Raw genomic sequence first — 57,535 nt, 5'->3', positions numbered from 1 at the left:
CAGAAAAGGTACTGGTGCCCATGTAATGATGCAGCAGTTTGCCGTTCAGGGAAAAGCGGCTGGTGCTGTCCGGCATCAGCCCCTGACCCTGGGTGGCGCGCACTGCCTGGCACAGATTGGTCTTGCCGCTGAGACAGAATTTGCACTTGCGGCACTCGGCGGTATAGAGCGGAATCACATGGTCGCCGGGCTTCAGGCTGGTTACGCCTTCGCCCACTTCCTGCACGATACCGGCGCCTTCGTGGCCAAGAATGGAAGGGAAGATGCCTTCCGGGTCCTTGCCGGACAGGGTGTAGGCATCGGTGTGGCAAACGCCGGTGGCAACGATCTGCACCAGCACTTCCCCGGCCTTGGGGCCGGCCACATCCACTTCTTCGATCTGTAGGGGTTTGCCTGCTTCCCAGGCGACGGCGGCACGGGATTTCATGGTGATTCCTTCTTGATGAGTAGAGGGCGTTAACGCGTTTCGCGATGCAAGGCATGGCGAATGATGGATTCACTATACGCAGACACGAATAGAGCTATAAGGCACAATTCAGCAAGAGATTATTGTCAGGTAGCAACAATGCAGCACTGGGATCGTATTGAAGCCTTTGTAGAAGTGGTGCGCCGGGGTTCCTTCGCCGATGCCGCCCGACACCTGGGGGTGTCCAGTTCCCACGTGAGCCGGCTGGTGTCGCGACTGGAGACCCAGCTGGGCACCCAGTTGCTTTACCGCACCACCCGGCGTCTGAAACTCACCGATGCGGGAGCCGTTTACTTCGACCACTGTGGTCAGTTGTTTGACGGTTTCCAGGAGGCGCTGTCGGCGATCAGTGATTATCAGCAGCGCCCCACCGGGGTGCTGAAGCTGACCTGCGCCACCACCTTTGGTGAGCGCTATATCGCGCCGCTGGTAAATGATTTTCTGGCCCGCCATCCGCAACTGTCGATACAGCTGGATTTCACCAACCGGCGGGTGGATATCATCGACGAGGGTTTTGATGTAGCCATCCGTACCGGTGCCCTGCCGGATTCATCGCTGATTGCCCGCAAGCTTTGCCCACGTCGGGAATACATTGTCGGTTCCGCCGACTATTTCCAGCGCCATGCCCGGCCCCACACCCTGGGGGAGTTGAGCCAGCACAATTGCCTGGTTGGCTCTGCGGACCAGTGGGCGATGGATGTGGAGGGTCAGCACCGGCAATGGAAAGTGCAGGGCAACTGGAAGGGCAATTCCGGCATGGCGCTGCTGGATGCAGCCCGCAAGGGCCTGGGGTTGGCGCAGCTACCGGATTATTACGTGGAAGACGATCTGGCCGACGGTCGCCTTGTCTCGGTGCTGGATCAGTATGCCTGCACTCACACAGCGGTCTGGGTGGTCTATCCCCGTCACCGGCATCTGTCGCCCAAGGTGCGTCAGTTTGTGGATTTTCTGGTGGAGGGTATGGTGCGTTGAAAGGCGCTGATACCTTCTTGCAGGAGCGTCGCTGGCGGCGCGATTGGGAACTCTGATTCAGGCTTGGGACTCAGGCCCGGGAAATTGTTCTGCTGTAGGAGCTCCTCTTGAGGGGCGAAGACGGATGAAAAGGATGAGTCGAGCAGGTAGCAATCTATTCCGAAAGGCTCTGTCGAGTTCAGGAAGGCCTGACCGCCCTGCGGGGAATTTCTGCGCAAGCGCGGTTCGCCCCTCAGCTCCTACAGCAACTAAAATGGAGTGGATATGTATACGGGAAGTTGTCTTTGCGGCGGTGTCACGTTTGAAATCGCCGGTGAGCTGGCACCGATTCAGGTCTGTCACTGCCAGCAGTGCCGTAAGGCCCAGGGCACCGCATTGGTGACCAATATTCCGGTGGAAAACGGCAAGCTGCATTGGGTCAGTGGTGAAGCCTTATTGAAACGCTATGAATCCTCGCCGGGCAAGCAGCGGGTGTTTTGCCGGGAGTGTGGTTCGCCGATTTACAGCTGCCATGAGAGCAAACCTGGCGTGGTACGGATTCGGGCGGGGTTGTTGAATGAGCCGCTGGCCACGCGGCCTGCGTTTCATATCTATACGGATTCTGCCTGTAACTGGTGGCCCATCGACGATGGGCTGCCGCAGTACTCTGAAGGTAAATAAAGAGGCCCCGCAGTGCGGGGCCTCTTGGGAGGGGATTATTCCCCTTCCACTATGGTGCAGAAGTTGCTGAACAAGCCCAGCACAGTGGTGCTCTGGTGGTCGATGTTGGCAACTTTGCTGATGTCCGCTTTCTGTTTGGCCGTGCTGATAGAGGAGTCACCTACAGCAATCAGCCCCAGGATGTTCGTGGCACAAGATTGGCCGCTTTTGCTGATCCCGGTGCTGGTGGTTGCATTCACCGGGCCTTTCACCGAGGTGAAAAGTGCGCCATTACCCACCGGGCTGACCGCAGTCGCGCAGCCAGTGGTAATGATAACCGTTGCCCCCACAATAAATGCCTTGATCATCTTCATATTATTCAACCCTGTTATACGTTATTGGATGCTTCCTTCCTGGAAGTGCGGGCATTGTAAAATAGTTGTCACAATATTGGCAGGGAAAACAGGGATCCAGGGCAGTGCGCCGGACATTTTCTGTCCGGCGCAAAGGGGGTGCGCAGGTCTATACAGCAACGAAACTGATAGTCGATATGCAACGCATCAGAGATGCGAACGTAGTAAGCGGTTACGCCATCTCCGCTTTCAGCGCCTCGATCTCGTGAGCGTCGCTGTTGCGCGCCAGGAAGGCTTGCCAGCTTTCGGCTGCCAGGCCTTTGAGCGCCTTGGCCACACGGGGCAGCTCCGCCTCAGGCAGGTGGCCGAACAGACCCAGCAGCTTGCTGTCGTGGGCCTGCCCCAGCGCCTGGCCCAGTGCCTCGGGCTGGCTACCGGTGAGCACATCCACCGCCGGCGTCAGGTGTTCCTGATCCAGTAGCGGCAATAGGGTGAGCAGCTCATCCCAGCTGTTTTCGCTGGCCACGGTGGCAATCAGGCTTTCCATGATGTCTGCTTCGCGCAGCTTGGGCACATTTACCACCATCTGCTGATGCTGGTTATCCATGGCATTCACGGCTTGTAGCAGGTTGGTCCACAGGCGCTGTTCGCTGGCCACTTCAATGATGTGACTGATGACGGTTTCGCCCTGCTCGGCCACCAGGTTGCCCATCTGGCCGCGCAGCTCGGTGTTCAGGTGTCCGTTCAGGGACAGTACCGCCGGCCACAGTTCATGGTCGGTGGCGGCTTTCAGGGTAGCTCGTTGCTGTGTTTCGCTGAGTAGTGCCAGCAGGGTGTCCAGCTTGCTCTTGTCTTCCAGGTAAAGGGCAATCTTTACCATGGCTTCGCCGTCTTCGATGCTGCTGGTGACGGCTTTCAGGGCTGACGTCTGAATCACGGCCACAAAGCGGGCCAGGGTGATGTGCTCGCCCATGGCCAGCAGGGTCTTGGCCACAGAGGCGACAATCTTGTCAGGCATGGCGGCCAGCAGGTCCCGGGAATACGTGGGCTCAAGATGGATGCAGAGCTTGGCCAGAAATTCTTCCGGAAGCTTGTCGGCCAGCTTGATGGCGCGTTCGGGGGGCAGCTCGGAGGCAATGCCGGCGGCGAGCACGGAGCCCAGTACAGTGGTGGCCAGTTTGGCGCTGGCACCGGTGGGCACCAGCTTGCTGATGCCGGCCAGGCGCTGATAGCTGTCCTGGTGTTGTTCGTAGAAGAAGCCGGATACGGCACCACGGAAGGCGGCCAGGGCGCCAAGATCCTGGCCGTCCAGGAAGGCCAGGTTGTTTTCTTCGGTTTCCAGCAGGCGGCTGAGTTTGAGCAGTTCGGCCTGAGTTTCAATATGCATGTCTATCTCCTTAACCGAACAGCATTTTCTTCACCGGGCGGCGGAAGGGCCCGGGCACGACGTTAAGTGCGTTGTTCATCGCTTTTTCGACTCTGGCGTCTTTGGTTTCCAAAGCCGCAAGGACGGTATCGGCCAGCTTGCTGGCCTGATCGGCGGGCAGGGACTCGATAAAGGCCAGCGCGTCCGCTGGCAGCCCCTTGTTCTTCAAGGTACTGATGGAATCAGACATGGTTCCTCCTTCACTACAGCGGCGCGGAGCACAGTCCGGGCCGCCCTGAATACAGGCTGTCTGGCGCAGCCTGCCTATGGCTGGCGCTACTATGCCAGCAATGGAGGAGGATGGGTGTTGCCGAAAAGCCGTTGCCGCGCGGCGCTCAAGAAAGCGCAGCGGTGAGTGTTCAGTTCGGTTCTGTGCCGATAAAGCCCATATTGCCCGCGACCGGTTGTCGATTTATCTCACCGGGCAGGTTCAGGCAAAGTCCATCTGGTCGGAGATAAAGCCCACACTGATGGCACCGGGGCCGATATTGACGCCGCCGGTGAGCCCCATGTGGCTGATCAGCAGATCTACCTGGTGCTTTTCCGTGGTGGCTTTCAATTTGCTGAAGCCGGGCATCTGGTAGACCGCGTCCGGGTCGCCGGCGTAGCTGACGCAGACGATGGGGGTCAACAGGCCCTCTTCCACGCAGGTGCAGGCGTGGGTGAACATCTTCTCCACGGCGGTTTCAAAGCCACGCACCTTGGCCACCGGGAAGGTCTGGTCCTGGCGGGCGCAGAGGATGGGTTTGATGTCCAGCGCCGAGCCCATCAGCGCGCCAACAAAGCCCACGCTCTTATCGCCTTTCTTGCGGGCTCGTTTGTGCACGTAGTAGAGATCCGGCACCACAGCGTAACCCGAGGTTTTCGGGGTCAGGTCGCTGATGCGCTGGCGGATGTCACCGACTTTCATGCCGGCATTGATAAGCCGCATGGTTTCTGCCGCCAGAACTCCCTGGCCGGCAAACAGTGTCTGGCTGTCACTGACCCGGATGCGGAACGGCCCTTCACGACCGGCGGCTTCACGGTACTTTCTGTAGTCGCCGAGGATGGCATGGGCCGCCTCCGTGGCGTTTTCGAAGATCGGGCTGCGACTCTTTGGTACCGTTTGTACCAGCGCGTAATCGAAGTCTCCCACCGCCTGTTCCAGGAACAGGGTGCGGATCTGGTCCACCGTGGGCGGAGCAGTTTCCGCATCGTGGTTCTTGTCCACTTCATGGCGGGCGTAAAACTCCCGGGCCCGTTGCGGGTCGCGGTCGTCCACGAAAATTTCCTTGCCGATGCGGATGGGCACCGGCATGACCAGGATGTTGTTAGCGTCAATAAAGTCCTTGGGCAGATCACAACCCGAGTCCACAACCAGACCGATTCTCATTGTTATGCTTCCTGTGGGAAGGGTAACAATGAGTCTAGTACCGCCGTTCCGCTGCTGGCGTCTTTTTGCGTATGGGAATGGTTAGGGGCTGTTACAAGACAGACGGTGTGTTACTGAATATTGCCGCCCACCTGGATCACCTTCAAGGTGTTGGTGCCACCATGAGCATCGTTGTAGTTGCCCTTGGTGATCAGTACCCGGTCGCCGTCCTGAACCACACCCATTTCTTCCAGGATCGCTACTGCACGGCGGTTCACTTCATCGCTGGCAATGGCATGGCTATCAAAGGGGATGGCGCGCACGCCCCGCAGAATGGCGACCCGGCGCTGGCTGCTGGGGTAGGGGGTGAAGGCATAGATGGGGATGCCGGAGCGCAGCCGTGACATCAGCCGCGGGGTGTTGCCGCTTTCGGTCATGGCAATGATGGCAGTGACGTTGCTGAGACGGTTGGCAGCCTGCATGGCGGCCATGGCGATCACTTCATCAATGTTGTCGGCATTGTCGTTGATGGGACGATCGGTGCGTCTTTCCTGCCAGGTACGCTCGGCCCCAAGAATGATGCGGTCCATGGCCTGTACGGTTTCTACCGGATATTCGCCCACCGCAGTTTCCGCTGACAGCATCACCGCGTCGGTGCCATCCAGTACCGCATTGGCCACATCGGAGACTTCTGCACGAGTGGGTTGCGGACTATGAATCATGGATTCCATCATCTGTGTGGCGGTGATCACGAAGCGGTTCAGTGCCCGTGCCCGGCGAATAATATGTTTCTGCACCCCCACCAGTTCTGCGTCGCCAATCTCCACGGCCAAGTCACCGCGCGCCACCATGACGCCGTCGGAGGCCTCAATGATGGCATCCAGAGTGGCGTCGTCAGCCACCGCTTCGGCTCGTTCAATCTTGGCAATAATGCCGCCCTGGCCACCGGCCTGCCGGTAGCGGCGGCGGGCTTCTTCCACATCTTCAGCGTCGCGAGGAAAGGAGAGGGCCAAAAAATCCACGTCCATGTCGGCGGCGGTAATGATGTCAGCCAGATCCTTGTCGGTGAGCGCCCGGGCGCTGAGCCCGCCACCCTTGCGGTTCACTCCCTTGTGATCAGACAGGTCGCCGCCCACCTGCACCGTGCAGTCCACCCGGGTACCAGTGATGGCCGTGACTTTCAGCTCCAGCAGGCCGTCGTTCAGCAGCAACACATCGCCGGGCTGGCAATCGTCCGGGAGTGGCGGATAACTCACGCCTACCTGTTGATCGTTGCCGGCGTCGTCGGCCAGGGCGGTATCCAGGGCAAAGGCCTGGCCGGCCTTCAGCAGGATGGGGCCATTGGGGAAACTGCCGATGCGGATTTTCGGACCCTGCAGGTCTGCCAGAATCGCCACATGCTCGCCGCATTGCTCCGCGCAACGGCGAATGATTTGCGCGGTTTGCCGGTGAGTGTCGGCGTTGCCGTGGGAAAAGTTCAGGCGGAACACATTGACGCCGGCCCGGATCAGGGCATCGAGTCGAGTCTCGGAGGACGATGCAGGGCCAACGGTGGCGACAATCTTGGTACGGCGCAGGGGGGAGCGGGACATTCGAAGCATTTCCATCAGCTGATTTTTGGTCAGCATACCATGGTGAAATGCAGGAGTGATGACAGGAAGTCGGCGGGCCCGGAGGAAAACTGGAGGCCCTCACCCGGTGACCGGGTGAGGGGTAGAGATGACTATCAAGATTTAATGCAGCATGGCGAAGGAGCAGGACTGGGCCTGACTGAGGCGCAGGAAATCGCCCATGCCCATCTTGATCACTTCCGTGTGGGTACCTGCGTTAAAGGCCAACCAGTCCTCGCTGAGCATGGTGTCATCCACATAGACCTTCATGTCATAGAGATTGCCGAAGGGCGGTTCGCCGCCGGGCTCGCAAAGAGGGAAACGGTCCTTGAAGTCTTCCTCGTGGGCCAGCCGGACGCTGTTGGCATTCAACGCCTGGCGTAACCGGTCCGGATCCAGGTACTGATCGGATGGCAACACCGCCATGGCCAGTTCACCGTCCACATCCACGATCACCGTCTTTGCCATGTGGCGTCCCGGAATATGGCTAAATTGGGCCACCTCGGAAGCGGTCATGGCAGGCGGGTGGTTATAGCAGTGATAGTTCACATTGTTGTTGTCGAGAAAATCAGCCAGTGCGCGGGCAGGCATGATAAACCTCCTCCCGGAGATGATAGCCCGGGAATAGTGAGCCGCCGCAGGGACAGTTTGTGACCGGCCCGGGCCAGCTCCATGAATGTTCATATTCAAGCTTAGGGAGGAGGGAGCAGGTGGGGAAATACGGTTATGCGCTAAGGGAAATAGCGGAATGATCTAGCTACGAGCTACGCTCGATTGGATTGGGGGTGCTCCAAGGGTTTCGCCATTTCTACGAAGCCGCGTAGGAGCACCGCTTGAGGTGCGAACCGAGCGTAGCGAGGCAACAGAGATTCAAGGATTCCACAGCGCTATGAATGAGGCCTGTCGAGTGCTTGAATGCCTGATCGCCCTGCCGGCGATTTCCTTGCTGCGCAAGGTTCGCGGCTCAAGCGCCGCTCCTACAGCGGCTCCGACTCGAGACTAGTCGCTGCCTGTCAAAGCCCCAGATTATCCAGAATCCGCAGATTCGGGCCGGCCTGGTTCATGGTGTAGAAATGCAGGCCCGGTGCGCCCATGGCCAGCAGGCGTTCGCACAACCGGGTGACCACTTCCTCGCCGAAGGCTTTCACTGCCGCGTCATCATCCTTGATGTCGTTGAGCTTGCTGTGCAGCCAGCGGGGAATGTCGGCGCCGCAGGTGCTGGAGAAGCGCACCAGGTTGGCCACGTTGAGAATCGGCATGATGCCTGGATAAACCGGGGCGTCGCAGCCGATTTTCTGCAGCGCGTCCAGATAGTAACCGTAGGCATCCGCGTTGTAGAAATACTGGGTCAGGCCGCTGTTGGCGCCGGCGTCGATCTTGCGCTTGAAGTGGGCAATATCGTCTTCGAAGCTGCGTGCCTGGGGATGCATTTCCGGGTAGCCAGCCACTTCCAGGGTGAAGTGATCGCCGGTTTCCTCGCGGATCAGCTGTACCAGTTCGTCGGCGTACTTGATCTCGCTCTGGGCATAGCCCATGCCGGAGGGCAGATCGCCACGCAGGGCCACGATACGGGTAACGCCGGCGGCCTTGTAGCCGTTGACCAGTTCCAGAATTTCCTCACGGCTCTGGCCAATGCAGCTCAGGTGCGGGGCCGTATCGCCATGTTGATTGCGCAACTGGTTGACCATGTCGCGGGTGTTGTCACGGGTGGAACCCCCGGCACCAAAGGTGCAGGAAAAAAACTCCGGATTCTTGGCCAAGAGTTTCTGCTGGGTAGCCAGCAGCTTTTCTTTTCCCGCATCGGTTTTCGGCGGGAAAAATTCAAAACTGATTCTTTTGCTCATTTGGCTAGTGCCTTTTCGATCAAAAGCTATTTCACCACAGAGGTCACGGAGCACACAGAGTTAAAAATGCGCATTGAATGTGCGTTCTTTTTTCCTCAGTGTTTCCTGTGCCCTCTGTGGTAAAAATGCCTTTAGTACTTGTAGTGCTCTGGCTTGTACGGGCCGTTCACGTCCACGCCGATGTAGTCTGCCTGCTCTTTGGTGAGCTTGGTGATCACGCCACCGAAGCCCTGCACCATGTAGCGGGCCACTTCTTCGTCCAGGTGCTTGGGCAGCACTTCCACCTTGAGCATTTTTTCTTTCACGGTGTCAGAGTGCTTGGCGTAGCCCTGGTCGAACAGATACATCTGCGCCAGTACCTGGTTGGCGAAGGAGCCATCCATGATGCGGCTGGGGTGGCCGGTGGCGTTGCCCAGGTTTACCAGGCGACCCTCGGAGAGTAGCAGCAGGAAGTCGCCCTCGGCCTTGTTGCGCCATACCTTGTGCACCTGCGGTTTGACCTCTTCCCATTCCCAGGTCTTGCGCATGAAGGCGGTGTCCACTTCGTTGTCGAAGTGGCCGATGTTGGAAACCACAGCGCCTTTCTTCAATGCCTTGAGCATGTTGGCGTCACAGACATTGAAGTTGCCGGTGGTGGTGACCAGAAGGTCGGTGGTGCCCAGCAGCTCCTTGTTGATGGACGCCTCGGTGCCGTCGTTGACTCCGTCCTTGAACTGGCTGACCACTTCGTAGCCGTCCATGCAGGCCTGCATCGCACAGATCGGATCCGCTTCGGTGACCTTGACGATCATGCCTTCCTGGCGCAGGGACTGGGCAGAGCCCTTGCCCACGTCACCATAGCCGATAACCAGCGCTTTCTTGCCGGACAGCAGGTGATCGGTGCCGCGCTTGATGGCGTCATTGAGAGAATGGCGGCAACCGTACTTGTTGTCGTTCTTGCTCTTGGTGACGGAGTCATTCACGTTCACCGCCGGCACTTTCAGAGTGCCCTTGTTCAGCATCTCGTAAAGACGGTGCACGCCAGTGGTGGTTTCTTCGGTGATGCCGTGGATGTTGTCCAGCATCTGCGGGTAGGTCTCGTGGATGTAGCCGGTCAGATCGCCGCCGTCATCCAGGATCATGTTGGCGTCCCACAGCTCACCATTGCCGTCGCGACAGGTTTGCTCGATGCACCACATGTACTCTTCTTCGGTTTCCCCTTTCCAGGCGAATACCGGTACGCCGGCGGCAGCGATGGCGGCAGCGGCATGGTCCTGGGTGGAGAAGATGTTGCAGCTTGACCAGCGCACTTCCGCGCCCAAGGCGACCAGGGTTTCGATCAGTACTGCAGTCTGAATGGTCATGTGGATACAGCCGATGATCTTGGCGCCTTTCAGCGGCTGTTCGGCCCGGTACTTTTCACGGATGGTGACCAGTGCCGGCATTTCGGTTTCGGCAATATGAATCTCGGAGCGACCGTAGGCGGCCTGGGAAATATCTGCCACTTTAAAGTCGGTGAAAGTGTTCGCTTTTGCGTTCATGGTGTTCTCCATTCGTTTTTGACGAATGGGCGCCGTTGCTCTTTCTGTGTCCGCCCTGCGAGCCTCGCGGTCATGCCGCTGCAGCGCCCCTCACTGGGCAGATGTTATCGGGATGTTGTCGGCGCCGTCGCAAAGACGCCGCCGGCAGTGATGTCGTTATTAAAGCGCCTTGGCCAGGTCTGCCGCCTTGTCGGTTTTCTCCCAGCTGAAGCCTTCGCGGCCGAAGTGGCCGTAGCTGGCAGTGGGCCGGTAGATCGGCTTGCGCAGGTCGAGCATTTCGATAATGCCGCGCGGGCGCAGGTCGAAGTGCTCGCGGACCAGGTCGACGATGGCGTTGTCGCTGATCTTGCCGGTGCCGAAGGTGTTAACGGAAATAGAGGTGGGCTCGGCCACACCAATGGCATAGCTCACCTGGATCTCGCACTTTTTGGCCAGGCCAGCGGCGACGATGTTCTTGGCCACATAGCGGCCGGCGTAGGCCGCTGAGCGGTCTACCTTGGACGGGTCCTTGCCGGAGAAAGCGCCACCACCGTGACGGGCCATGCCGCCATAGGTATCCACGATGATCTTGCGACCGGTCAGGCCACAGTCACCCATGGGGCCGCCGATCACGAAAATCCCGGTGGGGTTCACGTGGTACAGGGTGTCCTTGTGCAGCCACTCTTCGGGCAGTACTGGCTTGATGATTTCTTCCATCACCGCTTCGCGCAGGTCCGCCAGCTTGATTTCCGGAGCGTGCTGGGTGGACAGCACCACCGCGTCCACGGCCACCGGTTTGCCGTTGTCGTAGCGCAGGGTGACCTGGCTTTTCGCATCCGGGCGTAGCCACGGCAGGGTGCCGTTCTTGCGCAGTTCCGCCTGACGCTCCACCAGACGGTGGGAGTAATAAATCGGCGCCGGCATCAGGGTGTCGGTTTCGTCGGTGGCAAAACCGAACATCAGGCCCTGGTCGCCTGCGCCCATTTCCTTGTCCTCGGCCTCGTCGACACCGATCGCGATATCCGCGGACTGTTTGCCGATGCCGTTGAGTACCGCACAGCTGGCGCCGTCGAAACCCTTGTCGGAGCTGTCATAGCCGATATCCAGAATGACCTGGCGAACGATGTCCTCCAGTTCCACATAGGTGCTGGTGCGGACTTCACCGGCGACGATGGCCATACCTGTTTTCACCATGGTTTCCACCGCCACCCGTGCATGGGGGTCATCCTTGATGATGGCATCCAGAACGGCGTCCGAAATCTGGTCGGCCATTTTATCCGGGTGGCCTTCGGATACAGATTCGGAGGTAAAGATGGAATATTCACTCATTACTGGAGTGCTCCCGTTATTCAAGTGTGCGTTACGTTGCCTTCAACAGGCGCCAAAAACATTAGCTGAAAGTTTAAAGTTCAAAGTTGAAAAGCGCGGGTGGGGTGTTTTGTATTCGTAAAGGCCGTGCCCGCGTTTTCATCTGAAGGTTGCAGCGCGTGGCCCAAAGCTTTCGAGCCAGCACGGTGACATCTTCGTGTTTCAACTTTGAACTTTAAACTTTCAACTCTTCCTGAAGGTGCGTACCTGCACCTGAAAACCATTGCGCAGGGCCAGAAACTGGCTTTCCTGCAACTCCAGACCGGCGCGGCCGGCCCAGTCCACCAGATCGGCTTCTTCGAAGCCAAGCCAGAAATCACCACAGGCCTCGTGAGCCCAGTGCTGGTCGTGCCGACACAGGTCGGTGATCAGCAGGGTGCCGCCTTCATTCAACTGCCGTGCCGCCGCAGCAATGGCGCTGGCGGGGGCCGGCAGGTGATGCAGCACCATGTTTAATGCCACCGCATCCACCGTGGGCAGGGTGGTGGCGCTGGCGGGCCATTCACCCAGTATCAGTTGCACATTTTTCCGTTTGGCGACAGTCAGGTTCTGGCGGGCCCGTTCAAGCATGGCCTCGGCATTGTCCAGGCCCAGCACCGTATCGAAGTGTGTCGCCAACTCGAGCAAAAACTGGCCATCCCCGGGGCCGATTTCCAGGGCGCGCTTGCCATCTGGGCCCTCCGGGCAGGACCGGGTGAGAAGCTCCAGGGCCTGCTCTGCGTACTGGCCGTAGTCGGCAATCAGTTCCTGCTGGTCGTCCAGTTCCGCATGGCGGGCAAAAAAGGCCCGGCTTTGCGCCGCCCGCTGGCTTTGTACCTGCTCCAGTCGCTCGGCAACACCGGCATCCAGGTGGCCATCATCCAGCTCATCCAGCAAGGCTCCGTGAAGCGCGCCCTCTACGCTGTCCGCCTGAGGCAGGCGGCGGCGGTAGAAGATCGAGTTGCCTTCCCGCCGCTTCTCCACCAGGCCGCCCTGGGCCAGCACCTTCAGGTGGTGGCTCATGCCGGACTGTTTCATGGCCATGATGTCGCACAGCTCCAGCACCCCGAAGCTGTTCTGGCCCAGCACCTGCAGCACCTGCAGACGTAACGGGTCGCCAGCGGCCTTGAGGAAGCCCGCCAGATGATCAGTGATCTCCGGTGCGTCGGGTGCTTGTGCATTCATAGAGAGGGAGTCTAGCGTAACGGGAAGCTAAATCAAAATAAATTGATATAGGTTTTTTGCGGACGCCGCCAAGGCGTCAGGCTGGCGGGGCGAGCGATATGTCGCCGATGCCGTCATGGCCGCCTTTCAGTGGTTTGCGGGCTGCCTTCAGGCTTGCAGCTTGCGGCTTGTAGCTATTACCCCCATGAGGGACAATAGCGCCCCTTTTCAGCCACCAGCCAGTTTGGAGCCCTGCATGTCCAGTGCCCCCGCCCGCCGTGAACTCGCCAACGCTATCCGTGCCCTGAGCATGGATGCGGTACAGAAAGCCAATTCCGGGCACCCCGGTGCGCCCATGGGAATGGCCGATATCGCCGAGGTACTCTGGCGCGGCTTCCTCAAGCACAATCCGCAGGACCCCACCTGGCCAGACCGGGATCGCTTCGTGCTGTCCAATGGTCACGGTTCCATGCTGCTTTACAGCCTGCTGCACCTGAGTGGCTACGGCGTCAGCCTGGACGACATCAAGAATTTCCGTCAGCTGGGCAGCCCCACCGCCGGGCACCCGGAATATGGCGACGCCCCGGGCATCGAAACCACCACGGGTCCGCTGGGCCAGGGTATTGCCAATGCGGTGGGCATGGCGTTGGCGGAAAAGATGCTGGCGGGCCAGTTCAACCGTGAAGGGCACGCCATCGTCGATCACTACACCTACTGCTTCCTGGGTGATGGCTGCATGATGGAGGGCATCTCCCACGAAGCCTGTTCCCTGGCCGGCACCCTGGGCCTGGGCAAATTGGTGGCCTTCTACGACGACAACGGCATTTCCATTGATGGTGAGGTGGAAGGCTGGTTCACCGATGACACCGTGGAACGTTTTCGTGCCTACGGCTGGCAAGTGATTCCCAATGTGGATGGCCACAACGCCGAAGAGGTGCAGGTGGCCATCGAGAATGCCCGCGCCAATACCGATCAGCCCACCCTGATCTGCTGCAAGACCGTTATCGGTTTCGGCAGCCCCAACAAGCAGGGCAAGGAAGAATCCCACGGTGCCGCCCTGGGTGAAGATGAAATTGCCCTGACCCGCGAATCCCTGGGCTGGAAGCACGGTCCCTTCGAGATCCCCGCTGACATCAAGCAGGCCTGGGATGGCAGCGAAAAAGGTGCTGCTGCCCAGAGTGACTGGCAGCAGCGGTTCGACGCCTACAAAGCTGCCTACCCGGAGCTGGCGGCGGACTTCCTGCGCCGTCAGGCCGGAGAGCTGCCCGCCAGCTTCCTGGAGCAGGCGGATGCCTACATCCGCGAGTGTCAGGAGAAAGGTGACAAGGTCGCGACTCGCAAGGCCAGCCAGAACACCCTGGATGCCTTCGGCCCGTTGCTGCCGGAACTGGCCGGTGGTTCCGCCGATCTGGCCGGCTCCAACAACACTATCTGGAAAGGCTGCAAGTCGGTCACCGCGGATGATGCCAGCGGCAACTACATCCATTACGGGGTGCGGGAATTCGCCATGACTGCGATCCAGAACGGTCTGTGTCTGCACGGCGGGCTGCGCCCCTACGGCGGCACCTTCCTGGTGTTCATGGAATACGCCCGCAACGCGGTGCGCATGGCGGCGCTGATGCACCAGCCCAACATTCTGGTCTACACCCATGATTCCATCGGTCTGGGTGAAGACGGCCCGACCCACCAGCCCATCGAACAAATGGCCAACCTGCGCCTGACGCCGAACATGCGTACCTGGCGCCCCTGTGACACGGTGGAATCCGCCGTGGCCTGGAAGAAAGCCATTGTCCGTCAGGACGGCCCTTCCGCGCTGATCTTCTCCCGTCAGGGGCTGCCCTGCATGGAGCGTGGCGACGCGCAGCTGGTCGATGCCGAGAAAGGTGGCTACACCCTGCTGCAGACCGGTGACGGCACCCCGGACGCCATCATTATCGCCACCGGCTCCGAAGTGGAACTGGCGGTGAATGCGGCCAAGGCACTCACCGGCAAGAATGTGCGTGTGGTGTCCATGCCCTGCGTGGAAGAGTTCCTGGCCCAGGATCGCGATTATCAGGAAAGCGTGCTGCCTTCCGACGTGCGTGCCCGGGTCGCAGTGGAAGCGGCCATCGCCGATTACTGGTACCGCTTTGTGGGCCTGGACGGCAAGATCGTGGGCATGAACAGTTTCGGCGCCTCCGCCCCGGCTGGCGACCTGTTCAAGCACTTCAATATCACTGCCCAGGCAGTGCAGCAGGCCGTGGAGAGCCTGCTCTAAGTGAAAGTCGCGATTAACGGCTACGGCCGTATCGGGCGTTCCTTTGTCCGTGCCCTGGCCGAGCGCGAAGGCGCCGGCTGGCAGGCACCGTTTACGCTGGCGGCGATCAATGACAAGGGTCGCCCGGAAGACCTGCTTTACCTGACCCGCTATGACACCACCCATGGTCGTCTGGCGGAGCCGGCGGAGCTGATTGAAGGCATGCTGCGTATCGGTAACCAGGCTCCCCGGCTGCTGGAACAGCCGAAGCCGGAACAGTTGCCCTGGGGTGAGATGGGCGTGGATCTGGTGCTGGAATGCTCCGGCCATTTCCGCAGCCATGCCGGTGCCTCGCGGCATCTGACTGCCGGTGCCAAACGGGTCATCATTGGTGCGGTGCCGTTTGATCTGGCCGATCAGATCGTGGTGTATGGCGTGAACCACAGGGACGTCCGCGACGATAGCAAGGTGTTGTCGGCGGCCTCCTGTACCACTCACTGTATCGCACCGCTACTGACCCGGCTGGATCAGGCCTATGGCATCCGCCAGGTACTGATGAAGGAGATCCACTCCTACACCTCGGACCAGACCCTGCTGGACCATGTCCATCGGGATCCGCGCCGGGGCCGGGCCGGGGCACAGAACATCGTGCCGACCACCAGTAGTGCCATTGGGGCGGTACAACAGGTGTTGCCGCAACTGGCGGGCAAGATAAGCGGTCATTCCATCCGTGTGCCCACGTTGAATGTGGCCATGGTGGAGCTGACCTTGCTGCTGGAAAAGACCCCTGACGGGGACAGTCTGAACCAGTGGCTGCAGCAGCAATCGAAAGAAGCCAGCGCGCTGATTGGTTACAATGACGCACCGCTGGTGAGCGTGGATTTCAACCATCAGCCGGAATCTGCCATCGTCGATGGCACCCAGACCCGGGTGCAGGGCGAGATGGTGCAGGTGGTGGCCTGGTACGACAACGAATGGGGCTATGCGAACCGACTGCTCGACTGGGTGGCGACGCTGGCTGAATCACATCAAGCTTGAATGAATGGATGCACCCGAGCGGGTGGCCGTGAATGAGGTAAGTACGACATGAACTTCAAACGCATGACCGACCTGGATCTGGCAGGCAAGCGTGTTCTTATCCGTGAAGACCTGAATGTGCCGGTGAAAGACGGCAAGGTCACCAGCGACGCGCGTATCCGCGCCTCCCTGCCCACCATCGAGCACGCTCTCAAGGCTGGTGCGAGGGTAATGCTGATGTCCCATCTGGGCCGCCCCACCGAAGGCGAGTATGCCGAGGAATTTTCCCTGCAGCCGGTGGCCGATCATCTGGGCAAGCTGCTGGATTGCGACGTGCCGCTGGTAAAAGAGTGGCTGGACGGCGTGGATGTGGCAGAAGGCCAGGTGGTGTTGTGCGAGAACGTGCGCTTTAACAAGGGCGAGAAAAAAGACGACGAGGCACTGTCACAAAAGATGGCTGCCCTGTGTGATATCTATGTCATGGACGCGTTTGGTACCGCTCACCGGGCCCAGGCGTCTACCCATGGTGTGGGCAAGTTTGCTCCGGTAGCCTGTGCCGGGCCGCTGCTGGCCAATGAGCTGGATGCCCTGGGCAAGGCGCTGAACGCACCGGAAAAACCGCTGGTGGCGATTGTTGGGGGCTCCAAGGTGTCCACCAAACTGGAAGTGCTGGAATCCCTGTCCGATGTGGTGGACCAGTTGGTAGTGGGCGGCGGTATAGCCAACACCTTCCTGGCGGCGGCCGGCCACCCGGTAGGCAAATCCCTTTATGAGAAAGACCTGATTCCGGCGGCGCAGAAAATTGCCGACAAGGTCCATATCCCGATCCCGGTGGATGTGGTTACCGCCAAGGAATTTGCCGAATCCGCTGAAGCGACTGCCAAGAAGGTGGCAGAGGTGGCCGACGATGACTTGATTCTGGATATTGGCCCGCAGACTGCCCACATCGTCGCGGCGCTGATGAAGGAAGCCAAGACCATTATCTGGAATGGCCCGCTGGGTGTGTTCGAGTTTGACCAGTTTGGCGAGGGCACCAAGGAAATGGCAGAAGCCATTGCCGACTCTGATGCCTTCTCCATTGCTGGTGGCGGTGACACTCTGGCAGCGGTGGACAAGTACGGTATTACCGATCGCATCAGCTACATCTCAACCGGTGGCGGTGCCTTTCTGGAATTCGTGGAAGGCAAGGTGTTGCCGGCGGTAGCCATGCTGGAAGCGCGGGCGAAAGACTGAAGAAAAGGTCGCTGCGGCGGTCTTTGCAATGACTGAACAGGAAACGGGCAGCATCGCTGCCCACGGAACCGAAGGGGAAACACAATGGCACTCGTAAGCATGCGACAGTTGCTGGATCACGCCGCCGAATATGGCTATGGCGTACCGGCCTTTAACGTCAATAACGTGGAACAGATGCGCGCCATCATGGAAGCCGCGGACCAGACCAATTCCCCGGTGATTGTGCAGGCCTCCGCCGGCGCCCGGAAATATGCCGGTGCCCCTTTCCTGCGTCATCTGATTCTGGCGGCCACCGAAGAGTTTCCGCATATCCCGGTGGTGATGCACCAGGATCACGGCACCAGCCCCTCCGTGTGTCAGCGTTCCATCCAGCTGGGCTTCTCCTCGGTGATGATGGACGGTTCTCTGGGTGAAGATGGCAAGACGCCGATGGATTACGACTACAACGTGCGCGTGACCCAGGAAGCGGTGGCCATGGCCCACGCCTGTGGCGTCTCCGTGGAAGGCGAGCTGGGTTGTCTTGGCTCCCTGGAAACCGGCCAGGCCGGTGAAGAAGATGGTATTGGTGCCGAAGGGACCCTGAGCCACGATCAGATGCTCACCGATCCGGAAGAGGCGGCGGACTTCGTCAAGCAAACCAAGGTGGATGCCCTGGCGATCGCTATCGGCACCAGCCACGGTGCCTACAAGTTCACCCGTCCGCCCACCGGTGACATTTTGGCCATCGAGCAGATCAAGGCGATCCACAAGCGCATCCCGGATACTCACCTGGTAATGCACGGTTCTTCCTCCGTACCGCAGGACTGGCTGGCCATCATCAACGAGTACGGTGGCGAGATCGCGGAGACCTACGGGGTGCCGGTGGAAGAGATTCAGGAAGGCATCAAACACGGCGTGCGCAAGGTGAACATCGATACCGATCTGCGCCTGGCGTCCACCGGTGCGATTCGTCGTTTCCTGGCCCATAACCCGGCCGAATTCGACCCGCGCAAGTACCTGAAAGAATCCATCACCGCCATGCGTGATATCTGTATTGACCGTTACGAGGCCTTTGGCACCGCCGGCAATGCGGACAAGATCAAGCCGATCAGCCTGGAAAGCATGTTCATGCGCTACGAAGCCGGCGAGCTGGATCCGCGCGTCAAGTAATCCAGTGCGGCAAAACAGCACCGGTATCACAACAAGGCCCCGCAATGCGGGGCCTTGTTGTATCTGGCGCGGTTATTTCTGACGGGAAGCTTCGATCCTTACCTCGTCAGTGCCGCTGAGGATCAGTTGCCCGTCTTCGCTGATATCGGCCTGGTTCACTCCTTCCAGGGCATCCAGAAACTGCTGCTCCAGTTTCATCAGCGGCTGTGGGCAGGCCATCATGGTGACGCCACCGGTCTTCACCGTGAAACTGTCATCCTCCAGCGTATAGCTGGCCATGTAATTGTTGCAGGCGGCTTTGCCAGCCAGTCGACCGGGTTCGTGGAAGTTAAGGGTAACCAGCGCGTCGCCCACGTCAGAACCATTGAGGTTATTAACTTGCCAGGCGCTGCCCTGAAGTTGCTCGCTGGTTACCATGGCAGTGGTCCCTTCCGGGTGACTACTGCAGGCGGCAAGAGCGATGGCGGCGCCTACCAGCAAGGATAGCTTTGGTGTTTGCATATTGGGTCCTTCTCGATGACGCGGTATTGGGTCGTCAATTAGTCCCCGACAGGGTGCAATAGTTTCCCTGGCATGGCTAACCCTGATCGCTGCCTGGGTTGACCGGCTCCAGGCGATTCAGGGGTTGGTCCGGTTTGGCGTAGCTCCAGCGTGCCTGGCGGTGGGTCAGGTGATAACTGTCCAGGCCTGACAGGGCCACCGTCCCGGCTTTCTCAATATCCACATAACCGTCACTGCCGAGGGCATAGCCGGGCAACTGGATATGTTCGATGGCGCCAATCACCATCACGGTGTCGTTGATCTGCAGGGTGTGGGTTTCCAGCAGCACCATGCCCAGGCGGATGCGTGCCTGCTCCACAAACGGTGCCGGGAAATCAGGCAGGTAAGCCGGCGTCAGACCGGTGGCCGTGAACTCGGACACCTCGCGCGGGTAGCGTGCGGCGGTCTGGTGGGCGGCAGGCACCATGTCGCCATGCACCTGGTTGAGCGTATAGAAGCCGGTTTCCATCAGGTACTCCAGGCTGTGCCGGTCCACGGAGTGGGGGCGAATGATCATGCCGATCAGGGCCGGGTCGGCGCCCAGATGGAAGCAGGAGCTGACAATGGACAGGTTCTCCTGGCCATTACTGGCGCGGGTGCCCAGCAGGTTTGCGCTCTTGAAGCCGGACAGGCTGTTGATCAGGTTGACCCGTTGTTGGCGTGGCAGGTCCTTGAGAGTATCGGCGGTCAGGTGCATGGTGTGCGTCCTCCTGGCGCCGTATTATCAGAAGCCGCCGTGAGTAAACCGTGGAGACCTCTTACCGGCTATGGCAAATCCTTTCGACCGTGAGCATATTGTTCAGCAGTGGCAGCCCCTCAACTGGGAAGCGTTTGATCCGCTCAGTGAATCCACCCGGCGCTACGTTGCCTACTATGGCCTGAATTTCGCAGAGCGCCTGCCGGATCTGGAGCATGGCTTCGGTTATTTCGAGGCTGCCGGTCACCAGCTGTCGGTGCATGCCTGGCGCCCTAGGGAGCCGCGCGGCACCGTGCTGGTCTGCCACGGCTACTTTGACCATGTGGGCCTGTACCGCCATATCATTGGTCATGTGCTGGAGCTGGGTTATGCGGTGCTGGCGTATGACCTGCCCGGCCATGGTCTCAGTTCTGGCCCCCAGGCGGTGATCGATGATTTTCGTACCTACCGGGATGTGCTCGAGCAATGTCTGGCGCTGGCGGATAACCACTTTCCCGGGCCCTGGCATGTAATCGCCCAGAGCACTGGCGGCGCCATCGTGATGGACTACCTGTTAAGTCGCGGTGACGGCGATGCCAACCCCTTTGAGCATGTGATCCTGCTGGCGCCACTGGTACGGCCGTTCAAGTGGTCGTCGGCGCGCTGGCTACATACGTTTATCCGTCCCTTTGCTCGCAGTATCAAACGGGTTTTCACCATCAACTCCAATGACCCGGATTTTCTGGATTTTCTTGAAAATCAGGATCCGCTCCAGGCGCGCCGGATGTCGGCGGTATGGGTATCCGCGCTGAAAAAATGGCTGCCGGGTTTTGAGAAGGCATCACGAATTAAGGTGTCGCCGGTGGTGATACAGGGGGACATGGATGAAACCGTCGACTGGCGTTATAACTTGAAGGTAATTCAGGAAAAATTCCAGGATCCGCATATTCATATGCTGCCAGGAGCGCGCCATCAGCTGGTTAACGAGGATGAGGGGTTTCGCCGGAAAATTTTCGCGATTATCGATCAATATCTCGACTGATTATCGATTTTACGCTTTGTTACTTGAGCTGTGACGCAAATTTCCCGATGGTAGCGTCACATATTGGCAATATGCCTTTTGATTGTTGTTTCAAGGAGACAAAGCATGGATAAGAAACTGATTCTGGCGATGACCGCCGGTGCCGCAATGATGAGTCAGGTAGCAGTAGCCGACCTGAACGCGGGTATCAACGCTGCTGTTAACGCCGAAGCGGATGCCAAAGCCACCGAGCAGTCTGTTCGTGATCAGCGTGATGCAGGCAAAGCCAAAGCCGAACAAATGAAGGAAGAGGCCAAGGCTCGCAAGGAAGCTGCCAAAGAGAAGGCTGAAGCAAAGAAAGAAGAAGCCAAGGCCAAGAAAGAAGCCATGAAGGAAGAGGCTGAAGCCAAAAAAGAAGCAGCCAAAGAGCGTGCTGAAGCAGAGCGCGAAGCTGCTGAAGACATGAAGGAAGCCGCCAAGGCCAACGCTGAAGCCGATGTTAATGCCAGTGCCGAAGTCAATGGCAACGGTGCCAAGGCTAACGCAAATGTGAATGCCAATGCCAAAGAGAACGCCAGCGAAAAAGCCTGGTTCAACTTCTGGGATTAAGTCATTCGCTTTGCGAAAAAAAAGGGCCGCAATTTGCGGCCTTTTTTATTGCTTGGAATACAGAATTTAATACTGATTGACGCTGCCGTTCTCGCCCACCAGCACCACGTCGGCAGGCCGTTTGGCAAACAGCCCATTGGTAACCACGCCGACAATATTATTGATTTTCTCTTCCATCTCGATGGGATTAAGAATATCCAGATTGTGCACGTCGAGAATGATGTTGCCGTTGTCGGTAACAAAGTCTTCCCGGTACTCTGGCTGACCACCCAGAGCGACCAGTTTACGAGCCACATGGGAGCGCGCCATGGGGATCACTTCCACCGGTAGCGGGAATTTCCCCAGCCGTTTTACTTGCTTGGACCCATCAACAATACAGATAAACTGTCGGGCCACAGCGGCGACAATTTTTTCGCGAGTCAGTGCGCCGCCACCGCCCTTGATCATTTCCCGATGGCCGTTTACTTCATCGGCGCCGTCCACATACACCGGCAAGCTGTCCACGTCGTTCAGTGACAACACCGGAATGCCGTGACTCTTGAGTCGTTCTGCGGTGGCGTCGGAGCTTGCCACGGCACCCTTGATGCGGTCTTTCAGGCTGGCCAGGCCGTCGATGAAGAAGTTGGCGGTGGAGCCGGTCCCCACGCCGATGACTTCGCCCTCGGGTACAAAGCGGAGCGCCGCCTCGGCGACCTGTTTTTTCAGCGCATCCTGGTCCATGAAATTGTCCTGTCGTGCGGGTAAAAGAAATGTGCGGGAATTATAGGGCAGGCGTGGCGATGACTCGACCCTGGAGAGTCCCGACCTATCGCATTTATCCCGGCCAGCCCCTAGACTAGACCCTTCTGCGCACCAAACACCAACCCGGAACTCCCCATGCTGGATAAATACGTCAAACGGATACTGCAATCCCGCGTCTACGACGTGGCGGTGGAAACCCCCATCCATGCGGCGCCGTTGATTTCCAAGCGTATTGGCAACCGGGTGTTGCTCAAGCGGGAAGACCTGCAGCCGGTGTTTTCCTTCAAGCTGCGCGGCGCCTATAACAAGCTTTGTCAGCTCAACGATGAGCAGCTTCAGCGCGGGGTGATCTGTGCCTCCGCCGGCAACCATGCTCAGGGGCTGGCGCTGGCAGCCAGTTCCATGGGTATCAAGGCTACCATCGTGATGCCGCGCACTACGCCGGACATCAAGGTGAACTCGGTGCGCAATCATGGTGGAAAGGCGGTGCTCTACGGCGACAGTTTCGATGAGGCTCTCGCTCATGCCCGCAAGCTGGAAGCGCGTGACAACCTGACCTTTGTGCACCCCTATGACGATCCGGATGTGATTGCCGGGCAGGGCACGGTCGGTATGGAAATCCTGCGTCAGCAAAGTCGCGACCTGGATGCCATCTTTATCCCTGTGGGCGGCGGGGGGCTGGCCGCCGGTGTGGCGGCCTATGTGAAATATGTGCGCCCGGATGTGAAAATCATCGCGGTAGAACCGGAAGATGCCGCCTGCCTGAAGGTGGCGCTTGAGAAAAATCGCCGTGCAATCCTGCCTGAGGTGGGGTTGTTTGCCGATGGCGTGGCGGTGAAACAGATTGGCAAGGAAACCTTCAAGATCCTGCGTCACCACGTGGATGAAGTGATTACCGCCACCACCGATGAAATCTGTGCGGCCATCAAGGATGCCTTCGAGGATACCCGGGCCATCTGCGAGCCCGCCGGCGCGTTGGCCCTGGCCGGTCTGAAGAACTGGGTAGCCAAACACCAGGTGGAAAACCAGACCCTGGTGGCGATTCAGAGTGGCGCCAATGTGAATTTCGACCGTCTGCGCCATGTGTCAGAGCGGGCGGAGCTGGGTGAACAGCGCGAGGCTATTCTGGCGGTGACCATTCCCGAACGCCCTGGTGCGTTTCGTGCTTTCTGCCAGGCCCTGGGTCGGCGTGGTATTACCGAGTTCAACTACCGTTACAGCGATGACCGGGATGCCAACATCTTTGTGGGCATCCAGCTGCGACCGGGCGGGGAAGCCCTTCAGGCCTTGATGGCAGACCTGGAGGAGCGTGGTTACCCAGTGGTGGATATGAGCGGCAACGAAATGGCCAAGTTGCACATCCGCCATATGGTAGGAGGGCATGCGCCACGCCAGGATATGCAGGAAAGGCTGTTCCGGGTGGAATTTCCCGAACGCCCCGGTGCCCTGATGAAGTTTCTCCAGTCCCTGGGAGAGAAGTGGAATATCAGCCTGTTCCATTACCGTAACCATGGCGCGGCCTATGGCCGGGTGTTGGTGGGCTTTCAGGTGGAGGCCGGGAAGTATTCCCGACTGCTTGCTGATCTCAAAAAGGTGCCTTATCCCATGGTCGAGGAAAGCGACAACCCGGCCTACCGCCTGTTTCTGGACTAATACTGAACTAAATAGCGGTGGTTCGGTCACTCCATGGCGACTTTGCTGGAAGGCCAGAATTGAAATAGTTGGCACAATCACTATTTGCGTTTAAAGCGGGTGTTTTTAGCCAGTTAATGGGCCTTTTTGTTAAGAAACGTCAGCAAAGCCGGCTAAGTGCTTGACTTTACATTGCGAAATGATCAAATTTTGACCCGGTTGGCATTTTACATTTTGTAATAGCTTTAAGGTGACACTCTTGTTACGACTTTCGGGTCGCTTTGAGTATTGCTGTACCGCTTTTTGGGGATAGAAAAATGAAGAAGAAGCCGGACGCCCTGGTGCTACTGGCTGTGATATTCGGCTTGGGCGTGCTGATCAGCAGCCTGACCTACGGCGGCAACGAAAACGATTACCAACGCTACGCAGATAGCGCCGGCGTTGTTGTCAGTCACATCCAGTAGTAACAGTCAGATCTACCGGTTGGTCCCACGGGGCTACCGGTAGCGTTCCCTCCGTAACCTTTTGAAAGTCATAACCCACCGCCACCAGTATGGGTCGCCTTGGCCTGCGCGCCAGCTCTGCCAGCGTGCGGTCGTAATACCCTCCCCCCATGCCTAGCCGATAGCCGCAGGCGTCAAACGCCACTGCAGGCAGCAGAATCACGTCCAGTGCCCACAACGCCCGACCCCGATAGTGGTGTGCCGGTTCGGCAATGCCGTAATGGTTGGGGTGCATGGGGTGGTGCCGCTGCCAGAGGCGAAACTGCAGGTGGCCACGGCGGATCGGGTCCAGGCGTGGCAGGTAGGTAGTGGCAAGCTGGAAGCGGTTGTGGTCGAGCCCGGGTAGCAGATCGAGCTCGCCGTCGTTGGCCAGATACAGCGCCAGATGGCGGGCCGGGCGATGGCCTAGTGCCTGATCCAGCTGAGCTCCGACACGGTGGCTGGCCCGGCGGCGCTGGCCAGGAGTCAGGGAGCGGCGTTGCTGTCGGAACTGGCGGCGCAGTTGCCGCCGCGTAGCTGCGGTCATGGGCTGGCCAATGCAGAAATAAAGGGTGCTTCCCGGTCCGCCGCTGCGGGTTTGACCCTTGAACCGCAGGTTCAAGGTGGAGGCAGCAACCCCACCTTCAGGCTTTCCGCTCAATAGGCGGACATGCACACAGGCAGGGCAATATTTGCCCCCGGGTATTACTTTATCGGCTCGGGGACATGACCCTCTGGCGAACGGGCCAGGAAGCACTCGGGTGCAGTATAACAGTGGTATCGGGGACAGGTCAGGACTTGACAGGGAAAGGATTTCGTTGGCCTTTACTCGGAGTCGCTGTAGGAGTTCCCTTCCAGGGGACGAACCACGCGTCAGCGTGGAAATCGCCCGCAGGGCGATCAGGGATGCCGGGGATCGACAGGTCTTTCCAGAAAGGAATGCGTGTTGGTCGGGGCTTTTCCTCGCCAAGGCTCGGTTCGCGCCTCAAGCCGCGCTCCTACAGGGGGGGTAGAAACGTGGAGGGAAGAGACTACAGCTTGCGGCGGGCGTCTTCGAAGGCCTGGATTTCGTCTTCCAGGCGAGTGAGCAGGGCCTGGACGCGGGCTTCGCTTTCGGAGTCTTCGGACACCGCCTTGCGGGCGTTGAGCAATTCGTGGCTCATGTTCAGGGCGGTCATGATGGCAATGCGTTCCAGGCCGATCACATTGGCATCGCGGACTTCACGCAGTTGTTTGTCCAGATAGCGGGCGGCGGCGAGCAGGTTGTCCTGCTCACCGGCCGGGCAGGCGACGCGATACTCCTTGTCCAGTAGATGAATTACCAGGGAGTTTTCGTTAGACATGGCCGAGGGCACCGCATTGGCTGTGGATCAGTGTCAGGCAGGATGTCACGCTCAGGACTCCTGCTCCAGGGATTTCAGACGCGAAATAATGGCTTCGACCTTGTTGCGAGCCACATCGTTTTTTTTCAGCAGTTGGGCCCGTTCTTCCACCAGCTTGGCCTCGCGTTCATGCAAGGACTGGTTTTCCTGACGCAGGCGCGCACTGATGCGCAGCAGGTCATCGACGCGGGCTTCCAGTTGCCGTAGTTGTTGTTCCGTCGTCATGGCAAAATGTACGCTGTTCGCCTAAGGTGTGGACCTTTCTCGGCCCGGCGTTCCCGTAGAGCCTGTTTATTGGCCCTCACCCTGCCGGTATTTTCCGGCAATGGCATTCCCACCCGGATTACAGGTTGTTTCAACTATAGGTGTGGGGTTTGCAAGGGTCAACGAAATTCAATAATGGTAGCCACTTAGCGCACATTATTCACGGGCTGCCTGAGAAGCTGTGCGGCGTCCGGACAGGAGCCGAGATAACCTTCCCATTCCCGCAAAACGGATAGAGTCATGTCCAACCCGATTGATTTTGAAGCCCTGGCCCAGGGCCTGGCTGCCGCCGGTGTGGCCCATTCCCCCAGTGAACTGCAAGGTGTCATGGCGGGGCTGCTGGCCACTGGCCATGGCGGTCACGATGAAGAAGTGATGGGCGTACTGGCGGCCCATACAGATATTGATGGTGGCTTTGACGGCGCTCTCTCGGTGGCACTGCTTTCATTGCGTGATCAGCTTCACGAAGGGTTCCAGGGTACCGGTCTCGATCTGGCGTTGTTGCTGCCCGGCGATGAAGAAGAGCTGGGCCTGCGTGTGGCGGCAGTGGCCCAGTGGTGCGAAGGCTTTCTGGTGGGGTTCGGTACCGGATCGGCCAACACCCATGACAAGGACCTGTCGCCGGGTATCCAGGAAGCCTTGTCCGACCTGGCAGCGATCAGTCAGGTGGCCACGCCGGACGATGACGGGGACGAGCAGGAAGATATGTTCGAGCAAGTGGCGGAGCATTGCCGGATGGCAGCACTGATGATTTACACTGAGCTGGTCATGCGCAACCAGGACAAGCCGGCACCAGCGCCGCAAACGCCACCTACCCGGCACTGAGAATCGCCGTTATCGCTGCCACTACCAAGGAGAGCTCTTGAGTATCAACCGTCAGGAATTCGATCGTCGCCGCCAGGAGCTGATGGGTATCATGGGGCCCAACAGCATTGCCATCCTGCCGGCTGCCCCGGAACGCACCCGTAATCGGGATGTGGAATACCCCTACCGGCAGAACAGCGATTTCTGGTACCTCACCGGTTTTGGCGAACCAGAAGCGATCATGGTGCTGCTGCCTGGCCGGGAGCACGGCGAGTATGTGCTGTTCTGCCGCGAGCGCGATCGGGCCATGGAAATCTGGAACGGCTACCGGGCTGGGCCGGATGGTGCGGTGAGCGACTTCGATGCGGATGATGCTTTTCCCATCGGGGACATCGACGAGATCCTGCCGGGCCTGATCGAAGGCCGTGAACGGGTCTATTACGACTTGGGCCACGATGCGGAATTCGACCGTCGCCTGATGGGCTGGGTTAACAGTATCCGTGAGCGGGTCCGTTCCGGTGCCCAGCCGCCCGGAGAGTTCGTTGCCCTGGCCCACCATCTGCACGACATGCGCCTGTTCAAGAGCGCCGCTGAAATCAAGTTGATGCGCCGCGCTGCCAGCATTTCCGCAGGTGCCCATGTGCGCGCCATGCAGGCGGTAAAACCGGGCATGATGGAATACCAGCTGGAAGCGGAATACATCCACGAATTCATGCGCAACGGCTCACGTAGTCCCGCCTACCCGAGTATTGTCGGTGGCGGTGCCAATGGCTGCATCCTCCACTACATCGAAAACAGCCAGAAGCTGAAAAGCGGCGACCTGGTGCTAGTGGATGCCGGTTGCGAGCTGGAGAACTATGCCTCGGACATCACTCGTACCTTCCCGGTGAGCGGTACCTTCAGCAAACCGCAGCAAGCCTTGTACGAACTGGTGCTGGCCAGCCAGCATGCGGCTATTGAGGCTACCCATCCGGACAATCACTGGAATGTCCCCCACGAAAAAGTGGTGCATATCCTCACCCAGGGTCTGCTGGATCTGGGACTGCTCAAAGGTGAATTCAACGAGGTGGTGGAAACCGAAGCTTACCGCCGCTTCTTCATGCATCGCACCGGTCACTGGCTGGGGCTGGATGTGCATGATGTGGGCGACTACCGGGTGCAGGAACAGTGGCGGCAACTGGAGCCGGGCATGGCGCTGACCGTGGAGCCTGGGCTGTATGTGGCGCCGGACGACGACAGTGTGGACGAACAGTGGCGCGGCATCGGTATCCGCATTGAGGATGATGTGGTGGTGACCAAAGACGGCTGTGATGTGCTTAGCCATGAAGTGCCGAAGGAAGTAGCGGATATCGAAGCGGTGATGAAAAAAGCTGTTAACAGTTGATAGTGAATAGTTAACAGCGAAAACCGGTGCTAATACGCTCCTGCAGATACCCCTTATATGGTTTCGGGAAAACCTGGATGACGGAACAGAGGCAAGACCCCATTCTTATCGTCGGCGGTGGCATGGCCGGGGCGTTGCTGGCCTTGTTGTTGCGGCATCACGGTGCGTCGGCGGTGACGCTGGTGGAAAGCCATCCTCTGACCCTGCCCGATGAACCGCCGCTGACGCCCAGCTTCGATGCGCGCAGCACCGCGCTGTCCGCCGGCACCCTGTCGGTACTGGATGAGTTGGGATTGGCCGAGGCCATTCGTGAACATGCCGCCGCTATCGATACCGTGCACGTATCTCGCCGCTCGCGACTCGGCATCACCCGCCTGCGCGCCCGCGAAGAAGGGGTGCCGGCGCTGGGGGCGGTGGTGGAAAACCGCTGGCTGGGTTTTGTGTTGTTGCGGGCCCTGTATGCGGATGCCGCTATCCAGGTGCTGGCACCGGAACGGCTTAGCGCCATTCGCCGTCTGGCAGATGGCTATGAGGCTACCCTGGAATCCGGCCGCACCCTGACCACGCCGTTGCTGATCGCTGCGGATGGTGCCAAGTCGCGTACCCGCGAATGGCTGGGAGTGAGCGCCCGGGACAGCGATACCGGCCACGATGCCATGATCGCCAACCTGTCACTGGCCAGTGACCACCAGGGTATTGCCTACGAGCGCTTTCTCAACGATGGGCCGTTGGCGCTGTTGCCGCTGCCGGACCGCCGTTTTGGCCTGGTCTGGACCGGCCCCCGTGATCCGGTGGATGCCTGGATGGAAATGGAGTCCGGTGCTTTGCTGGAGCAGTTGCAGCAGCAATGCCCGGCAGAGGCGCCCCGGATTACCGGCATCGGCGAACGTCAGCGTTACCCGCTGATACTCACCCATGCCTGTGCCCAGGCGGTGCCCTTCGGTGTGGTGGTAGGCAATGCCGCCCACACCCTGCACCCGGTGGCAGGCCAGGGTTTCAATCTGACCGTCCGCGATCTGGTTCAGCTGGCATGTACCGTGGGCGGCGCGTCGGCACCGGGAAAACTGTCCCTGTTGCAGCAATACGTGCAGCGCCGGGAGCAGGACCAGGCCCTGATCAGCCAGGCCTCGCGCTGGGTGCCGGAAATGTTCCGGGCCCAGCAACCGTTGTTTGCTCACAGCCGGCAGCTGGGGCTGGTGGCCATGGATATTCTGCCCGGCCTGCGGCAGGGGTTCGCGCGGCGGGCCATGGGGCTTTGAAAGGCAGTTAACAGTTAATAGTGAATAGTTAACAGCGAAAACCAGGCTACGGAGCTGCTGTAGGAACGGAGTGTAGCGGAGTAACGCACGTAGTTCCGTGCGGCCCGAGGCGTGAGCGAAGCGAATACGCCGCTTGAGGCGCGAAGAGCTTGCAGCTGCTTCGGCGTTTGATAAAGGCGGGCTGACAATGCAAACGCAGCAGCACGCGTTAAAGATCGTGGACATTCGCGCCTCAAGCGGCGCTCCTACATATCAACAGCGAGCATCGACCTTTGAAGAATGCGGCCATGACAGAACAGCCTGATTCCCAACATATCGTCATCGTCGGCGGTGGTATGACCGGGGGCTTGCTGGCGGTGTTGCTGGCGGAGCAGGGGCTGGATGTGACCGTGCTGGATGGGGCGCCGGCGCCGGTGATGCCCTCCGGTCCGGCCCAGTTGCGGGTGTCCACGCTCACTGAGGCCAGTTACTGGTTGCTGCAAAACAGCGGCGTCTGGGAGCATCTGGACATGAGCCGGGTGCAGCCCTACGACGCCATGCAGGTGTGGGATCAGGATGGCACCGGCGAAGTGCTGTTCCGTGCGGAAGAGGTGGGCGCGCAGTCCCTGGGCTGGCTATTGGAAAACGGTCACCTGGCGGCGGCGCTTTACCGGCGGGCGGCGGACTTTGCCAATCTGGACTGGCGCTGCAATGCAGCGGTGGACAGCGCCCGCCGTGAGGAAGGTGGCTGGCAGGTGCGCGCCGGGGACCAGAGCTGGCAGGCGGATCTGTTGGTGGGGGCCGATGGCGCCCGCTCCCGGGTGCGGGACTGGGCCGGTATCAGTGGCGGTGCCCGCGACAGTGGCCATCATGCGCTGGTGGCCACCATCTCTACTGCGCTGCCCCATGATGCCTGCGCTCGCCAGGTGTTCATGGAATCCGGGCCGTTGGCGCTGCTGCCGCTTTACAGTGACCCGCAGCAGGGTGAGCAGCGGCAGTGTTCCATTGTCTGGTCTGGCTGGCCGGAGCGTATTGCTCAACTGCGAGAAAAGGCGCCGGCGGATTTTGCTGCCGAACTGCAAGCGGGCGTCGGTGATGCGCTCGGCGAGGTGGCGCTGCTCAGCGACAGGGCGGTGTTCCCCATCCAGGAGCGACATGCCAGCAGCTATGTAGCAGCGGGCCTGGCGCTGGTGGGCGATGCCGCCCACGTGATTCATCCGCTGGCGGGGCAGGGCGTCAACCTGGGCCTGCTGGACGCGGCGGTGCTGGCGGAAGAGGTGGAGCGAGCCGTTGGCAGCGGGCGTTCCTGTGCGGACAGCGCGGCCCTTGCCCGATATCAGCGTCGGCGCCGCGGTGAGAACCTGATCATGCAGAATGCCATGCGCGGGTTTCAGCACTTGTTTGGCCAGCGAGCCCTGCCGGTGCGCTGGCTGCGCAACACAGGCATGCGCTGGGTCAATCAGGGCGGGCCGCTCAAGCGACTCTTTGCCAGCCAGGCCATGGGCCGCGGTGCGGATTTGCCGGCACGCGCAAGACCCCAATATCCGGGTGCGTGAGGTGCGCAAATCAGGCTAGAGCTTGGCATGAAATCCTGCCATACTTGCGCCTCAATTAAGAATCATTCTTGTTTCCTTGTGCATTTGATGGAGTCCTCTACTATGCGAGCCGTTGCGTTTCTGGCCGCCGCCGTTGTCATGCTTACCGGGCTGTGGGCCTGCTCCGAACCCGCCGCCGAAGAAGAACTGGTGGTCTATACCTCGCGGAATGACCATCTGATCAAGCCGGTATTCGATGCCTATACCGAAGCCACCGGAGTGAAAATCCGCTATATCACCGACAATGCCGCAGCCCTGACTGCCCGTTTGCAGGCGGAAGGTGAGCGCTCTCCAGCGGATATGCTGATCACCGTGGACGCCGGCAACCTCTGGAATGCGGCGGACAAAGACCTGCTGCAATCGTTGGAGTCTCCGGTACTGTCCGCCAATGTGCCGACGGAACTGACCGACCCGGAAAACCGCTGGTTCGGCCTGACCGTGCGGGCCCGCACCCTGGTGTATTCCACAGACCGGGTGGACCCAGCGGCACTGTCCAGCTACGAAGCGCTGGCGGAACCGGAATGGAAGGGCCGTCTGTGCCTGCGCACCTCCAAGAAGGTCTACAACCAGTCCCTGGTAGCAACCATGATCAAGCGCCTTGGCGAAGAAAAAACCGAGGAAATTGTGCGTGGCTGGGTGGCGAATCTGGCCACCGACGTGTTTTCCAACGACACCGCCCTGATGGAAGCCATCGTCGCCGGGCAATGTGATGTGGGCATCGTGAATACCTACTACTTTGGCCGCATGAAGCAGGACAATCCGCAGCTGCCCCTGTCCCTGTTCTGGGCCAACCAGCAAAGCAGCGGTGTCCACGTGAACATCTCCGGCGCCGGCATCACCCGCCATGCGCCGCACCCGCAAAAAGCCCGCGACCTGCTGGAATGGATGAGCCAACCGCAGGCCCAGAAACTGCTGGCCGACCGCAATATGGAATACCCGGTGAATGCCGCCGTGGAGCCTGCCGAGGAAGTGGCCTCCTGGGGGAAATTCACATCGGATGATCTGAACGTCAGTGTGGCCGGCGCCCTGCAGGTGGATGCCGTCAAACTGATGGATCGCGCCGGGTACCGCTAACCGGTGCGAACACGGGGAGCCCTTTCCGCCAGCGGTGCCAGCGTTCTGCTGCTGGCCTTGCTGGTGCTGGTGCCCATTGTGGTACTGCTGGCCGCCTGGCAGCAGGAGCAGTGGGCCACCTGGCAGCACCTGCTCGACACGGTGCTGTGGCGTCTGGTGGGCAATACCCTGTTCCTGATGGTGGGGGTAACCGCTGGGGTACTGCTGCTCGGGGTCTCCCTGGCCTGGTGTGTGGCCACTCTGGAATTCCCCGGGCGGCGCTGGCTGCAATGGGCGCTGTTGTTGCCCATGGCCATGCCAGCCTATGTGTTGGCCTTCGTGATGGTGGATCTGCTGGATTACGCCGGCCCCATCCAGACCTTCCTGCGCCAGTGGCTGCCGGTGTTGCCGGACTTCAGCGCCCGCCATCCCCTGTGGGTGGTGATCACTCTCTCCCTGGTGCTCTATCCCTATGTCTACATGCTCGCCCGGCTGGCCTTCGAGGCCCAGGGGCGGGCGGTGCTGGAACAGGCCCGTATCCTTGGTGATACGGCCTCGTCCGCCTTTTTCCGGGTCGCCCTGCCGATGGCACGCCCCGGCATCGCGGCGGGTCTGGCGCTGGCATTGATGGAAACCCTGGCCGACTTCGGTGCGGTGAGTATCTTCAACTTCGATACCTTTACCACGGCGATCTACAAGAGCTGGTACGGCCTGTTCAACTTGCAGGCCGCCGCCCAGCTTGCCTCCCTGTTGCTGCTGTTCGTGGTGGTGGCCCTGTGGCTGGAACGGCGCGGTCGCCGCCGCGCCCGCTACAGCGAAATCGGTGGTCGCCAGTCATTGCGCAGTCGTCCGCGGCTGGCCTGGGGCGTCACCCTGTTTGCCTTTGCGGTACTGTTCCTGGCCTTCCTGTTACCGGTGAGCCGCCTGCTGTACTGGGTCATCGACAACGGCCTGATGCAGGTGGATGGCCGTTTCCTCAACCTGATCTGGCGCACCTTCCTGCTCGGCACCATGGCGGCCCTGCTGGTGCTGTCGCTGGCCGGCTGGCTGGCCTGGGTGAAGCGGCACCAGTCGTCTCCAGCCGTGTCCGTGGCGGTGCGGCTGGCGACCCTGGGCTACGCCTTGCCGGGCTCGGTGCTGGCGGTGGGCATCATGATCAGCTTCAGCGCCGTGGAAGGCTGGCTGGCGGACCTGGGCGTGGGCATTGTGCTGGTCAGTACCCTGGCGGCCCTGTTGCTGGCCTATGTGGTGCGGTTTATGGCGGTGGGCTTCGGGCCGGTGGAGAACGCCCTGCAACAGGTGCGCCCCGGCCTGGTGGAAGCGGCCCGTATCCTGGGCGCCACGTCGGCGGAAGTGGGGCGCCGGGTCTATGTGCCGATGATGCTGCCCGGCCTGCTTACTGCCCTGCTGCTGGTGGGCATTGATGTGATGAAGGAGATGCCTGCCACCTTGCTGTTGCGCCCGTTCGGTTGGGATACCCTGGCCGTGCGCATCTATGAACTCACCGCCGAAGGGGAGTGGCAGCGTGCCGCCGCGCCCTCGTTGACCCTGGTACTGTTGGGTCTGGTGCCTGTCATTGTGCTCAGTCGCCGGCGCTAGCGGCGACTGGATGTTGTACGACCGTTCACAAAAAAGCAGTTTTCAAATAAGCATAAAGTGCTTTTTTCTTAGTCTCTTACTGATAATTTATTAGCCGGCACGACACTTGGTGAACAAGTGTGAACATTTATTTTGATAGTGTGATCCGGTCGCCGTTTTTCCCTCTCCGTGTGTTGGTACTTTCCCTCCTGTGGTTGACGAAATCTGAAAGTGACAGCCGTGCCAGACAATGGATGCCTGGCAGGTAATAACAACAAAGCCCGGCCGCGTCGTGACGGTGCCTGCCGGTGCACGGAGAAGCTCATGCCAACAGCAACCGCGTCTGCCGGGCAGTGCGCTGTCCTGTCCCTGTGTCCACGGACACTGATGATTGTCTTCGCTGCGGGGGTGATGACCCTGCTGGCCGCCTGTGGCGGTGACGCGGGTGATACCTCGTTTGATGAAAGCGGCGCCGGAGCGGTTTATTACAGCTACCCCTACGACGGCCAGCAGGCGGTGTCCCCCCATGCGCCCATGGTGCTGCGTTTTTCCGATCCGGTTGTGGTGGCGTCGGACAACGTGATCCTGTACGAATGCGCGGCGGCTGCCAGTCGCTGCGACGGCAGCAATCAGGTGGCGACGGTGCCGCTGGCGGCGCCGCACAGTACCGGCAATGGCCGGGGTGTGGTGCTGGCGCCGGAGGTTGGCTCGTTGAAAACCGGCACCACCTACTCGCTGGTGTTGAAAGATCTGCGTGTCGATGGCGATAGGGTCAGTCTGCCCAACGGTAGCCTGGCCTTTCGTACCCGGGTGGCCGGTCGTGGTCCGCTTCGCGATCTGGTGCCAGTCCCGGAGCTGGCGATCAGGGGCATCGTCCCGGATGGTGATTTGCCACTGGTGGATTTCTCCACGGTCAGAGTGCGATTCAACCAGCCACTGGACACGCAGACCGTCGCCCAAATCCGTGCCGGTGCTGGCGTTCCCGGTGCGCCTGGATCTGGCCTACCAGTACCAGAAACTGGAAGCCCGCACCTTTGATCTTTACGACCGTCGCTCCCCGTCTTTCCCGCAGCCCTACGAAAGCGTGGAAGCGGAAGGGGATGTGCACGTGTTTTCCGGCTCCATCACCCTGAAATTCTAGGAGATCGGCGATGAAAACAAGAAATCTATGGCTGGCCACCGCCGCCGCGACCCTGGCCGCTTGTGGCGGCGATGCCGGAGACACCCCGTCCATTGCCGGTTGGCAGCAGGCCGAGGTCTATTACAGCTACCCCTACGACGGGCAACAGAACCTGTCACCGAAGACGCCATTGGTGCTGCGTTTCTCCCACGCCATGGACGTGGATGCCAGCCACTTCACCTTGCTGCACTGCGGCCAGATGGGCGACGATTGCGAAGACACAGGAGACAACCATGTCGCGCTGAGCGCGCCCACGTCCCTGGCTGGCGGCAAGGGCGTTACGCTGCAGCCGCAGAGTCCGCTGCAGGCCTACAGCCATTACCGGCTGGTGATCGACGGCATTGAAACGGAGCAGGGCAGCCCGGTGTTCCCGGATGGTGGCCTGGACTTCGTCACCCGGCTCAGCGAGGACGGCCCCCTGTCCAGCCAGATGGCCACGCCGGATCTGGCCATCAGTCAGATCATTCCCGATGGCGACGCCCTGCCGTTCATGGATTTCTCCACCCTGCGGGTACGCTTCAATCAAATGCTCGACGCGGGCACCCTGAGGTATGGCGACACTGACAGTGGTGCCTCCGTGGAACTGGAGCACCAGGGCAACACCGTGCCTGCGGCGCTACTGGTCAAGGGCAATGCGGTCACCGTGGACCCGCTTCAGGACCTGACCCCGGGCCAGCAGTACACCCTGAAGTTCACCTCGTCGGTACGGGGTGTGGATCAGGCCCAGCTGACCAGCGGGTTCGAGCAGACCTGGACCGCACGGAACTCCATGCCCCGCGCCACCCTGGTGCAGGAGGCTCTCAGCGCCAGTGATGATCAGACCGACCCCTGCAATGCCCCGGATGCCCTGGTGGCCAAGCTCACCGGCGCCACCATGAACTGTGTGCCGGTGCAGTCCACCTTGCTGGGCAGCAAGGACGCCACCATGCAGGGCGGCGATGTGTTCGCCGAACTGGCGTTTCTGCCCAATTACCCGGAGGTCTCGCCGCTGCGGATTCCCCGCAACAGCCTGCTCACCGGCAGCAACATCGAAGTGAAAGTGGCCGGAGAAGTGAAGGCAGGCATCGAGACCGGCGCTATCGCCGTGACCTTCCTGTCTGACGCCTCCGGCTACCTGATGCCCAACCCTTACAGTGACGCCCATGAAGCGCCCAAGCAGGTGAAGCTGTATATGGATGTGTCGATGACGGCGGAAAACCCGCAAGCAAACGGTGCGCTCAGCCAGACGCTAATGCACGTGGAGTTGAACGGCATGGCGCTGGTGCAGGATGGCCGCATGGAAATCGATGCGGTGGGTATTGTGGAGCCCAAGGTGCTGGGGCAGGAGACCGCCTTCGGCCTGCTCAGCTTCCACATGAAGTCCTACGAGGATCAGGAAAACGCACCTGAGCCGGTGCCAGACCTGACCGCCCCGGTGCTGCAATCCATGGTACCCGCCGTGGATGGCAATGGCATGGCAATGAGTGCGCGTCCCGGTGATGCAGTGATCCTGAATTTCAGCGAACCGCTGGATAGCGCCACCTTGCTCTCCGGCACCAGTTTTGGTTTGCAGCAAAATGGTAGCTATGTGGACATCGATTGGTACCTGGATGGCGCCAGCCTGGTAATGCGACCGGTCCAGCCGCTGGCCTTTGGCGAAAGTTATACCGCCGTGGTGGAGGGTTCCGTGACGGATCTGGCTGGCAATGGGGTCAACCCGGTTAACCAGAGTTTCGAGCTGGCTAATCGTGTCGGTGATTTGCCGCCTCCTCGTGTGTTGGCCACTTACCCTGGTTTTCCATGCGCCAGCGACAAGGAGCATTGGGAGATCGAGTTCGGTAACCACGGTTTCTGTCAGGGCGGTAAAACCGAAGATGATCGTAATCCGGTGTCCAGCCTGCCTGCAGACCGGGCTATCCGGATTAACTTCACCCGAGATATCGCCGCTGACTCCGTGATTTTCGAGAACAGCACCGCCTGTGATGTGGGCAGTTTCCGGGTGGAGAAAGTGGAGCTGAACCCGGCGACAGGTACGCCGATGCGTTATGACGATGGCGAAAAGCGTAAGTATCGCTGTGAAGCCGGCGTCACCGGTTCACTGGACGTGGGGACGCGCAGCCTGGTCTTCACCCCGGATGAGCCCTGGGAAGAAGGGGTGTATTACCGCTATGCCTTGCAAAGCGTGAACGCGACCGGTGGCCAGTTGCCGGATGATTGCACCTCCGGCGAAGCCATTTGCGCTATTGATGGTAAACGCTTGCAGACCGCCATGTTGCGAGCCCCTGCCAACGACATGGGGGGGCCGGATATAGAGAACCACTTTATCGGGGCAGCGCCCAGAGCGTCGGTGTACCAGCCGCTGAAAAACCTGCCCACCGCCGATCTCAATGGTAATGGCCACTTTGATAGTGGTGAGCCGGGTTACGGAGGGGGTGAGCCCGGGGTGAATACCACGGATCTGATCCTCGACGGTTATGATGGAAAAGGGCTTTTGTACGACCCGGAGCTGTTGTGCGACGTGACGGAACAGTGCGACATCCATGTCACGGGTGCGCTGAATTCAGAAGTATTCGGCTCGGCGGTCTATACCGATCTGGAGACCGGTGAAGAGGTAATCGATCCCGCCACGAATGAACCCATGAAGGCGGTTCGTATTGGTTTGTACCCAACCATGATTCAGGCATCCTCGGTGACTCTGCTGGTGAAAATCCTGGGCTTCATTCCCAGTGAAACGCCAACGGAAACCCAGTTCATGCGCATGCGGTATCACTGTGTGCCCTGGCCGGACGATGCCGACAACTACTGTGGCAAACAGAACCCGGATGGCAGCTATGTCTACGATGAAATCGAGCGCCAGGGATTGATCCCCGGCTGGATTGTGCAGACCGACAATGGCCCGGAATTTCGTGCCAATGTGGATTTGTATCTGGATGCGCCTTACATGCATATCGTCGCCGGCGGATCACACAACCAGCATAGCTATCCGATTACCATGAAGCTTTCCGGGCCGGTCACGTTCCTGCCGGATGGCCGCATGGTGATCAACCAGGTCAATGCCAATATGATTCCGGTGAATGTGGTGCTGAGTGTGTTGCTGTCCAGCCCGGAGATCTACCTGAAGATCCCGGTGGGTGGCGTCAAACTCCAGTACCTGGGTGAGCCCATCAAGCAATAACGGATGTTTGTGTTTTTACAGCCGGCCTTTGGGCCGGCTTTTTTATGCCTGTTGCACAGGCGTTCGGGCTGGCTGCCGTAATCGGCCTGCTACCTTTTCGGCCCGGTAACCGACTTCACCACTGGCCGCTCCCCGTTACAGATCCATAACACTTCGCTGCATATCCCGCCCTTGCGCGTACCTTTCTCAACCAATCCCAACCTTTTCTCAACGGCTGTAGCACGGGTGTTTTGTTTTACTTATTGCATATACACAGGGGGGGATAGCGAGAGGCTGCATAGTCTTCACGCGTTGTTCTCCCTACGCCTGAGACTGTAAACCTTGGGCGAAAAACCGAATAACAAACGCCGGAGACGCGCTATGACAACCAAGAACCTGTCCCTCTGGGGGGCTGCTGCGATTATCTCAACTGCCTTGTCCAGTCCTGTTTATGCCGCTATGGGCAATACGGCCAGCACCTATGGCCTGTTGCCGACGGATGTGGGGACCGCTCAGGCGCTGTCCATGTTTAACACTCAGGCGTCCGCGCTGTACTACAACCCAGCCTATCTTACCCAGGATCCTCGTGGTGAGCTGACTGTGGGCATGCTGCATGGTGAGCAAGAGCTTAGGGCCGTGAGCCAGGGTAACCCCAGCGGTGGAGCACCGGCGGTTATTCGTGACGGAGATGTATTGAATGACACAGATTCCCAGCAGTTCATTCTTGCGCTGAAAACTGATCTCACCGATTTGACTAAAGCTGGGCATCCAATTTATTTCGCCATCATTGCCGGGGTGGAAAAATATGGCGATGAACTCCTGGCCTTCGATTCTCAGACATCAGAGGAAGGGCAGTTTCTGAATTATGGTCGACAGCCTCTTTTCCTGAACCTCGGTGGTGGCCTTGAGTTGCTTAATGGTGTGACTGCTGGTGCCTCCGCGCATGTCGCTTTGCGTGCGGATGCAAAGTTGGTGGCCAGTGCGGATTTAGCGGGTAATACACAGTATGAAGAGTTAAACGTCTCGGCTAAACCCGTTATTCGGCCAGTACTGTCGATGAACTTTGAATGGGACAAAGTGTTCTGCGGCAAGGAAGATTGCGGGGTGTTGACTGGCTTGGAAACTGCATTTGCATTCCGTGGTCACACAGAAGCGCGCACTTCTGTGGATGCCAATTTGACTATTCCTGGAACCGTCATCGATCCAGGTATTGGGGTTTTGATCGATACGATTGATTCCTATCAGCCTGATATTTTTAGTGCGGGTATTCTTTACCATTTCACCGATAACTTCCGTGCGGCCGTGACGGTGGAGCAGCAGAACTGGAAAGACCTAGAGGGTGAGCTGGCCCGTGACACCATCAAAGATCAAGCTTTTGCTACCTTCAAGGATATTGTGGTTCCCCGTGTTGGTGCCGAGTGGACGGTGAATAAAAATGTGATCCTGTCTGCCGGTGTGGCTTATCAGGAAAGCCCGCTGGAAAGCATTCAAACGCCGGGCGTTAACTACCTGGATAGCGACAAAATTATCGCCGGGCTAGGCAGCTCGCTGATTATTCATAATCCGCCGATCTTGGCGTACCCAGTGCGTCTGGATTTCGGTTACCAGTTCCAGAAACTGGAAGAGCGTGATTTCGAGCTGACCACCACCCGCCCCGGCGTGGCCAATCCCTATGAAGTCGTGACGGCCGATGGCGATGTCCATGTGTTTTCCGGCTCTATCACGCTGAAGTTCTAACGGAGGTGCCCCATGAAAAATAACAAACTGGCTCTCACCGCACTGGCTGCCGCACTGGCCGCCGGTTGTGGCGGCAGCGACGATAGTGTGAGTTTCAATACTCCCACGTTTGATGCCCGCAATCTGCACTACACCTATCCGCTGGATGATCAGCAGCAAGTCGCTCCACGCGCGATTATTGCTTTGCAGTTCAGTCATGAAGTGACAGCGGATGATAGCAATTTCACAGTGACCGGGCCGGATAATGAAACGGTACCGTTTACCCTGGCGTCTGTGGCCGACGGCCTTGGTGTAGTGCTGACCCCCGACGATGCTCTGAAGCCGGCATCCGAGTACAAGGTGGTCATGAATGGCGTCACCGTGTTGGGTGAAACCACCACGTTCAAGGATGGCACGCTGAACTTCACCACCCGTGCGGCACTGGAAGGCCCCATTGAAACCCAGAAGACCGCCGCCAGCTTCGAAGTGGAGTCCATCTTCCCGGATGACGAGCAGTTCGATAGCATGGACTTCTCCTCGTTCCGCCTGCGCACCACTCACCCGATCGATGCGTCTACCGCTGTCTACGGAGACACCATCAGTTTGATGAACAATGGCGAGGTGGTGCCCGCCTTGCTGCTGGTCGGGCGGTCCTCCATCACGGTGGATCCGCTGGAAGACATGACGCCCGGCGACACCTATGAGCTGAGTGTCAACGGTGTGAAAAGTCAGCTGGGTGAAGATATTGCTGCCTATTCGCATTCCACCGTCCCACAGGACACGACCTCGCCCACCACCGGTGAGCGTGCGGTACTGGTAACCGAAGTGCCGCCGGCGGATAACGACTTGGGTTGCCTGGACGAAAACGTGCGGGTGTCCGAGTTGACGGGCCAGCCGATTAACTGTGTCCCGGTTATCGGTACCCTGTTGCAGGATCAAACTGTGTCCAAGCAGTCCGGCGACGTCTATGCCGAACTCGCGTTTGCCCCTAACTTTCCTGAGGTGACGCCTCTGCGGGTTAAGCGCGGTGGTTTGTTGGTAGGGGATGCACTGGAAGTCTTCATTGGCGGGGAAGTGCCCGTGGGCTTTGATTCCGGTGCGGTGACCGTGGAGATTATTTCGGATGCTACCGGTTATCTGTTTCCCAACCCCAACGCGGAAAGTGACGATGCACCTAAGCAGCTACGGTTGTTCATGGACGTGGCCACTTCCACCGCTGATGCGCGAGCTAACGGCGCCTTTACCCAGAACCTGATGCATTTGGAGCTGGTGGGCACCGGGCTGATTGAGGATGGCCGGCTTAACGTTGATGCCATTACCGTGGTTGAGCCACGCGTGTTGGGTGTGGAGAGCAGCTATGGTGTGCTGAGCTTCCGTATGGAGTCTTATCAGGATCAAGAGAACGCACCGCTACAACCGGTGGATGCGATCAACCCGTTTGTGCCGGTTCTTGATGGCGACAACGGCCAGGAGCTTGCTTGGCAGCCAGGTAACGTGGCCGATCGCATGGAGCCGGGCGACCCCATTGTGATTCACTTCAATGAAGCGTTGGATCCTCTGACCATTAAGGCTGGCGACTCTTTGCAGCTAACCAAAGGTGGCTTGCCTGAACCGTTCCAATGGGAGCTGCGCGGTAATGCAGTGGTTATTATGCCGGAATCACCGGTGGAATATGGCGTGGAATACGCTGTGACCACTACGCCGGCGATCAAAGATCTGGCCGGTAATGCCTTGCAGGTGCTTGACTCGCTGCAAGGGGGAAGCACGCTTGCCTTCACGTTGCCCGAGTATGTCACTGACGATGGTGGTGATGTGCGTCGCGGTCCCTTTGCGGCCACAGTCTATCCAGGTTTCCCCTGTGCGAGCTCACCCGCCAGCCAGGCGGAAATTGATGCCGATACCCAAGGTGTATGCGTCTCCTCCAGCCCTGAAAGTGACCAGGTCGAAGTGGATGAGTTGCCGATTGTGACGTTGCCATCCAATCGCTCTATCAAAGTGCGCTTCTCCCAGAACATGGATCCCGCCACGATTACTTTCGGCGACACTCTGCTGGTGCAAAAAGACAATGCTGGCAGCTGGGAGGATGTGGACGGTGAGCTGACACTGGAACCCCGTGCGCTGATCTTCACGCCCGAGCAAGCTTGGGAAGAAGGCTCACTGTACCGCTATGTGCTGGCTTCCAACGGCGGCGGCTCGGGCTGTGCGGGCATGTGCTCGACGGACGGATTGCCGCTGCAGACCGCCCTGTTGGAGGGCAGTGGCATGCAGGAAGGTGGCCCTGACATGGAGATCCTGTTCCGCGGTGGCGTATCGTCCGACACCATCTTCCAGGAATTGGCTAACCTGCCCAGCGTGGACGTAAACAACAATTTCCAGATCGACGCGGGTGAGCCGCGCGTTACAGGCGATGTGATTGATCCGCTGGATACACCGGCCAATGCCACCCTGATTTTGCCCCGTGATGGTGGCGGTGAAGGCTTGGTGACGACGGCGAATACCGGTTGTGGGTACGACGGTGTGCCGCCGTATTCAATGGACGATCAATCCCAGTGTGATAGTGATCGTATCCTCTACATCAGTGGGTTGCTGAATACGGAAATCCTGGACTTCGATCCGGAAGAGCAAGGTGTCCCGGTGGTGATCTACCCGACCACGGTGGCGCTGACCAATCTGGATGCCACCGCGGTGGTGGGGCTGAATCTGAACGTTCTGAATGACGATAGCACGCTGGATTCCATCCCTATTCTTGGCCCTATTCTGGGTGATGTATTGCAGTTAACCCTTGGGCTGGTGGATGACATTGTGTCGGGGTTGATTGGCCAATTCGGTGGCGAAGGCGTGTTGGACAGCTTGCTGTCTGTGGTTGACGATGTGGGCTTGGTGCCGATCGCAACCGCAACCGGCCCCAATGTTATGCGGGTTCGCTATGACATGGATGATCAAGGTAACCGAACGGTGCCGCCGGTAGGGTATATCGTCGAGACCCCGGATGGCCCGGTCTTCCAGATCACGTTTGATTTGCTGTTCGATGCCCCTGAGCTGAGCTTGCCGCTGGGCCTGCAGCACAACGCGAAAGGCTTGCCGATTGATAATGTGGTGTTGGAGGGGCCCCTGGACTTCCTACCCGATGGGCGCCTGTTTATCGGTTTGCAAAGCCAAGGGCCGTTAAATGTAGACTTGGATATTACCTTGGCGAGTCTGCCTGGCGGGAAGGTGAAACTGGTGATCCCGCCGGGTGGCATTAACCTGAGCTACCAGAGCGCGTCCATCCAGTAACCGATCGCGTTTCAACCCTCTTACTGCGCCCCGCTTGTCGGGGCGCAGCTATATCTGCTGGTCTGCCAGCGTTACCGCTCGCCCCGCCTCCTTTCTGATTTGTCCATATTGGCACTTACGTGCTCGAACTCACCGGGTAATGCTCTGTCTACCCCGTCACTGTTTAAAATAATTTTACGGTTTGCCGGCGTGATTGACGTCAAATAACGCTTTTTACCTATGTGAGTGCCTGTTCACTTTTGCATAGGGTGAGCCCCCCCTCCGTCGCCTTCTCGGCGACAGACAACGTAAAAGCAACAAGAAAACAGTGTAGGAGTACAACAAATGACTGTGTCTTTTTCGGGACGTGTCGCTGCCGTTGTCGGTGGTGTGTTGGTGCAATCTGTAGCCTTGGGCAGTATGGGTAATATCGGCACCACCTATGGTGTGCTGCCCTCGGATATTGCTTCCGCACAGGCGCTCAGCCTGTTCAACGATCAAGTTTCTGCCACCTATTACAATCCAGCCGCCTTGGCCAAGGACTCCCGTGGTGAACTCACCACAGGGTTGATGCACGCCGAACATGAACTGCGTGCCCAAAGCCTGGGCGGTGCAGACGCGCCGATCCGCAACGGTGATGTGCTGCAGGATTCTCCGTCCCAGCAAGTGCTGCTGGGCATGAAAACCGACCTGACCTCGCTCACCCAGTACAACCACCCGATTTATTTAGGCTTGATGCTGGGGGTGGAAAAATACGGTGAAGAAATGCTGGCGTTTGATTCCTCGACCTCCCAGCAGGGTCAGTATTTTGAATACGGCCGCCAGCCGCTGTTTCTTAATTTGGGTGGTGCCACTCAGCTATGGCGCGGTATTGATGTGGGGGCCACAGCGCGAATTACTCTGCATGCAGCGGCGGATCTGTCCGCCACCACGGACCTGGCCGGCAACACCCAGTACGAAGAGCTGGATGTCTCCGCCAAACCGTCCATTCGCCCGATCTTTGGCATCAACATGGACTGGGGCGAGACTTTCTGCGGTGAAGGCGATGACTGCTGGTTCAATGGCCTGGAAACCGCTTTTTCCTATCGCGGTTACTCCAACACCCAAACCGAAGTGAACGCCAATGCGGTGATTCCCGGCGTCATTCCCAACCCAGGCCTGATGCTCAACATCAATACCCTGGATTCCTACCAGCCCAATATTCTCGCCGGTGGTGTGCAGTATCAGGCGGGTCGGTGGCGCACCGGGGTGACCATCGAATGGCAGGAATGGTCTGCCCTGGAAGAGGAGCTGGAGAAAGACACCATCAAGGATCAGGCGGTCAGTGGCCAGCCTGGGCAGCTTACCTTTCAGGATGTGATCATCCCGCGCATTGGTACCGAGTTTCGTCTAAACGAGAATTTCTCGTTTACCGGTGGGGTGGCCTATAGCGAATCGCCACTGGAATCCAATGCCTCGGTGGATGTGAACTACCTGGATACGGATAAATGGATCATCGGCCTGGGTGTCACCGCGAAATACAAGAAAACCCGCTTCCTGGCTTTCCCGGTGCGTTTCGATCTGGCCTATCAGCACCAAATTCTGGAAGACCGCACCTTCGATATTTACGACACCCGGTCCGCCGTCTACCCGCAGCCCAGCGAGCAGGTGGAAGCCAGTGGTGAGGTGAATGTGGTTAGCGGCTCCATCACCCTGAAATTTTAAGCCCAGGAGGCAAACACAATGATGCGAACGAGCGTACTTTTCGCTGCCGCACTGGTGCTCACCGCCTGCGGTGGTGGTGGCAGTGAGCAGACCGTGGATTACAGTGGCCGCAACAGCGGGCAGGTGTTCTACAGCTACCCGGCAGACCAGCAGGAACAGATATCCGTGCACGCGCCATTGGTGGTGCAGTTCTCCGAAGCACCGGGTCTGGCCTTGTCGGATATCACCCTTACCGGCCCGGACGGTGCTGTCGACGTGGACATGAGCGAGGCCGATCAGGGCCGCTCCGTGGTCATCACGCCGCGCCTGCCGCTGGCCTTCAACAGCGACTACACCCTGAGCCTGAACGGCATCGACCTGGACGGTTTCAGTGACGGCACCCTGAACTTCACCACCGGCTCGGCTGATAAGGGACCGCAAGATCAGCAGCAAAACGCCGATGAGCTGGTGATCAGCCGGCAAATGCCGTCCGGCGATGGCGACCAGCCCTTCATGGACTTTTCCACCGTCCACCTGCAGTTCTCGCAGCCGCTGGACCGAGCCACCGTGGACGACACCACTGTCAGCCTCAATGACAATACGGGCAACCCGGTGGATGCCACCCTGCTGGTGAGCGGCACCCGGCTGACCCTGGACCCGAAGGACGATCTGAGCCCAGGCGTGGCCTATACCCTGGCACTGGACGCCGGGCTGACCAGTGAAACCGGTGTTGCCTACAGCGGGGAAAGCAGTATTACCCTGACCCCGCAGGACTCCACCCCGCGGGAAACCTTGGTGCTTGAAGCCATGGCCGCGGACCCTACCAAGGCCTGTGGTGAGGACGGCGTTATGCTGTCGCCGCTCAGTGGCGAGCCGATCAATTGTGTGCCGCTGATTGCCAAGCTGTTGGGTGACACTACGGTGTCCAAATTGTCCGGTAACGTGTTTGCAGAACTGGCCTTCGTGCCCGACTTCCCGGGCGCCACGCCACTGCGCATCAGCAAAGGTTCGCTGCTCAAAGGCGAGCCGCTGGAAGTGCTAATTGGCGGCCAGCTGCCGGCGGGCTTCGATTCCGGTGATGTTACCGTCAGCTTCCTGTCCGATGCCTCCGGCACCCTGTCGCCAGCGCCTTACAGCGCCAGCCCGGAAGCCCCGCGGCGAGTACAGCTGACCCTGGATCTGGCTTTCTCCACCGCAGATTCCCGCGCCAACGGCGCCTTCACCCAAACTCTGCTGCAAGTGGAGTTGGTGGGGCGCGCCATTGTGGTCGACGGCCGTATGGTGATTGACGCTATCGGGGTGATCGAGCCGGAAGTGTTAGGCGTGGAAACCGCTTACGGCGTGTTGAGCTTCCACATGGAATCCTACGCAGACCAGACCACCGCACCAGAGCCTGAAGTCGATATTACTGGCCCCAGCCTGCAAAGCTGGCAGCCCGGCGATTTCGCCGACCGCTTCCGTCCCGGCGATCCGGTGGTGCTGAACTTCGATGAAACCCCGAACCAGGACACCATCGTTCCGGGGTCCACCGTTTCTATCGCCCGGCAGGGCACAGACGTGCCGTTTCAGTGGCACCTGGATGGCGCGTCACTGGTGCTAACACCGAATGACCCGCTGGACTTTGGTACGGACTATCAAGTGGTGTTCACCGATGGCGTGCAGGACCTGAGCGGTAACCCGGCGAACCCGGGAACCCTCGACTTCGCCATGCCGGACGCGACGACGAGCAGTCCACGCACACCGTATACCACCACCGTGTATCCGGGCTTCCCCTGCGGCATTTATTCCGGTACGGAAGACCTGGCTAACGGTATTCAGGGTGAGTGCGCCAGTGCCTATCAAAATGATGCCGGTGACAGCTTGCCGGTGCCCACGCTGCCAGCCAACCGACCCATCGAGGTGCAGTTCTCACGGAATATGGCGGCCGACAGCATGGTGCTTGGCACCACCTGTGGGCAAGGCAGCGTGCGGGTGGAGAAAATTGATACGGCCGGCAACTGCCTGGAAACCGTGCCTGCTCACCTGAGCATGGAAACTCGCAAGCTGACCATTACTCCTCAACAGCCCTGGGAAAATGGTGTGTTGTACCGCTATGTGCTTACGTCCCATGAGCAGGCAGGTTGCGCCGGTGAGGTAATCTGTTCGCAAGATGACATGCCTTTGCAGACCGCACAGTTGCTGGGCCCGGATGCGGATAAAGGCGGGCCGGATATGGCGATTGCGTTCACAGGAGCCGCGGCCACCGACAATGTGTTGTTGCCGCTGCGTAACCTGCCCAAGGCGGATGTGAATGCCAACTTCGCGCTGGAAGATACCGAAATCAAAGCGCAGGAAACGCCGCCGGGCAGTGGGGAGTACCCGACGCCCACTAATGCGGCAAAACTGGCGGTGACGGATACCGGCGGGATTGCCACTGCGGCAAACATTGGCTGCGATATCAACGAAACCTGTCCGGCGGATAAATTCACCTATCTCAACGGCGGTATCAACGCGGATATTGTGGGCTGGAGCGAAGTTGAACAGGCGGTGGAAGTGACGCTGTACCCACCGGTGCTGATCACAACCAACACCGACGTCTACGCACAGATTGCCGGTCTGGTAAGCCCGAACGTGCCCACCGAACCGTTGGTGATGCGTGGCCGCTACGATGCCGATGGCAATGGCAATCGGACACAACCGCTAACGGGCTGGATCCGCTACGACGCCGCTGAAGATCAGCTGATGTTCGACACTACGCTGGATTTGCTGCTCGATGCGCCGGAAATGGAGGCGCCGCTGGGTCTGCCATTCAACCTGCACAGTTACCCGCTGGATGACCTCCAGTTGTCCGGTCCGGTGGATTTCCTCCCCGATGGCCGTCTGGTCATCGGTTTGCTGAGCTTGGCGGAGCAGAACATCGACGTGCGTATTGGCGGGGCATTGGCCACCATCGACCTGCAGATCCCTGCTGGCGGGGTGAACCTTACCTTCCAGAGCGGGTCCATCAAGAAACCGCAGTAAGTCATCGTCGACGACGGCGATCATCAAGCCGGCCTGCGGGCCGGCTTTTTTGTGGTTCATTGCGGATTAGAATGAGTAACACGCTTCTGGCTGCTTGATGGGTTTATCGCGAGTACCCCGCATTTTGCCAAACGCACGATGCCGGATGCCCGAGGAAACATCCCATAGCCTGAATGGTTGTCGCTATTCGGCCCCTCTTTTGAGGGATGCCCAGGTTTTCAGGTTTTGAATGCAAGCGTCTGTCGTCGGGCATCCGGCGTCAAGCGGTTGTCAGGGCTAAGCAAAGAGATAACCCCTGAAATCCGCTTATCACTCAATGTCGCGATGAACCTTTTTGTGGATACGGATTCCCGGCCCAGCCTATGCCGCTCGGCCCCGTGTCGATATAATTCCCCACTCACTCGTTCCATGGTGCTTTTTATGGCTCACCGCACAGCTTTATACGACGCCCATCTCGCCGCTGGCGGCAAGATGGTGGACTTCGGCGGCTGGGATATGCCGATCAATTATGGCTCCCAGATCGAGGAGCATCACGCCGTGCGTCAAAATGCCGGGGTGTTTGATGTCTCCCACATGACCGTGGTGGATATTGCCGGCGCTGGTGCCCGTGATTACCTGCGTCAGCTGCTGGCCAACGATGTGGACCGCATTGACCCGGGCCGCGCCCTGTATACCGGCATGCTTAACGACAATGGCGGCGTGATCGACGACCTTATCGTCTACAAGCAGGACAATGGCTACCGACTGGTGGTAAATTGCGCGACCCGCGAGACCGACCTGGACTGGATGGGAAAGCAGGCTGGCGGTTTTGCCGTGGATATTCACGAGCGCCCGGAACTGGCCATGCTGGCCATCCAGGGGCCGAAGGCCCGTGAAACGCTTGCGGGGCTGCTCAGCGGCGCCCGTGCCGAGGCGGTTAACAGCCTGAAAATTTTTGCTTTCGCGCAAGACGGTGACTGGATGATCGCCCGCACCGGCTACACCGGCGAAGATGGCGTGGAAATCATGTTGCCCAACGCGGATGCAGTGGCGTTGTGGGGGCAGTTGCTCGAGGCCGGCGTATCGCCCATTGGCCTGGGTGCCCGTGACACCCTACGCCTGGAAGCAGGCCTAAATTTGTATGGCAACGACATGGATAACACCATCACGCCGTGGGAAGCCAACATGGGGTGGACAGTGATGGTGAACGACCGGGAATTTATCGGTCGCCAGCCATTGTTGAATCAGAAGAAAAATGGCCATGCCGAGCAGGTGGGCCTGATCCTGGAAGGCAAGGGTGTATTGCGCGCCCACCAGAAAGTATTGATGCCCAATGGCGAAGAAGGGGAAATCACCAGCGGTACCTTCTCGCCCACACTGGGGAAATCCATCGCCCTGGCGCGGTTGCCCGCTGGCGCCACCGGCAAGGTCGATGTGGAAATCCGCAACAAACGCCAGGTCGCCCAAGTGGTCAAGCCGCCGTTCGTGCGTAATGGCGAGGTCGTGTACAAAGAGCTGTAAGTTCCACAACGGTAATCGAAACCTGCTGTAGGAGCTTGCTTGCAAGCGAACCTGCTCGCGGTACCCTCGGGGGAATTCGCTTGCAAGCAAGCTCCTGCGAAAACACATTTACTATTTCAGCGTGCATGCGTGAAGCGTGTCGCGTGCAAGCGACTCTTAACAGGAGAAAACAATGAGCGAGATTCCAGCCGAGCTGCGTTATGCCGCCAGCCACGAATGGGCCAAGGTAGAAGACGGTGTTGCCACCGTTGGTATCAGTGACCACGCTCAGGATGCCATGGGCGATCTGGTCTATGTGGAACTGCCGGAAGTGGGCCAGGTGGTGGCCGCCGGTGATGAAACCGGTGTGGTGGAATCCGTGAAAGCGGCCTCCGACATCTACAGCCCGGTGTCCGGTGAAATCGTTGAAATCAACGAAGCACTGGAAGACGAGCCGGAGCTGGTCAACAACGTTCCCTATGAAGGCGGCTGGTTGTTCAAAGTGCAGCTGACCGACGAAGGCGAGCTGGACAACCTGCTCACCGCCGACCAGTACCAGGCGCAGATCGATAGCGAATAACGGCATTACCGTTATTCGCAGCTGCGAGCTTCTAGCTACTAGCTGCGAGTAAAAGATTTTTCTCGTAGCTCGAAGCTCGTGGCTCGTAGCTGATCCTCAACACGTTTTCAGTGCTGAGGAATGCAAAGCCAACACCCAACCTATCCAGGTAGCCCCCATGCCCTACATCCCCCATACCCCCGATGACGTTCGTGCCATGCTCGACGCCATTGGCGCCGACAGCATCGAAGATTTGTTCGATGAGATTCCTGCGCACCTGAAAGCCGCTGGCAAGCTCGATGCCTTGCCTGAAGGCCTGAGCGAAATGGAAGTGACCCGGCTGATGAGTGACCGCGCTGCCCAGGATGCCGGCGCGGTCAGTTTCATCGGTGCCGGTGCTTACCAGCACCACGTGCCGGCGGCGGTATGGGAAATTGCCACTCGGGGTGAGTTTTACACGGCGTACACCCCGTACCAGGCGGAGGCCAGCCAAGGCACCCTGCAGGTGATCTACGAATTCCAGACCCTGATGACTCGCCTCACCGGCATGGACGTGAGCAATGCCTCCGTCTACGACGGTGCTTCCGGTCTGGCCGAAGCGGTGCTGATGAGCCTGCGTGCCAATCGCAAGAGCAAGTCCCGCAAGGTGCTGGTGCCCACTGCCTTGAACCCGCGTTACACCAGCGCCACCCAGGCCATCGTGGAAAACCAGGACGTGGCGCTGCAAAGGGTCGGGTTTGATGCCGCTACCGGGCAGACCCCGCTGGATGCCCTGAAAGACTTTGAAGGCGAAGACTACGCCGCACTGGTGATCAGCCAGCCCAACTTCTTCGGTTCACTGGAAGAAGTGGACGCGCTCACCGACTGGGCCCATGCCAACAAGATGCTGGTCATCGGTGTGGTGAACCCCACTTCTTTGGCGCTGCTGACGCCTCCCGGTGAATGGGGCACAGAGGGTGCGGATATCGTTGTGGGTGAAGGGCAGCCGCTGGGTGTGCCGTTGTCCTCCGGTGGTCCGTACTTCGGCTTCATGTGCTGCAAGCAAAAACACGTTCGGCAAATGCCGGGCCGGATCATCGGCCGCACCGTGGATATGGAAGGCAAGCAGGGTTTCACCCTGACATTGCAGGCCCGCGAACAACACATTCGTCGCTCCAAGGCCACCAGTAACATCTGTACCAACCAGGGCCTGGCCATGACCGCGGCGACCATTTATACCTCCCTGCTTGGGCCGGACGGCCTCGGCAATGTGGCGGCCCACTGCCATGCCAACACCCAGGCACTGGCCGACAAGCTCACCGCCATCGACGGCGTTGAGCGTGCCTTCACCGCGCCCACCTTCCACGAAGTGGTGCTCACCCTGCCGAAACCGGCGGATCAGGTGCTGGCGGCCCTGGCCGAGAAAGACGTGCTGGGCGGTGTGAGCCTGGCCGGCGACTACGACATGAACAGTGCGATCCTGGTGAACGCCACCGAAGTCCATTCCGAGCAGGATTTGCAGCTGTTCGAACAAGCACTGAAGAGTGTCCTCAACGAATGGAGGGAAATGGCATGAGCGAGACACAACTGATCTTCCAACTGTCTCACCCGGGTCGTAGCGCCACCTCTCAAGCGCCTAAAGCGTTGAGTGACGACAAGCTGTCCGCCATTCCTGCGCACCTGCGTCGCAAGGAAAAGCCGGGCCTGCCGGAAGTGTCTGAAATGCAGGTGGTGCGCCACTACACCAACCTGTCCAGCAAGAACTTCGCCATCGACAAGCAGTTCTATCCGCTGGGTTCGTGCACCATGAAGTACAACCCCCGTGGCGCCAACCGTGCCGCCATGCTGCCGGGCTTTTTGAACCGCCACCCGCTGGCGCCGGAAAGCCACAGCCAGGGTTTCCTCAGCTGCATGTTCGAACTGCAGAACTTCCTGAAAGAAGTCACCGGCATGAAGGGCGTATCCCTCGCCCCCATGGCCGGGGCCCAGGGTGAGTTTGCCGGCGTGGCCATGATCCGTGCCTACCACGATGCCCGTGGCGACGATCAGCGTACTGAAATCCTGATCCCCAACGCCGCCCACGGCACTAACCCGGCCACCGCCGTCATGTGTGGCTACAAGGTCCGTGAAGTGCCGGTCGGCCCGGATGGCGACGTGGATCTGGAAGCGCTCAAGGCTGCCTGCGGTCCGCAGACCGCTGGCCTGATGATGACCAACCCGTCCACCTGTGGCGTGTTCGAGCGGCAGATTGAAGACATCGCCAAAGCCGTCCACGAAGCCGGTGGACTGCTTTATTACGATGGCGCCAACCTGAACGCTATCCTCGGTAAAGTTCGTCCCGGCGACATGGGCTTCGACGTGATCCACATGAACCTGCACAAGACCTTCGCCACTCCCCATGGCGGCGGCGGTCCCGGTGCCGGCCCGGTGGGTGTGTCCGAGCGTTTGTTGCCTTACCTGCCCACGCCCATGGCTGGCCAGCGGGACGACGGCAGCTACCACTGGATCGATACCGATACTCTGGATACCAGTATTGGTCACCTCAGTGCCTTCATGGGCAATGCCGGTGTGCTGCTGCGCGCCTATTTCTACGCTCGCTCGCTGGGCCGCGAAGGCATGATCCGCGTGGGCGAATTCTCCACCCTGGCGGCCAACTACCTGCTCAAGCGTCTGGAAGCCGTAGGCTGCACCGCCGCCTACCCGGATCGCCGCGCCAGCCATGAGTTCATCCTCACCTTCGCCAAAGAAGCGAAAGAACTGGGTGTCACCGCCATGGATATCGCCAAGCGCCTGCTGGACTACAACCAGCACGCGCCCACCACCTACTTCCCGCTGCTGGTGCCGGAGTGTTTCCTTATCGAACCCACCGAAACCGAAAGCAAGGAAGCCCTGGACGAATTCGTGGAGGCCATGGCCGCCATCCTGGAAGAAGCGCGCAACGAACCCGACATGGTGAAAGAAGCCCCCTTCACCCAACCGGTCCGTCGCCTGGATGACGTAAAGGCAGCCAGAGAACTGGACCTGACCTGGACAGACTGATTCCCGGCCACAAAAACCGTAGGAGCCATGCTCGCATGGCGAACAAGAACCCGGCGAATGCCGGGTTCTTTTTTATATATCACCCGCGATCCAACGGACTGATCACCCCCAGTCCTCCCCGATTCATCACATGCAGATACCGCTCGGTGGTCGACACGTCGCTGTGCCCCAGCAGCTCCTGCACTGTGCGGATGTCATAGCCTTTTTCCAGCAAGTGAGTTGCAAAGGAATGGCGGAAGGTGTGAGGCCCACACAGTTTGGTTATCCCGGCTTCTGCCGCAGCCTGCTTAACATGCTTGCGAACATTGTCCTGATGATAATGATGGCGGCGTATGATACCGGTCTGAGGATCTCTGGCAGGCTCTTTGGAAGGAAAGATAAATTGCCAGATTTTTTGTGAGCCTGCCCCAGGGTACTTTCTGCTGAGAGCATGGGGCATCCACACAGGACCAATGCCATTTTTACGATCCATGTCGTAAAGGTTGGATGCAATATCAATTTGATCGCGCAAACGGGATTCGCAAGTCTTCGGGAGCAGGGTTCTCCTGTCCTTGTCGCCTTTGCCCTGGTGCACGGTGATGATCATCCGGTCGAAATCCAGATCCTTGATCCGAATACGAAGCGCCTCTGAAACTCTCAAGCCTGCTCCGTAAAGCAGTTCGCACACAAGCTGAGAGGGTTCCGGGAGTAAAGCAATCACGGCTTCAGCCTCTTGTTCAGAAAAAACAGCTGGGATCCGGGGCTTGCGTCTAGATTGACGAAAGCTCAATTCACCATAATCCTGTTGAAGAAAGCGCCGATAGAAGCAGTTCAATGCATTAAGGGCGATTTTCTGCGTCGAGGGACTGCAATAACGCTGTACAGATAAATAGGAAAGAAACGCCTCAATGTCCCTGGCTCCCATCGTGGAAGGATGGCGCAGCCGGTGGTAGCGAATGTACTTGATCACCCAATGGACATACGTCTGTTCTGTCCGGTAGCTGTACTGGTTTTGCCTGAGCCAGAAGCGAAACTGGTCCATCAGTTTTACGGGCTTCTCGGGGAGAGAGCGGGGGATGTCATCCATGACAACTCCATACTGTCCAAAATGACAGTATCTCAGCTGCCTACCTCCATTTTCAACGGAATCAGTACCAAATTCGTGAAATTGCCGCTTACTGGATCGCTATCGTATTGATATATATGGGAAAGATGAAATTCATCAAAAGCCACGATGCGCAAGGAGTTATAAGGAACGTTCCTTATAACTCCGTGTTGTAGGAGATTGGCTATAGCCACTCAAGCCATTGTTATGGCAGGATTTTCCTTGGGGTGGGTGTGTGCTGGGTTCAGAGTTATAAGGAACCGAGTTATACGGAACGTTCTAATTAATACGCTGTTAGGCGCCTAGAAGAACATTTATGCAAACTGTGAAGTCTGAAGAAAGGCACATCGAAGTTCCGGGCGGACAGATCTTCGTCAGTCGTTGGTGGCCGGCCGAATCATCCGACAAGTCAGCCATTGTGCTGTTGCACGATTCGCTTGGTTGCGTGGCACTTTGGCGGGAATTCCCGGCTCAACTCTCAGAGAAACTTGGGCGCGAGGTCATAGCCTATGATCGGCTCGGCTTTGGGCAGTCATCTGTAGTTTCGGAGCCGCCATCGCTCCGATTTATCGATGAAGAAGCAGAGTCAGTGTTTCCGGCATTGTGTTCCTCGTTGGGGTTGGGAACCGTTGTCCCGTTTGGGCACAGTGTCGGTGGCGGCATGGCCATTGCTATTGCCAGCATTCATTCGCAATCGAGCCTCTGCTCCAGCGTCATAACAGAATCGGCTCAGGCTTTCGTTGAAGAACAAACTCGGCGGGGCATTGAGGCCGCAAAGCAATTCTTCAACCAGCCCGGCCATCTGGATAAGTTGTCGAAATACCACGGTGAGAAGGCTCGGTGGGTCTTGGAGGCATGGACGGAAACATGGCTGCATCCCAACTTCTCAGATTGGAGCCTCAGCTCTCATCTCAAAAATCTGAGTTGTCCTGTTCTTGCAATTCACGGGGACACTGATGAATACGGTTCTGTGGCATTTCCGAAACTCATAGCAGAAGAATCCTCGGGCTATTCCCAAGCCCTAGTTTTGGAGGGTTTCGGACATGTACCACACAAGGAAAATCCAGGCGTGGTGTTGGCTGCTACCGAGCGTTTCTTGTTGGAGGTCGAGGAGCCAAGCGTTGTCGCAGTCGGCGCCTAACAAATCGCTGCAGCGGACGTTTGACCCGCCACCCATTTTTGCTGCCGCAAAAACGGACGTCGCCTCAAACGCCGCTGAGCTCAGGCGTTAGCTTCTTATAGAGAATGGTGCATATATTGAAGGTAGTCGAAGACTCAATTACAACGTCAATCGGAAAAGTATCCTTTACAGTTAAAGCTGTTGAGGGTGACCTTTCTGATGCGAGAATTATCTTAATAGAAATACCGCCATTTCTTCCTGAAGGTATGGAAGTGGAAAGCAGTATTGCAGCACTGTTAAAGGTTAAGTCATCGGATGCAATCAAGGAATTAGAATTCACGTGTGCTTGGAATCAATTTGAAGGCAAAGGCGATGGTTGTTCGGGTGAAGGGCTGGATGCTTGGGAATGGGAAAAGGACAATAAGTTAGTGGTCATCGGAACTGAAGATGGAGATTGGTTAGCGTCAAGGCTTAACCTTGGCCTTATTTCACGAGAGAACTATCCGGTATCAATGGATAAAAATCGAATCAATATAAAAATCGCCAAATATCCATCGAACAAAGAGCTTACGCTTCATTTCGTTGTAGCTCAGAATACTTTACCGGAAAAAAAGGATTGCTCTTGTTGGTATGCCGTTGATGTCGCACATAACAGAATTGCCGAGGCATGCAAGTGAAAGCTAACAAGTGCATCTTGCCGGATTTGGGTAAACTGTCACCTTTTTTGCAAAAACACGCAAAAAAGCCGCCACTTCACCCAAACTGATCTGTAACCACTTTTGTGGACAGAGTTTTCTGTTCATAAGAGAGGTGCAGTGTGGGACACACAAGAAAGAGAAATTACGACCGTTATACCCTGGCTTATAAACTCCAAGCCGTTAAATTGGCGAATCACCCTGACGTTAGGTCCAAGGATGTGGCAGAGTCTCTGGGTATCCACCCGGTCATGCTTTATCGCTGGCAGATGGAGCACCGGCGAGGGGAGCTCAGGGAGAACAAGCACATGAAATCGTCATCGTCATCGCCATCCCCGAAACGTCGCGCGAGCAGAGCGGATCCTGCGAAGGAAGCAGAGGAGAAGCTCGCGGCAGCTGAAAAGCGCATCAAAAAGCTCGAGCGAGAGCTTGAGAATCGAAACGATGAGATCGATTTACTAAAAAAGGCCGAGCGGTTCTTCCAGCGGAAAAAGTAAGGCTCTACGAGCTGGTTGAGAAGAACCGCCAAGGTCGGGATGTGCGTCGTTTATGTCAGCTTCTTGGCGTGTCGAGGAGTGGTTATTATGCCTGGCGTTCACGGTCTGAGAGTGAGCGAAGTCAGTATGATGGAAGGCTGAAAGAGGCCATGGTCGAGCTGCATCAGGGATTTCGGCGAGCCTATGGCGCTAGACGACTTCACCAGCAACTCCGCAAAAATGGCTTTACCTGCAGTGTCCGTCGGGTATCGCGGTTGATGAAAGAAGCCGGAATTCATGCTTCCAGCAAAGGATTGTACGTCTGGAATCCGGGAAGGCATGAGTTCTACAGTTCAGCAGGGAATGTGCTGGGGGCGGAGGAATCTGCTGACAGTGAGGGCAAGCACTGGGCCGGAGACTTTACCTATATCCGAACGGGCTCGGGTTGGCTTTATCACGCGGTAGTCGTGGATCTGTATAGCCGCAGGGTTGTGGGTTGGTCATTCAGCCGTAAGCGAAACAGCGAGCTGACTAAGAGTGCGTTAAGAATGGCGCTGTCACGTGAGCAGCCTCGCTTGGGTTGTGTTTTTCACTCGGATCAGGGCATTGAATATGCCGCTCATGAATATCGAGATCTGGTGGCTGCTGCGGGATTGCGCAGGAGCATGAGCCGAAAGGCAACGCCCTTGGATAATGCGATGGTGGAGTCGTTCTTCCATACGCTAAAGACGGAACTGGTTCATCTGCGTAAGTTTGAAAATGATATTGAAGCGGTTGCCGGGATTGTTGAGTTTATCGAGTTCTATAATCGGGAGCGGCTTCACTCTGGGATTGGGTATCAAAGTCCGGCAAGCTATGTGCGGGCGTGTGCCTAAAAGTGTCCACGAAAGTGGTAGCAGATCAACAAGCGCGTGATGGCAGCGTTAGGCATGCAAGAACGAGCAATTAAGGAGTAACAATGAAGTTCATAAAAGCATTAATACTTGGTGCAATACCCTGGTATCCAATCGGCTGGGCTATTTATAAAGTGACTGGAGAAGATGGGTTGGCCCTTGTCGTAACGTCCATTATCAGTATTGTCATATTTTTCATTGCCATAAACAAATTGGGTAGTGATGAAAGTGGTTCTACCATGGTTTCAAATGTTTTTGGCGCGATGAGGGATATGAAAGATGGAGTCGAGTTCAATCTGGAGCAAAAAAGCGCCGACCTCTATGCGCAAGCCGAGGAAGAATATGACAATGGAAAAATTGATAAGGGGCTGTGGTCTCAGGCCCTGATTAAGGCGAAAGGCGAAGAGAGTTTGCGAAAAGTTGAGTACATGAAGTTGAGAGCAAAGCAGTTAAAGAAAAATGCCTAACAAAGTGCTGCTAGGGACAATGTAGTTCCCCCGCTTTAGTGGACACCTTCTCCTAACCAGAGGAGGTGGCATATGCCCCGATACAACAATCCGAGAAAGACCTGGCAGTATTCGACAGACTTTAAAGTAAAGGCCGTTGAGCTTAGCTGTCAGGAAGGCATTCAGGTTCAGCAAGTGGCAGCTGGGTTGGATATCCACCCGATGATGCTTTCGAGGTGGCGCAAGGAATATCGAGAAGGCAAGATCAAGCCAGATGGCCGAAAGCGTGTTGGTGTGATGAAAGAAAAGAAAGCCCCCTCCGCCGAGGAGCTGAAAGAGCTCGATAAGCTCAAACGGGAAAACGCCCGCTTGCAGAAGGAGAATGACCTTCTAAAAAAGTGGCAACGGTATCTGTCGGATCGACATCAGAGCGATTTAGATTCATCCAGGAAAACGGACGAAGACTAGGCGTCAGGTACCTCTGCAATTGGCT

The 57,535-nt window shown here is 58.5% G+C and carries 51 protein-coding genes, 1 other RNA gene and 1 riboswitch (1 of these 53 cut by a window edge); of the genes, 33 read left to right on the top strand and 19 right to left on the bottom strand.

The annotated features are described in order from the left end of the window. Positions 1-427: the 5' end (the start) of an S-(hydroxymethyl)glutathione dehydrogenase/class III alcohol dehydrogenase gene (locus tag B3Q33_RS13750; RefSeq protein WP_035246048.1), read on the bottom strand. It extends 683 nt beyond the left edge of the window; the window shows 427 of its 1,110 coding nt (coding positions 1-427); it begins with the start codon at positions 425-427; the stop codon falls past the left edge of the window. A 138-nt stretch (positions 428-565) separates the two neighbouring features. Between B3Q33_RS13750 and B3Q33_RS13745 the strand changes: the two genes are divergently transcribed. Together B3Q33_RS13745 and B3Q33_RS13740 are read left to right on the top strand one after the other, a co-directional pair. Then, a complete protein-coding gene (locus B3Q33_RS13745) occupies positions 566-1,438 on the top strand; it encodes a LysR family transcriptional regulator (RefSeq protein ID WP_272997644.1) in 873 nt (290 codons plus the stop codon). Positions 1,439-1,702: 264 nt separating this feature from the next. Then, complete coding sequence (locus tag B3Q33_RS13740; protein ID WP_272980182.1) at positions 1,703-2,098, top strand: GFA family protein; 396 nt, start codon at positions 1,703-1,705, stop codon at positions 2,096-2,098. 35 nt (positions 2,099-2,133) lie between these two features. Here the strand turns inward: B3Q33_RS13740 and B3Q33_RS13735 are convergent, their stop codons facing one another. The 10 genes from B3Q33_RS13735 to B3Q33_RS13690 all read right to left on the bottom strand — a co-directional run bounded on the left by B3Q33_RS13735 (position 2,134) and on the right by B3Q33_RS13690 (position 12,692). Next, positions 2,134-2,451, bottom strand: a complete 318-nt coding sequence (locus B3Q33_RS13735; protein WP_052042547.1) for a TRL-like family protein — start codon at positions 2,449-2,451, stop codon at positions 2,134-2,136. Positions 2,452-2,662: 211 nt separating this feature from the next. After that, positions 2,663-3,817 carry a hypothetical protein gene (locus tag B3Q33_RS13730; RefSeq protein ID WP_273010118.1) on the bottom strand — a complete coding sequence of 385 codons (1,155 nt, stop codon included), beginning with the start codon at positions 3,815-3,817 and terminating at the stop codon, positions 2,663-2,665. A 10-nt stretch (positions 3,818-3,827) separates the two neighbouring features. Beyond that, positions 3,828-4,046, bottom strand: coding sequence for a hypothetical protein (locus B3Q33_RS13725; protein WP_007151188.1), 219 nt, complete (start codon positions 4,044-4,046; stop codon positions 3,828-3,830). A 240-nt stretch (positions 4,047-4,286) separates the two neighbouring features. Then, the gene (locus B3Q33_RS13720) at positions 4,287-5,228 is read right to left on the bottom strand and encodes a DegV family protein (RefSeq protein ID WP_035246056.1); all 942 of its coding nucleotides are present in this window, start codon (positions 5,226-5,228) and stop codon (positions 4,287-4,289) included. 110 nt (positions 5,229-5,338) lie between these two features. Beyond that, on the bottom strand, positions 5,339-6,808 hold the full coding sequence (gene pyk / locus B3Q33_RS13715; protein ID WP_084573416.1) for a pyruvate kinase: 1,470 nt from the start codon (positions 6,806-6,808) through the stop codon (positions 5,339-5,341). A 132-nt stretch (positions 6,809-6,940) separates the two neighbouring features. Continuing rightward, positions 6,941-7,408: an aminoacyl-tRNA deacylase gene (locus tag B3Q33_RS13710; protein ID WP_035246058.1), complete on the bottom strand. Its 468-nt coding sequence runs from the start codon at positions 7,406-7,408 to the stop codon at positions 6,941-6,943. 422 nt (positions 7,409-7,830) lie between these two features. Next, complete coding sequence (gene metF / locus B3Q33_RS13705; protein WP_035246060.1) at positions 7,831-8,661, bottom strand: methylenetetrahydrofolate reductase [NAD(P)H]; 831 nt, start codon at positions 8,659-8,661, stop codon at positions 7,831-7,833. Positions 8,662-8,792: 131 nt separating this feature from the next. Continuing rightward, a complete protein-coding gene (gene ahcY / locus B3Q33_RS13700; protein ID WP_035246062.1) occupies positions 8,793-10,181 on the bottom strand; it encodes an adenosylhomocysteinase in 1,389 nt (462 codons plus the stop codon). A 20-nt stretch (positions 10,182-10,201) separates the two neighbouring features. Next, positions 10,202-10,279, bottom strand: a riboswitch (S-adenosyl-L-homocysteine riboswitch). Positions 10,280-10,340: 61 nt separating this feature from the next. Then, complete coding sequence (gene metK, locus B3Q33_RS13695; protein WP_273010119.1) at positions 10,341-11,489, bottom strand: methionine adenosyltransferase; 1,149 nt, start codon at positions 11,487-11,489, stop codon at positions 10,341-10,343. 222 nt (positions 11,490-11,711) lie between these two features. Beyond that, positions 11,712-12,692 carry an ArsR/SmtB family transcription factor gene (locus tag B3Q33_RS13690; protein ID WP_272962535.1) on the bottom strand — a complete coding sequence of 327 codons (981 nt, stop codon included), beginning with the start codon at positions 12,690-12,692 and terminating at the stop codon, positions 11,712-11,714. A gap of 235 nt (positions 12,693-12,927) precedes the next feature. On the opposite strand from B3Q33_RS13690, the gene tkt reads away from it, so the two are divergent. The 4 genes from tkt (at position 12,928) to fba (ending at position 18,306) form a co-directional block, all read left to right on the top strand. Next, on the top strand, positions 12,928-14,928 hold the full coding sequence (tkt, locus tag B3Q33_RS13685) for a transketolase (RefSeq protein ID WP_273010120.1): 2,001 nt from the start codon (positions 12,928-12,930) through the stop codon (positions 14,926-14,928). Next, positions 14,929-15,945 carry a type I glyceraldehyde-3-phosphate dehydrogenase gene (locus B3Q33_RS13680; RefSeq protein WP_286828088.1) on the top strand — a complete coding sequence of 339 codons (1,017 nt, stop codon included), beginning with the start codon at positions 14,929-14,931 and terminating at the stop codon, positions 15,943-15,945. Between the two features lie 48 nt (positions 15,946-15,993). Further along, positions 15,994-17,157: a phosphoglycerate kinase gene (locus tag B3Q33_RS13675; RefSeq protein ID WP_272962538.1), complete on the top strand. Its 1,164-nt coding sequence runs from the start codon at positions 15,994-15,996 to the stop codon at positions 17,155-17,157. Positions 17,158-17,241: 84 nt separating this feature from the next. Next, positions 17,242-18,306: a class II fructose-bisphosphate aldolase gene (gene fba / locus B3Q33_RS13670; RefSeq protein WP_035246071.1), complete on the top strand. Its 1,065-nt coding sequence runs from the start codon at positions 17,242-17,244 to the stop codon at positions 18,304-18,306. Between the two features lie 72 nt (positions 18,307-18,378). Here fba and B3Q33_RS13665 read toward each other — a convergent pair whose 3' ends face one another. Together B3Q33_RS13665 and B3Q33_RS13660 are read right to left on the bottom strand one after the other, a co-directional pair. Beyond that, positions 18,379-18,807, bottom strand: a complete 429-nt coding sequence (locus tag B3Q33_RS13665) for an META domain-containing protein (RefSeq protein WP_272962539.1) — start codon at positions 18,805-18,807, stop codon at positions 18,379-18,381. Positions 18,808-18,883: 76 nt separating this feature from the next. Continuing rightward, on the bottom strand, positions 18,884-19,543 hold the full coding sequence (locus B3Q33_RS13660) for a flavin reductase family protein (RefSeq protein WP_035246073.1): 660 nt from the start codon (positions 19,541-19,543) through the stop codon (positions 18,884-18,886). 70 nt (positions 19,544-19,613) lie between these two features. Here B3Q33_RS13660 and B3Q33_RS13655 point away from each other — a divergent pair, with 70 nt between their 5' ends. Together B3Q33_RS13655 and B3Q33_RS13650 are read left to right on the top strand one after the other, a co-directional pair. Beyond that, the gene (locus tag B3Q33_RS13655; protein ID WP_273010125.1) at positions 19,614-20,564 is read left to right on the top strand and encodes an alpha/beta hydrolase; all 951 of its coding nucleotides are present in this window, start codon (positions 19,614-19,616) and stop codon (positions 20,562-20,564) included. Between the two features lie 78 nt (positions 20,565-20,642). Further along, complete coding sequence (locus B3Q33_RS13650; RefSeq protein WP_273010126.1) at positions 20,643-21,152, top strand: hypothetical protein; 510 nt, start codon at positions 20,643-20,645, stop codon at positions 21,150-21,152. 66 nt (positions 21,153-21,218) lie between these two features. Here B3Q33_RS13650 and rpiA read toward each other — a convergent pair whose 3' ends face one another. Further along, on the bottom strand, positions 21,219-21,872 hold the full coding sequence (rpiA, locus tag B3Q33_RS13645; RefSeq protein WP_273010127.1) for a ribose-5-phosphate isomerase RpiA: 654 nt from the start codon (positions 21,870-21,872) through the stop codon (positions 21,219-21,221). A 156-nt stretch (positions 21,873-22,028) separates the two neighbouring features. On the opposite strand from rpiA, the gene ilvA reads away from it, so the two are divergent. Next, positions 22,029-23,546, top strand: coding sequence for a threonine ammonia-lyase, biosynthetic (gene ilvA / locus B3Q33_RS13640; RefSeq protein WP_035246079.1), 1,518 nt, complete (start codon positions 22,029-22,031; stop codon positions 23,544-23,546). Positions 23,547-23,842: 296 nt separating this feature from the next. Then, entirely contained in the window at positions 23,843-23,989 is a 147-nt protein-coding gene (locus B3Q33_RS13635) for a hypothetical protein (RefSeq protein ID WP_156964847.1), read from the top strand. Here the strand turns inward: B3Q33_RS13635 and B3Q33_RS13630 are convergent. The 4 genes from B3Q33_RS13630 to B3Q33_RS13615 all read right to left on the bottom strand — a co-directional run bounded on the left by B3Q33_RS13630 (position 23,973) and on the right by B3Q33_RS13615 (position 25,614). Beyond that, a complete protein-coding gene (locus B3Q33_RS13630) occupies positions 23,973-24,554 on the bottom strand; it encodes a 5-formyltetrahydrofolate cyclo-ligase (RefSeq protein ID WP_272962541.1) in 582 nt (193 codons plus the stop codon). The genes B3Q33_RS13635 and B3Q33_RS13630 overlap by 17 nt on opposite strands. A gap of 25 nt (positions 24,555-24,579) precedes the next feature. Further along, a non-coding RNA gene (gene ssrS / locus B3Q33_RS13625) (6S RNA) lies at positions 24,580-24,763 on the bottom strand. A 275-nt stretch (positions 24,764-25,038) separates the two neighbouring features. Next, positions 25,039-25,350, bottom strand: coding sequence for a cell division protein ZapA (locus B3Q33_RS13620; RefSeq protein WP_035246081.1), 312 nt, complete (start codon positions 25,348-25,350; stop codon positions 25,039-25,041). Positions 25,351-25,401: 51 nt separating this feature from the next. Beyond that, positions 25,402-25,614 carry a TIGR02449 family protein gene (locus B3Q33_RS13615; RefSeq protein ID WP_035246082.1) on the bottom strand — a complete coding sequence of 71 codons (213 nt, stop codon included), beginning with the start codon at positions 25,612-25,614 and terminating at the stop codon, positions 25,402-25,404. A gap of 279 nt (positions 25,615-25,893) precedes the next feature. Between B3Q33_RS13615 and B3Q33_RS13610 the strand changes: the two genes are divergently transcribed. From B3Q33_RS13610 to gcvPB, 17 genes are all read left to right on the top strand, one after another. Then, entirely contained in the window at positions 25,894-26,478 is a 585-nt protein-coding gene (locus tag B3Q33_RS13610; RefSeq protein ID WP_272962542.1) for a UPF0149 family protein, read from the top strand. A 37-nt stretch (positions 26,479-26,515) separates the two neighbouring features. After that, positions 26,516-27,841 (top strand): Xaa-Pro aminopeptidase, encoded by a 1,326-nt coding sequence (gene pepP / locus B3Q33_RS13605; RefSeq protein ID WP_035246087.1) that lies wholly within the window; start codon positions 26,516-26,518, stop codon positions 27,839-27,841. A gap of 77 nt (positions 27,842-27,918) precedes the next feature. Then, entirely contained in the window at positions 27,919-29,100 is a 1,182-nt protein-coding gene (locus tag B3Q33_RS13600) for an FAD-dependent monooxygenase (RefSeq protein ID WP_272962543.1), read from the top strand. Between the two features lie 287 nt (positions 29,101-29,387). After that, positions 29,388-30,635, top strand: a complete 1,248-nt coding sequence (locus B3Q33_RS13595; protein WP_035246091.1) for an FAD-dependent monooxygenase — start codon at positions 29,388-29,390, stop codon at positions 30,633-30,635. Positions 30,636-30,737: 102 nt separating this feature from the next. Beyond that, positions 30,738-31,748, top strand: a complete 1,011-nt coding sequence (locus B3Q33_RS13590) for an extracellular solute-binding protein (protein WP_273010128.1) — start codon at positions 30,738-30,740, stop codon at positions 31,746-31,748. 3 nt (positions 31,749-31,751) lie between these two features. Beyond that, positions 31,752-33,326: an ABC transporter permease gene (locus tag B3Q33_RS13585; RefSeq protein ID WP_273010129.1), complete on the top strand. Its 1,575-nt coding sequence runs from the start codon at positions 31,752-31,754 to the stop codon at positions 33,324-33,326. Positions 33,327-33,629: 303 nt separating this feature from the next. After that, the gene (locus B3Q33_RS13580; protein ID WP_273010130.1) at positions 33,630-34,343 is read left to right on the top strand and encodes an Ig-like domain-containing protein; all 714 of its coding nucleotides are present in this window, start codon (positions 33,630-33,632) and stop codon (positions 34,341-34,343) included. Continuing rightward, positions 34,291-34,446, top strand: coding sequence for a hypothetical protein (locus B3Q33_RS13575; RefSeq protein WP_273010131.1), 156 nt, complete (start codon positions 34,291-34,293; stop codon positions 34,444-34,446). Before B3Q33_RS13580 ends, B3Q33_RS13575 begins: the two co-directional genes overlap by 53 nt. Positions 34,447-34,456: 10 nt before the next feature. Beyond that, complete coding sequence (locus tag B3Q33_RS13570; RefSeq protein ID WP_273010132.1) at positions 34,457-37,639, top strand: Ig-like domain-containing protein; 3,183 nt, start codon at positions 34,457-34,459, stop codon at positions 37,637-37,639. Between the two features lie 360 nt (positions 37,640-37,999). Continuing rightward, positions 38,000-39,355 (top strand): outer membrane protein transport protein, encoded by a 1,356-nt coding sequence (locus B3Q33_RS13565; protein WP_273010133.1) that lies wholly within the window; start codon positions 38,000-38,002, stop codon positions 39,353-39,355. Positions 39,356-39,367: 12 nt separating this feature from the next. Then, positions 39,368-42,610 (top strand): Ig-like domain-containing protein, encoded by a 3,243-nt coding sequence (locus tag B3Q33_RS13560; RefSeq protein ID WP_273010134.1) that lies wholly within the window; start codon positions 39,368-39,370, stop codon positions 42,608-42,610. A gap of 324 nt (positions 42,611-42,934) precedes the next feature. After that, on the top strand, positions 42,935-44,293 hold the full coding sequence (locus tag B3Q33_RS13555; protein WP_273010135.1) for an OmpP1/FadL family transporter: 1,359 nt from the start codon (positions 42,935-42,937) through the stop codon (positions 44,291-44,293). 18 nt (positions 44,294-44,311) lie between these two features. Beyond that, positions 44,312-47,272 (top strand): Ig-like domain-containing protein, encoded by a 2,961-nt coding sequence (locus tag B3Q33_RS13550; protein ID WP_273010136.1) that lies wholly within the window; start codon positions 44,312-44,314, stop codon positions 47,270-47,272. Positions 47,273-47,692: 420 nt separating this feature from the next. Next, positions 47,693-48,772, top strand: a complete 1,080-nt coding sequence (gcvT, locus tag B3Q33_RS13545) for a glycine cleavage system aminomethyltransferase GcvT (protein WP_273010137.1) — start codon at positions 47,693-47,695, stop codon at positions 48,770-48,772. 172 nt (positions 48,773-48,944) lie between these two features. Beyond that, positions 48,945-49,331, top strand: a complete 387-nt coding sequence (gene gcvH, locus B3Q33_RS13540) for a glycine cleavage system protein GcvH (protein WP_063519506.1) — start codon at positions 48,945-48,947, stop codon at positions 49,329-49,331. 157 nt (positions 49,332-49,488) lie between these two features. Beyond that, complete coding sequence (gene gcvPA, locus B3Q33_RS13535; RefSeq protein WP_273010138.1) at positions 49,489-50,865, top strand: aminomethyl-transferring glycine dehydrogenase subunit GcvPA; 1,377 nt, start codon at positions 49,489-49,491, stop codon at positions 50,863-50,865. Next, on the top strand, positions 50,862-52,328 hold the full coding sequence (gcvPB, locus tag B3Q33_RS13530) for an aminomethyl-transferring glycine dehydrogenase subunit GcvPB (RefSeq protein WP_273010139.1): 1,467 nt from the start codon (positions 50,862-50,864) through the stop codon (positions 52,326-52,328). Before gcvPA ends, gcvPB begins: the two co-directional genes overlap by 4 nt. A 79-nt stretch (positions 52,329-52,407) precedes the next feature. On the opposite strand, the gene B3Q33_RS13525 is transcribed toward gcvPB, so the two are convergent. Further along, complete coding sequence (locus tag B3Q33_RS13525) at positions 52,408-53,394, bottom strand: integron integrase (RefSeq protein ID WP_272998228.1); 987 nt, start codon at positions 53,392-53,394, stop codon at positions 52,408-52,410. A gap of 334 nt (positions 53,395-53,728) precedes the next feature. On the opposite strand from B3Q33_RS13525, the gene B3Q33_RS13520 reads away from it, so the two are divergent. From B3Q33_RS13520 to B3Q33_RS13495, 6 genes are all read left to right on the top strand, one after another. Next, positions 53,729-54,553: an alpha/beta fold hydrolase gene (locus B3Q33_RS13520; RefSeq protein WP_273010140.1), complete on the top strand. Its 825-nt coding sequence runs from the start codon at positions 53,729-53,731 to the stop codon at positions 54,551-54,553. A 116-nt stretch (positions 54,554-54,669) separates the two neighbouring features. Continuing rightward, on the top strand, positions 54,670-55,209 hold the full coding sequence (locus tag B3Q33_RS13515; protein ID WP_273010141.1) for a hypothetical protein: 540 nt from the start codon (positions 54,670-54,672) through the stop codon (positions 55,207-55,209). A 140-nt stretch (positions 55,210-55,349) separates the two neighbouring features. Beyond that, on the top strand, positions 55,350-55,724 hold the full coding sequence (locus tag B3Q33_RS13510; RefSeq protein ID WP_273010142.1) for a transposase: 375 nt from the start codon (positions 55,350-55,352) through the stop codon (positions 55,722-55,724). 11 nt (positions 55,725-55,735) lie between these two features. Further along, the gene (locus B3Q33_RS13505) at positions 55,736-56,578 is read left to right on the top strand and encodes an IS3 family transposase (protein WP_273010172.1); all 843 of its coding nucleotides are present in this window, start codon (positions 55,736-55,738) and stop codon (positions 56,576-56,578) included. Positions 56,579-56,661: 83 nt separating this feature from the next. Then, the gene (locus tag B3Q33_RS13500; protein ID WP_273010143.1) at positions 56,662-57,063 is read left to right on the top strand and encodes a hypothetical protein; all 402 of its coding nucleotides are present in this window, start codon (positions 56,662-56,664) and stop codon (positions 57,061-57,063) included. 72 nt (positions 57,064-57,135) lie between these two features. Further along, entirely contained in the window at positions 57,136-57,510 is a 375-nt protein-coding gene (locus B3Q33_RS13495) for a transposase (protein ID WP_286828036.1), read from the top strand. The last annotated feature ends 25 nt before the right edge of the window (positions 57,511-57,535 follow it).

Source organism: Alcanivorax sp. UBA3183 (genome assembly GCF_002364155.1).
GTDB lineage: Bacteria > Pseudomonadota > Gammaproteobacteria > Pseudomonadales > Alcanivoracaceae > Alcanivorax > Alcanivorax jadensis.
This window is presented reverse-complemented; position numbering and strand designations above follow the sequence as displayed.

What these genes read in the sequence shown, in the direction of transcription:
- B3Q33_RS13745 (WP_272997644.1), top strand. Translation starts at nt 566, where the DNA reads ATGCAGCACTGGGATCGTATTGAAGCCTTTGTAGAAGTGGTGCGCCGG.
- B3Q33_RS13740 (WP_272980182.1), top strand. Translation starts at nt 1,703, where the DNA reads ATGTATACGGGAAGTTGTCTTTGCGGCGGTGTCACGTTTGAAATCGCC.
- B3Q33_RS13735 (WP_052042547.1), bottom strand. Translation starts at nt 2,451, where the DNA reads ATGAAGATGATCAAGGCATTTATTGTGGGGGCAACGGTTATCATTACC.
- B3Q33_RS13730 (WP_273010118.1), bottom strand. Translation starts at nt 3,817, where the DNA reads ATGCATATTGAAACTCAGGCCGAACTGCTCAAACTCAGCCGCCTGCTG.
- B3Q33_RS13725 (WP_007151188.1), bottom strand. Translation starts at nt 4,046, where the DNA reads ATGTCTGATTCCATCAGTACCTTGAAGAACAAGGGGCTGCCAGCGGAC.
- B3Q33_RS13720 (WP_035246056.1), bottom strand. Translation starts at nt 5,228, where the DNA reads ATGAGAATCGGTCTGGTTGTGGACTCGGGTTGTGATCTGCCCAAGGAC.
- pyk (WP_084573416.1), bottom strand. Translation starts at nt 6,808, where the DNA reads ATGCTTCGAATGTCCCGCTCCCCCCTGCGCCGTACCAAGATTGTCGCC.
- B3Q33_RS13710 (WP_035246058.1), bottom strand. Translation starts at nt 7,408, where the DNA reads ATGCCTGCCCGCGCACTGGCTGATTTTCTCGACAACAACAATGTGAAC.
- metF (WP_035246060.1), bottom strand. Translation starts at nt 8,661, where the DNA reads ATGAGCAAAAGAATCAGTTTTGAATTTTTCCCGCCGAAAACCGATGCG.
- ahcY (WP_035246062.1), bottom strand. Translation starts at nt 10,181, where the DNA reads ATGAACGCAAAAGCGAACACTTTCACCGACTTTAAAGTGGCAGATATT.
- metK (WP_273010119.1), bottom strand. Translation starts at nt 11,489, where the DNA reads ATGAGTGAATATTCCATCTTTACCTCCGAATCTGTATCCGAAGGCCAC.
- B3Q33_RS13690 (WP_272962535.1), bottom strand. Translation starts at nt 12,692, where the DNA reads ATGAATGCACAAGCACCCGACGCACCGGAGATCACTGATCATCTGGCG.
- tkt (WP_273010120.1), top strand. Translation starts at nt 12,928, where the DNA reads ATGTCCAGTGCCCCCGCCCGCCGTGAACTCGCCAACGCTATCCGTGCC.
- B3Q33_RS13675 (WP_272962538.1), top strand. Translation starts at nt 15,994, where the DNA reads ATGAACTTCAAACGCATGACCGACCTGGATCTGGCAGGCAAGCGTGTT.
- fba (WP_035246071.1), top strand. Translation starts at nt 17,242, where the DNA reads ATGGCACTCGTAAGCATGCGACAGTTGCTGGATCACGCCGCCGAATAT.
- B3Q33_RS13665 (WP_272962539.1), bottom strand. Translation starts at nt 18,807, where the DNA reads ATGCAAACACCAAAGCTATCCTTGCTGGTAGGCGCCGCCATCGCTCTT.
- B3Q33_RS13660 (WP_035246073.1), bottom strand. Translation starts at nt 19,543, where the DNA reads ATGCACCTGACCGCCGATACTCTCAAGGACCTGCCACGCCAACAACGG.
- B3Q33_RS13655 (WP_273010125.1), top strand. Translation starts at nt 19,614, where the DNA reads ATGGCAAATCCTTTCGACCGTGAGCATATTGTTCAGCAGTGGCAGCCC.
- rpiA (WP_273010127.1), bottom strand. Translation starts at nt 21,872, where the DNA reads ATGGACCAGGATGCGCTGAAAAAACAGGTCGCCGAGGCGGCGCTCCGC.
- ilvA (WP_035246079.1), top strand. Translation starts at nt 22,029, where the DNA reads ATGCTGGATAAATACGTCAAACGGATACTGCAATCCCGCGTCTACGAC.
- B3Q33_RS13635 (WP_156964847.1), top strand. Translation starts at nt 23,843, where the DNA reads ATGAAGAAGAAGCCGGACGCCCTGGTGCTACTGGCTGTGATATTCGGC.
- B3Q33_RS13630 (WP_272962541.1), bottom strand. Translation starts at nt 24,554, where the DNA reads ATGACCGCAGCTACGCGGCGGCAACTGCGCCGCCAGTTCCGACAGCAA.
- B3Q33_RS13620 (WP_035246081.1), bottom strand. Translation starts at nt 25,350, where the DNA reads ATGTCTAACGAAAACTCCCTGGTAATTCATCTACTGGACAAGGAGTAT.
- B3Q33_RS13615 (WP_035246082.1), bottom strand. Translation starts at nt 25,614, where the DNA reads ATGACGACGGAACAACAACTACGGCAACTGGAAGCCCGCGTCGATGAC.
- B3Q33_RS13610 (WP_272962542.1), top strand. Translation starts at nt 25,894, where the DNA reads ATGTCCAACCCGATTGATTTTGAAGCCCTGGCCCAGGGCCTGGCTGCC.
- B3Q33_RS13600 (WP_272962543.1), top strand. Translation starts at nt 27,919, where the DNA reads ATGACGGAACAGAGGCAAGACCCCATTCTTATCGTCGGCGGTGGCATG.
- B3Q33_RS13595 (WP_035246091.1), top strand. Translation starts at nt 29,388, where the DNA reads ATGACAGAACAGCCTGATTCCCAACATATCGTCATCGTCGGCGGTGGT.
- B3Q33_RS13590 (WP_273010128.1), top strand. Translation starts at nt 30,738, where the DNA reads ATGCGAGCCGTTGCGTTTCTGGCCGCCGCCGTTGTCATGCTTACCGGG.
- B3Q33_RS13580 (WP_273010130.1), top strand. Translation starts at nt 33,630, where the DNA reads ATGCCAACAGCAACCGCGTCTGCCGGGCAGTGCGCTGTCCTGTCCCTG.
- B3Q33_RS13570 (WP_273010132.1), top strand. Translation starts at nt 34,457, where the DNA reads ATGAAAACAAGAAATCTATGGCTGGCCACCGCCGCCGCGACCCTGGCC.
- B3Q33_RS13565 (WP_273010133.1), top strand. Translation starts at nt 38,000, where the DNA reads ATGACAACCAAGAACCTGTCCCTCTGGGGGGCTGCTGCGATTATCTCA.
- B3Q33_RS13560 (WP_273010134.1), top strand. Translation starts at nt 39,368, where the DNA reads ATGAAAAATAACAAACTGGCTCTCACCGCACTGGCTGCCGCACTGGCC.
- B3Q33_RS13555 (WP_273010135.1), top strand. Translation starts at nt 42,935, where the DNA reads ATGACTGTGTCTTTTTCGGGACGTGTCGCTGCCGTTGTCGGTGGTGTG.
- B3Q33_RS13550 (WP_273010136.1), top strand. Translation starts at nt 44,312, where the DNA reads ATGATGCGAACGAGCGTACTTTTCGCTGCCGCACTGGTGCTCACCGCC.
- gcvT (WP_273010137.1), top strand. Translation starts at nt 47,693, where the DNA reads ATGGCTCACCGCACAGCTTTATACGACGCCCATCTCGCCGCTGGCGGC.
- gcvH (WP_063519506.1), top strand. Translation starts at nt 48,945, where the DNA reads ATGAGCGAGATTCCAGCCGAGCTGCGTTATGCCGCCAGCCACGAATGG.
- gcvPA (WP_273010138.1), top strand. Translation starts at nt 49,489, where the DNA reads ATGCCCTACATCCCCCATACCCCCGATGACGTTCGTGCCATGCTCGAC.
- gcvPB (WP_273010139.1), top strand. Translation starts at nt 50,862, where the DNA reads ATGAGCGAGACACAACTGATCTTCCAACTGTCTCACCCGGGTCGTAGC.
- B3Q33_RS13525 (WP_272998228.1), bottom strand. Translation starts at nt 53,394, where the DNA reads ATGGATGACATCCCCCGCTCTCTCCCCGAGAAGCCCGTAAAACTGATG.
- B3Q33_RS13520 (WP_273010140.1), top strand. Translation starts at nt 53,729, where the DNA reads ATGCAAACTGTGAAGTCTGAAGAAAGGCACATCGAAGTTCCGGGCGGA.
- B3Q33_RS13500 (WP_273010143.1), top strand. Translation starts at nt 56,662, where the DNA reads ATGAAGTTCATAAAAGCATTAATACTTGGTGCAATACCCTGGTATCCA.
- B3Q33_RS13495 (WP_286828036.1), top strand. Translation starts at nt 57,136, where the DNA reads ATGCCCCGATACAACAATCCGAGAAAGACCTGGCAGTATTCGACAGAC.